Origin of the sequence: Bacillus sp. V2I10 (assembly GCF_030817055.1) — a bacterium.
In the GTDB taxonomy this organism is placed as follows: Bacteria; Bacillota; Bacilli; order Bacillales; family Bacillaceae; genus Bacillus_P.
The window spans coordinates 2644052-2701442 of the sequence record NZ_JAUSYV010000001.1 but is presented as its reverse complement, the minus strand read 5'-3'; the positions used below and the strand labels follow the sequence as shown (position 1 = coordinate 2701442).

The 57391-nt window shown below is 40.0% G+C and carries 58 protein-coding genes, 4 pseudogenes and 1 other annotated feature (2 of these 63 cut by a window edge); of the genes and pseudogenes, 17 read left to right on the top strand and 45 right to left on the bottom strand.

From position 1 onward, the window contains the following. A protein-coding gene (locus tag QFZ72_RS13535) for a terpene cyclase/mutase family protein (protein WP_307439758.1) crosses the window boundary here: on the top strand, positions 1-1232 show its 3' portion. The gene continues 634 nt to the left of window position 1, outside the view; only the last 1232 of its 1866 coding nucleotides appear in the window; its start codon lies beyond the left edge, outside the window; its stop codon occupies positions 1230-1232. Positions 1233-1275: 43 nt separating this feature from the next. On the opposite strand, the gene QFZ72_RS13530 is transcribed toward QFZ72_RS13535, so the two are convergent. The 6 genes from QFZ72_RS13530 to QFZ72_RS13505 form a co-directional block, all read right to left on the bottom strand. Then, positions 1276-2433, bottom strand: coding sequence for a GNAT family N-acetyltransferase (locus tag QFZ72_RS13530; protein WP_307434056.1), 1158 nt, complete (start codon positions 2431-2433; stop codon positions 1276-1278). Positions 2434-2502: 69 nt separating this feature from the next. Beyond that, positions 2503-3273: an SDR family oxidoreductase gene (locus QFZ72_RS13525; RefSeq protein ID WP_307434054.1), complete on the bottom strand. Its 771-nt coding sequence runs from the start codon at positions 3271-3273 to the stop codon at positions 2503-2505. Between the two features lie 4 nt (positions 3274-3277). Continuing rightward, positions 3278-3574 (bottom strand): hypothetical protein, encoded by a 297-nt coding sequence (locus QFZ72_RS13520; protein WP_307434053.1) that lies wholly within the window; start codon positions 3572-3574, stop codon positions 3278-3280. A 165-nt stretch (positions 3575-3739) separates the two neighbouring features. Continuing rightward, positions 3740-4006, bottom strand: coding sequence for a TolB-like translocation protein (locus tag QFZ72_RS13515; protein WP_307434051.1), 267 nt, complete (start codon positions 4004-4006; stop codon positions 3740-3742). Positions 4007-4223: 217 nt separating this feature from the next. Beyond that, positions 4224-4553 carry an STAS domain-containing protein gene (locus QFZ72_RS13510; RefSeq protein WP_373464525.1) on the bottom strand — a complete coding sequence of 110 codons (330 nt, stop codon included), beginning with the start codon at positions 4551-4553 and terminating at the stop codon, positions 4224-4226. A gap of 61 nt (positions 4554-4614) precedes the next feature. After that, positions 4615-5658, bottom strand: a complete 1044-nt coding sequence (locus QFZ72_RS13505) for a C45 family autoproteolytic acyltransferase/hydrolase (protein ID WP_307434049.1) — start codon at positions 5656-5658, stop codon at positions 4615-4617. Positions 5659-5793: 135 nt separating this feature from the next. Between QFZ72_RS13505 and QFZ72_RS13500 the strand changes: the two genes are divergently transcribed. The 3 genes from QFZ72_RS13500 to QFZ72_RS13495 all read left to right on the top strand — a co-directional run bounded on the left by QFZ72_RS13500 (position 5794) and on the right by QFZ72_RS13495 (position 7959). Further along, positions 5794-6930, top strand: coding sequence for an NADH-dependent flavin oxidoreductase (locus QFZ72_RS13500; RefSeq protein WP_307434047.1), 1137 nt, complete (start codon positions 5794-5796; stop codon positions 6928-6930). A gap of 186 nt (positions 6931-7116) precedes the next feature. Continuing rightward, positions 7117-7311: a hypothetical protein gene (locus QFZ72_RS29780; RefSeq protein WP_483862266.1), complete on the top strand. Its 195-nt coding sequence runs from the start codon at positions 7117-7119 to the stop codon at positions 7309-7311. A gap of 234 nt (positions 7312-7545) precedes the next feature. Next, positions 7546-7959 carry an Lrp/AsnC family transcriptional regulator gene (locus tag QFZ72_RS13495; RefSeq protein WP_307434045.1) on the top strand — a complete coding sequence of 138 codons (414 nt, stop codon included), beginning with the start codon at positions 7546-7548 and terminating at the stop codon, positions 7957-7959. 203 nt (positions 7960-8162) lie between these two features. On the opposite strand, the gene QFZ72_RS13490 is transcribed toward QFZ72_RS13495, so the two are convergent. Together QFZ72_RS13490 and QFZ72_RS13485 are read right to left on the bottom strand one after the other, a co-directional pair. Then, positions 8163-9476, bottom strand: a complete 1314-nt coding sequence (locus tag QFZ72_RS13490) for an MFS transporter (RefSeq protein WP_307434042.1) — start codon at positions 9474-9476, stop codon at positions 8163-8165. 303 nt (positions 9477-9779) lie between these two features. Next, complete coding sequence (locus QFZ72_RS13485; RefSeq protein ID WP_307434040.1) at positions 9780-10544, bottom strand: MBL fold metallo-hydrolase; 765 nt, start codon at positions 10542-10544, stop codon at positions 9780-9782. A gap of 117 nt (positions 10545-10661) precedes the next feature. Here QFZ72_RS13485 and QFZ72_RS13480 point away from each other — a divergent pair, with 117 nt between their 5' ends. Then, positions 10662-11075 (top strand): Lrp/AsnC family transcriptional regulator, encoded by a 414-nt coding sequence (locus QFZ72_RS13480; RefSeq protein WP_307434039.1) that lies wholly within the window; start codon positions 10662-10664, stop codon positions 11073-11075. Between the two features lie 751 nt (positions 11076-11826). On the opposite strand, the gene QFZ72_RS13475 is transcribed toward QFZ72_RS13480, so the two are convergent. The 7 genes from QFZ72_RS13475 to QFZ72_RS13445 form a co-directional block, all read right to left on the bottom strand. Beyond that, entirely contained in the window at positions 11827-12036 is a 210-nt protein-coding gene (locus tag QFZ72_RS13475; RefSeq protein WP_307434037.1) for a cysteine-rich CWC family protein, read from the bottom strand. A gap of 866 nt (positions 12037-12902) precedes the next feature. Beyond that, the gene (odhB, locus tag QFZ72_RS13470; RefSeq protein ID WP_307434035.1) at positions 12903-14159 is read right to left on the bottom strand and encodes a 2-oxoglutarate dehydrogenase complex dihydrolipoyllysine-residue succinyltransferase; all 1257 of its coding nucleotides are present in this window, start codon (positions 14157-14159) and stop codon (positions 12903-12905) included. Positions 14160-14161: 2 nt separating this feature from the next. Continuing rightward, positions 14162-17020, bottom strand: a complete 2859-nt coding sequence (gene sucA, locus QFZ72_RS13465; RefSeq protein ID WP_307434034.1) for a 2-oxoglutarate dehydrogenase E1 component — start codon at positions 17018-17020, stop codon at positions 14162-14164. Between the two features lie 314 nt (positions 17021-17334). After that, positions 17335-17691, bottom strand: coding sequence for a glyoxalase superfamily protein (locus QFZ72_RS13460; RefSeq protein ID WP_307434032.1), 357 nt, complete (start codon positions 17689-17691; stop codon positions 17335-17337). Between the two features lie 71 nt (positions 17692-17762). Continuing rightward, complete coding sequence (locus QFZ72_RS13455; protein WP_307434030.1) at positions 17763-19685, bottom strand: vWA domain-containing protein; 1923 nt, start codon at positions 19683-19685, stop codon at positions 17763-17765. A 10-nt stretch (positions 19686-19695) separates the two neighbouring features. Further along, positions 19696-20586, bottom strand: a complete 891-nt coding sequence (locus QFZ72_RS13450) for an ATP-binding protein (RefSeq protein ID WP_307434028.1) — start codon at positions 20584-20586, stop codon at positions 19696-19698. Positions 20587-21255: 669 nt separating this feature from the next. Further along, positions 21256-21876, bottom strand: a complete 621-nt coding sequence (locus QFZ72_RS13445; protein WP_307434026.1) for a spore coat protein — start codon at positions 21874-21876, stop codon at positions 21256-21258. A gap of 215 nt (positions 21877-22091) precedes the next feature. On the opposite strand from QFZ72_RS13445, the gene QFZ72_RS13440 reads away from it, so the two are divergent. Then, positions 22092-22289, top strand: a complete 198-nt coding sequence (locus QFZ72_RS13440; protein ID WP_307434024.1) for a DUF3231 family protein — start codon at positions 22092-22094, stop codon at positions 22287-22289. Continuing rightward, positions 22246-22416, top strand: a complete 171-nt coding sequence (locus QFZ72_RS13435; protein WP_307439756.1) for a DUF3231 family protein — start codon at positions 22246-22248, stop codon at positions 22414-22416. Before QFZ72_RS13440 ends, QFZ72_RS13435 begins: the two co-directional genes overlap by 44 nt. Positions 22417-22823: 407 nt before the next feature. Here the strand turns inward: QFZ72_RS13435 and QFZ72_RS13430 are convergent, their stop codons facing one another. The 7 genes and pseudogenes from QFZ72_RS13430 to QFZ72_RS13400 form a co-directional block, all read right to left on the bottom strand. After that, entirely contained in the window at positions 22824-23123 is a 300-nt protein-coding gene (locus QFZ72_RS13430; RefSeq protein ID WP_307434022.1) for an iron-sulfur cluster assembly accessory protein, read from the bottom strand. A gap of 20 nt (positions 23124-23143) precedes the next feature. After that, positions 23144-24145, bottom strand: a complete 1002-nt coding sequence (locus QFZ72_RS13425) for an LLM class flavin-dependent oxidoreductase (protein ID WP_307434020.1) — start codon at positions 24143-24145, stop codon at positions 23144-23146. A gap of 116 nt (positions 24146-24261) precedes the next feature. After that, positions 24262-25257, bottom strand: coding sequence for an LLM class flavin-dependent oxidoreductase (locus QFZ72_RS13420; RefSeq protein WP_307434018.1), 996 nt, complete (start codon positions 25255-25257; stop codon positions 24262-24264). Positions 25258-25284: 27 nt separating this feature from the next. Then, the gene (pdxR, locus tag QFZ72_RS13415; RefSeq protein WP_307439754.1) at positions 25285-26715 is read right to left on the bottom strand and encodes a MocR-like pyridoxine biosynthesis transcription factor PdxR; all 1431 of its coding nucleotides are present in this window, start codon (positions 26713-26715) and stop codon (positions 25285-25287) included. A 549-nt stretch (positions 26716-27264) separates the two neighbouring features. Continuing rightward, a pseudogene (locus tag QFZ72_RS13410) lies at positions 27265-27581 on the bottom strand (winged helix-turn-helix transcriptional regulator). Then, positions 27578-28157: pseudogene (locus QFZ72_RS13405) on the bottom strand (YitT family protein). The pseudogenes QFZ72_RS13410 and QFZ72_RS13405 overlap by 4 nt, the downstream one beginning before the upstream one ends. A 143-nt stretch (positions 28158-28300) precedes the next feature. After that, the gene (locus tag QFZ72_RS13400) at positions 28301-29176 is read right to left on the bottom strand and encodes a VanW family protein (RefSeq protein WP_307434016.1); all 876 of its coding nucleotides are present in this window, start codon (positions 29174-29176) and stop codon (positions 28301-28303) included. A gap of 271 nt (positions 29177-29447) precedes the next feature. Here QFZ72_RS13400 and ltaS point away from each other — a divergent pair, with 271 nt between their 5' ends. After that, positions 29448-31382, top strand: a complete 1935-nt coding sequence (gene ltaS, locus QFZ72_RS13395) for a lipoteichoic acid synthase (RefSeq protein ID WP_307434014.1) — start codon at positions 29448-29450, stop codon at positions 31380-31382. Between the two features lie 80 nt (positions 31383-31462). Here ltaS and QFZ72_RS13390 read toward each other — a convergent pair whose 3' ends face one another. The 4 genes from QFZ72_RS13390 to QFZ72_RS13375 all read right to left on the bottom strand — a co-directional run bounded on the left by QFZ72_RS13390 (position 31463) and on the right by QFZ72_RS13375 (position 35821). Then, on the bottom strand, positions 31463-32029 hold the full coding sequence (locus tag QFZ72_RS13390) for a superoxide dismutase family protein (RefSeq protein ID WP_307434013.1): 567 nt from the start codon (positions 32027-32029) through the stop codon (positions 31463-31465). Between the two features lie 76 nt (positions 32030-32105). After that, on the bottom strand, positions 32106-33770 hold the full coding sequence (gene argS / locus QFZ72_RS13385; protein WP_307434012.1) for an arginine--tRNA ligase: 1665 nt from the start codon (positions 33768-33770) through the stop codon (positions 32106-32108). A gap of 47 nt (positions 33771-33817) precedes the next feature. Then, positions 33818-34035: a binding site (T-box leader), on the bottom strand. 54 nt (positions 34036-34089) lie between these two features. Then, positions 34090-34692 carry a DUF3298 and DUF4163 domain-containing protein gene (locus tag QFZ72_RS13380; RefSeq protein ID WP_307434010.1) on the bottom strand — a complete coding sequence of 201 codons (603 nt, stop codon included), beginning with the start codon at positions 34690-34692 and terminating at the stop codon, positions 34090-34092. 109 nt (positions 34693-34801) lie between these two features. Then, the gene (locus tag QFZ72_RS13375; RefSeq protein WP_307434009.1) at positions 34802-35821 is read right to left on the bottom strand and encodes a C40 family peptidase; all 1020 of its coding nucleotides are present in this window, start codon (positions 35819-35821) and stop codon (positions 34802-34804) included. Positions 35822-36055: 234 nt separating this feature from the next. On the opposite strand from QFZ72_RS13375, the gene QFZ72_RS13370 reads away from it, so the two are divergent. Next, positions 36056-36211: a hypothetical protein gene (locus QFZ72_RS13370; RefSeq protein ID WP_307434007.1), complete on the top strand. Its 156-nt coding sequence runs from the start codon at positions 36056-36058 to the stop codon at positions 36209-36211. 390 nt (positions 36212-36601) lie between these two features. Here the strand turns inward: QFZ72_RS13370 and QFZ72_RS13365 are convergent, their stop codons facing one another. From QFZ72_RS13365 to cdaS, 3 genes are all read right to left on the bottom strand, one after another. After that, complete coding sequence (locus QFZ72_RS13365; protein ID WP_307434005.1) at positions 36602-37798, bottom strand: MFS transporter; 1197 nt, start codon at positions 37796-37798, stop codon at positions 36602-36604. Between the two features lie 108 nt (positions 37799-37906). After that, positions 37907-39241: an NCS2 family permease gene (locus QFZ72_RS13360; protein WP_307434003.1), complete on the bottom strand. Its 1335-nt coding sequence runs from the start codon at positions 39239-39241 to the stop codon at positions 37907-37909. Between the two features lie 126 nt (positions 39242-39367). Next, on the bottom strand, positions 39368-40036 hold the full coding sequence (cdaS, locus tag QFZ72_RS13355) for a sporulation-specific diadenylate cyclase CdaS (protein ID WP_307434001.1): 669 nt from the start codon (positions 40034-40036) through the stop codon (positions 39368-39370). A gap of 402 nt (positions 40037-40438) precedes the next feature. Between cdaS and QFZ72_RS13350 the strand changes: the two genes are divergently transcribed. Next, positions 40439-41806: an MATE family efflux transporter gene (locus QFZ72_RS13350; RefSeq protein ID WP_307434000.1), complete on the top strand. Its 1368-nt coding sequence runs from the start codon at positions 40439-40441 to the stop codon at positions 41804-41806. Between the two features lie 122 nt (positions 41807-41928). Here the strand turns inward: QFZ72_RS13350 and bshB2 are convergent, their stop codons facing one another. From bshB2 to rarD, 4 genes are all read right to left on the bottom strand, one after another. Beyond that, the gene (gene bshB2 / locus QFZ72_RS13345) at positions 41929-42594 is read right to left on the bottom strand and encodes a bacillithiol biosynthesis deacetylase BshB2 (protein WP_307433998.1); all 666 of its coding nucleotides are present in this window, start codon (positions 42592-42594) and stop codon (positions 41929-41931) included. Positions 42595-42609: 15 nt separating this feature from the next. Continuing rightward, entirely contained in the window at positions 42610-42960 is a 351-nt protein-coding gene (locus QFZ72_RS13340) for a YojF family protein (protein WP_307433997.1), read from the bottom strand. 14 nt (positions 42961-42974) lie between these two features. Further along, a complete protein-coding gene (locus QFZ72_RS13335; protein ID WP_307433996.1) occupies positions 42975-43247 on the bottom strand; it encodes a hypothetical protein in 273 nt (90 codons plus the stop codon). Between the two features lie 90 nt (positions 43248-43337). Continuing rightward, positions 43338-44279: an EamA family transporter RarD gene (rarD, locus tag QFZ72_RS13330; protein ID WP_307433995.1), complete on the bottom strand. Its 942-nt coding sequence runs from the start codon at positions 44277-44279 to the stop codon at positions 43338-43340. A gap of 136 nt (positions 44280-44415) precedes the next feature. Here rarD and QFZ72_RS13325 point away from each other — a divergent pair, with 136 nt between their 5' ends. After that, positions 44416-44892 carry an Hsp20/alpha crystallin family protein gene (locus tag QFZ72_RS13325; protein WP_307433993.1) on the top strand — a complete coding sequence of 159 codons (477 nt, stop codon included), beginning with the start codon at positions 44416-44418 and terminating at the stop codon, positions 44890-44892. Between the two features lie 193 nt (positions 44893-45085). Here the strand turns inward: QFZ72_RS13325 and QFZ72_RS13320 are convergent, their stop codons facing one another. From QFZ72_RS13320 to QFZ72_RS13305, 4 genes are all read right to left on the bottom strand, one after another. Beyond that, positions 45086-45379 (bottom strand): hypothetical protein, encoded by a 294-nt coding sequence (locus tag QFZ72_RS13320; RefSeq protein ID WP_307433991.1) that lies wholly within the window; start codon positions 45377-45379, stop codon positions 45086-45088. A gap of 107 nt (positions 45380-45486) precedes the next feature. Next, positions 45487-45849: a DUF2188 domain-containing protein gene (locus tag QFZ72_RS13315; protein ID WP_307433988.1), complete on the bottom strand. Its 363-nt coding sequence runs from the start codon at positions 45847-45849 to the stop codon at positions 45487-45489. Positions 45850-46103: 254 nt separating this feature from the next. After that, positions 46104-46832, bottom strand: coding sequence for an SDR family NAD(P)-dependent oxidoreductase (locus QFZ72_RS13310; protein ID WP_307433986.1), 729 nt, complete (start codon positions 46830-46832; stop codon positions 46104-46106). Further along, entirely contained in the window at positions 46829-47155 is a 327-nt protein-coding gene (locus QFZ72_RS13305; protein WP_252200698.1) for a winged helix-turn-helix transcriptional regulator, read from the bottom strand. The genes QFZ72_RS13310 and QFZ72_RS13305 overlap by 4 nt, the downstream gene beginning before the upstream one ends. Positions 47156-47309: 154 nt before the next feature. Here QFZ72_RS13305 and QFZ72_RS13300 point away from each other — a divergent pair, with 154 nt between their 5' ends. The 3 genes and pseudogenes from QFZ72_RS13300 (at position 47310) to QFZ72_RS13290 (ending at position 49778) form a co-directional block, all read left to right on the top strand. Next, complete coding sequence (locus QFZ72_RS13300; RefSeq protein WP_307433984.1) at positions 47310-47933, top strand: nitroreductase family protein; 624 nt, start codon at positions 47310-47312, stop codon at positions 47931-47933. A gap of 101 nt (positions 47934-48034) precedes the next feature. Beyond that, a pseudogene (locus QFZ72_RS13295) lies at positions 48035-48221 on the top strand (SDR family oxidoreductase); the annotation flags it as partial. Between the two features lie 196 nt (positions 48222-48417). After that, positions 48418-49778, top strand: a protein-coding gene (locus QFZ72_RS13290; protein ID WP_307433983.1) for an IS3 family transposase whose coding sequence is annotated in 2 segments (ribosomal slippage) — positions 48418-48874 and positions 48874-49778 — 1362 coding nt in all. Because the reading frame shifts where the segments join, the coding sequence is not laid out codon by codon here. Positions 49779-49840: 62 nt separating this feature from the next. Here QFZ72_RS13290 and QFZ72_RS13285 read toward each other — a convergent pair. From QFZ72_RS13285 to QFZ72_RS13275, 3 genes are all read right to left on the bottom strand, one after another. Further along, positions 49841-50446: an alpha/beta hydrolase gene (locus tag QFZ72_RS13285; protein ID WP_307433981.1), complete on the bottom strand. Its 606-nt coding sequence runs from the start codon at positions 50444-50446 to the stop codon at positions 49841-49843. Between the two features lie 74 nt (positions 50447-50520). Further along, the gene (wrbA, locus tag QFZ72_RS13280) at positions 50521-51132 is read right to left on the bottom strand and encodes an NAD(P)H:quinone oxidoreductase (protein WP_307433978.1); all 612 of its coding nucleotides are present in this window, start codon (positions 51130-51132) and stop codon (positions 50521-50523) included. 219 nt (positions 51133-51351) lie between these two features. Continuing rightward, positions 51352-52755: a S41 family peptidase gene (locus tag QFZ72_RS13275; RefSeq protein ID WP_307433976.1), complete on the bottom strand. Its 1404-nt coding sequence runs from the start codon at positions 52753-52755 to the stop codon at positions 51352-51354. 226 nt (positions 52756-52981) lie between these two features. Here QFZ72_RS13275 and QFZ72_RS13270 point away from each other — a divergent pair, with 226 nt between their 5' ends. Beyond that, positions 52982-53677 carry a class I SAM-dependent methyltransferase gene (locus tag QFZ72_RS13270; RefSeq protein WP_307433974.1) on the top strand — a complete coding sequence of 232 codons (696 nt, stop codon included), beginning with the start codon at positions 52982-52984 and terminating at the stop codon, positions 53675-53677. A gap of 83 nt (positions 53678-53760) precedes the next feature. After that, positions 53761-54024: a hypothetical protein gene (locus tag QFZ72_RS13265; RefSeq protein WP_307433972.1), complete on the top strand. Its 264-nt coding sequence runs from the start codon at positions 53761-53763 to the stop codon at positions 54022-54024. Between the two features lie 36 nt (positions 54025-54060). Here the strand turns inward: QFZ72_RS13265 and QFZ72_RS13260 are convergent. From QFZ72_RS13260 to deoD, 3 genes and pseudogenes are all read right to left on the bottom strand, one after another. Continuing rightward, a pseudogene (locus QFZ72_RS13260) lies at positions 54061-54586 on the bottom strand (mismatch-specific DNA-glycosylase). Then, complete coding sequence (locus QFZ72_RS13255) at positions 54586-55398, bottom strand: M15 family metallopeptidase (RefSeq protein WP_307439752.1); 813 nt, start codon at positions 55396-55398, stop codon at positions 54586-54588. The pseudogene QFZ72_RS13260 and the gene QFZ72_RS13255 overlap by 1 nt, the downstream one beginning before the upstream one ends. Before the next feature lie 154 nt (positions 55399-55552). Further along, positions 55553-56254, bottom strand: coding sequence for a purine-nucleoside phosphorylase (deoD, locus tag QFZ72_RS13250; RefSeq protein WP_307433970.1), 702 nt, complete (start codon positions 56252-56254; stop codon positions 55553-55555). A gap of 180 nt (positions 56255-56434) precedes the next feature. Here deoD and QFZ72_RS13245 point away from each other — a divergent pair, with 180 nt between their 5' ends. Further along, positions 56435-56578, top strand: a complete 144-nt coding sequence (locus QFZ72_RS13245; protein WP_165970898.1) for a hypothetical protein — start codon at positions 56435-56437, stop codon at positions 56576-56578. A 37-nt stretch (positions 56579-56615) separates the two neighbouring features. On the opposite strand, the gene QFZ72_RS13240 is transcribed toward QFZ72_RS13245, so the two are convergent. Continuing rightward, positions 56616-56930 (bottom strand): YodL domain-containing protein, encoded by a 315-nt coding sequence (locus QFZ72_RS13240; protein WP_307433968.1) that lies wholly within the window; start codon positions 56928-56930, stop codon positions 56616-56618. 60 nt (positions 56931-56990) lie between these two features. Further along, on the bottom strand, positions 56991-57391 hold the 3' portion of the coding sequence (locus QFZ72_RS13235) for a phosphatase PAP2 family protein (RefSeq protein WP_307433967.1). The gene runs 220 nt beyond the window's last position; 401 of the gene's 621 nt are visible here — the last part of the coding sequence; the start codon falls outside the window, past its right edge; the stop codon is at positions 56991-56993.

Here is a 57391-nt window from a genome sequence, read left to right as displayed (position 1 = left end):
CAAAGCACAGTTTTTTCATTGAAACTCTTCGGTCATTTTTTTCTTTTCCATCTTATGTTCAAAGAACCGGTGAGAACGCTGCTGAAAAATATATGCTCCAGAGGATCGAATCAGATGGAACGCTTTTCAGCTATGCCAGCGCCACATTTTTTATGATTTACGCCCTCCTCGCGCTCGGGTATAAAGAAAACTCAGCTCAAATCATGCAGGCAGTTTCAGGATTGAAATCGATCATCTATCAAGATGACAAGATAATCACACTGGAAAATTCCACTTCAACTGTTTGGGATACTGCCCTTCTAAGCTATAGCCTGCAAAAAGCTGGTGTACCTTATAAAGATTCACTAATTATGAATGCTACTTCCTATTTGCTATTACGGCAGCATACAAAAATGGCGGACTGGAGCATTCATAATTCAGCTTCATCTCCCGGTGGCTGGGGTTTTTCAAACATCAATACCAATCATCCTGACAACGATGACACAGCTGCTGTTCTGCGTGCTATAACTCAGCCATCCGCTAGAGATTCCTTATATTTTGAAGCGTGGAATAAAGGGTCATCTTGGCTTTTGACTATGCAAAATCGTGACGGGGGTTTTGGTGCATTCGAGAAAAATGTCAATAATCCTATATTTGCTTCCATCCCTCTTGAAAATGCCAAAGATGCAGCGACAGATCCATCTACTGCTGATCTGACAGGACGTGTCCTTGAATTCTTCGGGAATTTTGCAGGGTTAACGAAAAACCATCCTTCTATTCATGCAGCAGTTTCCTGGCTTGGTCATCATCAAGAACTAAACGGTTCCTGGTATGGAAGATGGGGAGTTTGTTATATATACGGAACTTGGGCTGCGATTACCGGTCTTAAAGCAGCTGGTCTATCAAACTCTCACCCTGCTATTGTAAAAGCGGTTAAATGGCTAGTGAGCATCCAAAATAAAGATGGCGGATTTGGAGAATCGTGCAGAAGCTCTGAAGTGAAAACCTACATTCCGCTCGGTTTCAGTACTCCCTCCCAAACAGCCTGGGCTCTTGATGCCCTATTATGTGTGCTGGATAAGAAGGACGCAGTGATACAAAAAGGCATAAAGCGCCTAATGCAGCCTTTCGATGAAAAAAGCTCTGTATATCCTACAGGAATCGGGCTTCCGAAGCAATTTTATATTCATTATCACAGCTACAATAGGATTTTTCCGCTCCTAGCTTTGAGTCATTATAGGAATCTGCGATAACAATTTCATGCAAAAAAGAGCTGCAAACGCAGCTCTTTCCTTATTAAAAGAAGTCATAAAAGAAAGCTTTTCTTGAGGGAATAAGCGTTTCCATTCCTTTTATTGCTTCTTCACCGCCTTCAATATGACCGATTTCATATAAATCAGCAGGCCGTTTGTAACCAAACAGCATCGCAGACAGAGTATTAATATCGAGCGACAGTCCCTCAGATTCTGATCCGTTCAATTTAGTGACTTCTTTGTTCTTAATCTTATACGTACCAGTATTCCAAGGAGCATGCTGATCTTTTAAATGAATGACAAGTTCAGAAACCTCTTCTGACCACTTGAAATCATAATTCTTTAATAAGCTTTCGGCATCAACGATCCGCACCATAAAATAAGGTGTCACTTCCGCTTTAATTCTCGGTTCATTGAGCGAAAAAAATAACGGGTCGCTATCGTATGTAGCGATCTCAAGTTCTTTAATCATTGAGTCATGCTGGCAGATGAAATTCCATAGCCCGTTTCTTGAGTCAGTTGTTAGCGGAACAAACTCCTCAACTGTCATTTTAGCTTTTTTCACTTCATAGAGCATATAACCCTTAGCTTCTCCAGCTTCATTATAATAGACAGCTGCAGTAAGATCATCATAAATGGACGCCTGCCACCAAGATGTTTCACGGACGAGCATGCCTGAGAATTGCTTGGCAAATTGATTATATATTTCTTCGATTTGAGAAGAATGCTCCTCCTTTTGAAAGCGTCTGATTTTCCCTTGCACTTGCTTTTTCATGACAAGGTCTTCTGATTTTAATGAAGCTTTTAATTGGCTGCAAAACAGCTCCCAGCCGTATTTTCTGTAAAATGGCACGGAAAATGGGTGCAGCATGGAAACACTGAAGCCCTCTTTTCTCATGTATTCTAGAAGAAATGTAATCATTTCTTTCACATACCCGCTTCGGCGGTACTCCGGATAAGTGGCAACACCGGCAATGCCGCCCATTTTCCATTTCGTTTCACCAAGGTATACCTCAAGAGGCAGCAAGTGAAGCTTAGCAGCAAGCTCTTCCCCTTCCAGAATACCGAATAATTCGTGATGCTTCTCCATTGTCTTCAATCTTTTTTCAATGCTTTCCTCAGGAACTTTATATTGAAACGCATATTCGGATAATTTCAATGCTTCGAGGTATCGGTCTTTCGTTAGTTTGATTACGGTCATATGTATCCCTTCCTTTTTAACATTTACGCTTTATATGAATTTTTTTTCATTTCGGTAATTATTTTACATTCAGGTCCTTAAAAATCCGCCCTCAGAGTGAATCGTCTGCCCTGTAATCCATTCACCGGCATCACTTGCAAGAAACGCAACAAGACGGGCTGCATCTTCAGGCTGCCCAATTCGATTCATTGGAAATTTCTCAATAAGCACGGTTTTTAAATCAGCTGTCATCCACCCTGTATCTGTAGGACCGGGATTCACTGCATTCACGGTAATGCCCTTGTTGCCAACTTCAGATGCAAGTGTTTTGGTCATATCCGGAATACATGCTTTTGTCGCCGCATATGAAAGCTCCCCAGGCATGGGTCCTTGCGATTGTCCGGAAGTCATGTAAATGATTCTTCCACCTTTTCCATGTTGAAATCTTTTTGCAAATTCGGCACTTAACATAAGCGGCGCCCGCACATTTACAAAATAGTGAAGATCGAGGTTTTCAGCTGTTATCGTCTCAAAATCATTTTCAGTAGAGTATGCTGCATTATTAATAAGGATGGATGGTTCTCCAAGCGTTTTCTCTACTTGGTCAAATAAGACGGGGATCGATTCTGTTTTTGATAAATCCAATTCTATATTTGCAGAACGCACTCCAGTTTCTCTAATGAGTGACTCAAGAATTTCAGTCTCTTGATTTTCAGATTCATAAGGCTGCTCAGCATCATACGGCCGGTAGTAAGTAAAGAAGATATCCGTTCCCGCTTTAGCAAGCTCAAGGCAGATTGCTGCCCCAATTCCTTTAAGCCTGCTCGCTCCTGTCACAATGGCAATTTTCCTGTTTTTCATCTGTTCACCTTCTCTTATAAATACTGATTGAAAAAATCAGCGATCCTTTCAGTTCAAGTACTTTTGAAAACTCCCGCTTTTGCAAATCAAATTTCGCTAAATAGGAAAAATCAGATTCATAGTTTGTAATAAAATAGATTTCCTGCTCAGAAATATAAACAGGATCGCTTTGAGTAAATTGCTGATCACTTTCAGGGGTAGCCAAGACATCTTCGCCGTCTATTTTCACTAGCAGCAAGGAGGAAGTATTTCCATAATTTTTTGAATAGACAAAGCTTTTTTCTTCAGGGGAAACAGCCATTAAATAGACAGCCGTATCCGTCCCCTCAATAAGCTTTTCTTCTGTTTCAGCTGAAAGGTCATACCGATATGCTGCAAGATAGGTATCGTGGCCATTTTTAGTAGATGTATAATACAGGCCTCTCCATTTTTCGAAAAAAACGGGAACATGTGACGCTCTCCTTTTTCATACCGCACCGGAAACTGAGAACCGCCTTTTGGAGAAAGCGCAAAGCTGAGATTTTTCATCTCCGTCCTGATCAAAGCCTGCCAGAATAAACTTCGATTTCTTGTTATAGAGAAGACTGTCGCATGCTTGATTAATATTTGTTAACTGGTAAGGATACTGGTTTGGCAAATCCATTGCCCATAAGTTATAATGTCCGCCGATGTTTGTGCTGAACACCAATTGTTTTTTATCTGGAGAAACCGTAAAATCCTGAATCGTAAGCACCTTTAAAACTGCTCGACATCCGGCTTTTGAAACGTAATCATGTATAACACCCCTTTTTTACTGATTCTATTACCCTATTCTACAGAAATAGGAAATTCCCTGTTCTTGCAGTTAAAAAAGATAAGTATCCCCCAATGATACAGTTAGTGTCTAAGAGTTTTTACCTGAATATAAGACATAATAATATTATGTTAACTTACTTCACAAAAAAACAGCGTCATGAACGCTGTTCTTTCTGATCCTTCATCGTTACAAACTGAATACCTGTATGAAGGTTAGAGAAGGTTTGAATATTATCTATCGATATGCCGAGATTTATCAGGGTTTGGGCAATTTCCGGGCGAATGCCGACTATGATGCAGCTGGCGCCCGGCAATTGGACGGCTTCCGCTGCCTGTATCAGATGGTTTGCATCGAATGTATCGACAACCGGGACGCCGGTAATATCTATAAATGTATGATTGCATTTGTAGGGTTCGACGCTGTTCTCCCATTTCTCATAAAGCAGGCGTTCATTCTGGTTCATCATGTCTATTACTTGCTGCATATACACTACCCCAACTTTCTTTCCTCTCTACCCTATGGAAACCCGGAGTCAACCGTTTTCTTCAAAAAGGAAGTTCAATATTTGTTTCAAGAGTTCCTCGAATTTTTTTCAAATAGCTGTCTTTTCCTTTTAGCCATTCTTTAAATGAGAAGACAAGCGGCTGACTGTCTCCCCCAACTCCGATCAGAACCTGAAGGGATTTTGGAATATAGACAGCAGTATGAAGGGTTCCGGCCCAATTATGATATTCTTTTTTGAAAATCGCACTGCTTCTGCTGTTAAAAAAAGTAAAAGCTTCCGATGCTGTAAAATCTTTTCGGAAGGCTTCTGAAAGCTGTTCCTTCCTGGTATGTGTTTCCACTAAATGATGACGGTTTTCCACCAGTTTAGAAGGACTCTCAAAATGATTTGTGCAAGCCAATTGATGACTCGACGTGATAGATACTCCCTTGCTGGATGCTTCTGCTATGGCTGCATTTCCAGCTGCATCATAAATAGAATAATTAAATGCATGGCGATGTGGAATCTCTCTTAATTTCGCTACGGCTTCTTCTGTCGTTTTGCAAGTATCAAGGATAAATCTTGCAATGCTGCAGCAAATAAACCCGTCTCCGGCTTTTAGCCTATTAACGAAATGATAGCCTATGACAAGGCCTTTTTCATTCATGCCGTCAATCCGACCAATCATCCTTGCTGCAAACCCAATGCTCGCGTACCCATTTTCAGGCTGCCAAATCAAAAATCGTCCTTCGTATGTTTTAGGATGGTAGTCGTAGTTTCTTGCATAATAGCCGTTTTGCATAAGGGCACTGCACCCTGATTTTTTCCAATCTGCCTGATACCCGCTATATTCATGAACAACATCCTCAAGCGGCCAGTTAAGTCCTGCAGACAAGCCCTCCAGCTCCTGCCATAGTCCTGGAGCGAATCGTTCATAAAGTCTATGAGCCGTTTTCAGTACTGATTGATAAGATTTGTTGGATTTTATTCTTCTTTTTCGGTGATTTTGAAAGAGTTTAGTATCTTTATGTATTTTTCCCTGTTTTACACCAAGGTCATAGTAGCTGCCTCGTCCCTGTATGACTTCTGCTTCAATTTTCATCATCTTTTTTCACGCTCCATACCTTCAATGATGAATGATTTGCAGTGATTAAACAAATTCTAATGAGCATATTTAATGCAACTTTGAAATCAAGAAAGTATTATGTAGATGAATACATGAATACGGAGGTCGAGAATTATGAATTCAAAGTATCAGCCGTTATTACAGCCATTTGATTTTAAAAACGGTATTCAATTAAAAAACCGGATTGTAATGGCTCCAATGACGAACTTTTCATCAAATGAAGACGGAACAGTAACAGAAGCAGAAACTGCTTATTATAGCCGCCGTTCAGGCGGAGTTGGAATGGTGATTACAGCATGTGCTTATGTGACGCCAAGCGGTAAAGGATTCCCTGGCGAATTTGGAAGTGATTCTGATGATATGATTCCATCATTGAGAAAGCTTGCTTCATCTATAAAGGATAAAGGGGCAAAAGCGATTCTTCAGATTTTTCACGGAGGAAGAATGGTTCCTGCAGAACTCGTGCCGGATGGAGATGTAGTCAGTGCAAGTGCAGTGGCAGCGGAGCAGGGTCATCCTTCAGGAGAAGCACCTGTTCCGCGTGCGCTTACACATGAAGAGATAATCAGCATTATCAAAGACTTTGGAGAATCCGCCCGCCGTGCCATTGAAGCAGGCTTTGATGGTGTTGAAATACATGGTGCTAATGGGTATTTAATTCAGCAATTCGTCTCTCCTCATTCAAATCGCCGCGAAGACGAGTTTGGAGGAAGCATTGAAAACAGGCTTGCTTTCCCTCTTGCAATCGTTGACGAAGTGAAAAAAGCAGCAGCTCAGTATGGTTCAGAAGAATTTCTTGTGGGTTACCGTTTCTCTCCTGAGGAGCCGGAAACACCAGGAATTACGATGGAAGATACGTTAGCCCTGGTTGATGCGCTTACTGAAAAAGACTTGAATTATCTGCATATCTCACTGATGGAATATTGGTCAGCTCCAAGACGGGGTATTGATGACACCCGCTCTCGCCTCGAAATTATTCAAGAACGTGTTGCCGGCAAGGTACCGCTGATTGGCGTTGGATCTATTTATACACCAGATGATGCCATGAAAGCAATGAGTACCGGAGTGCCGCTGATTGCCCTCGGACGGGAATTAATCATCGATCCTGATTGGGTGCAGAAAATTTCCGAAGGCCGGGAAGATAAAATTGAGACTGAACTTGATAAAAATGCCCAGTCCCGACTGGTCGTTCCTGATCCTTTATGGCAGGCAATTATTCATACACCTGGCTGGTTCCCTGTTAAAGTCTGAAGATAAAAAGAGCCTCGCTTATTAACGGGTTTCTGTTGAAAAATAACACACCATATAAGATATTAATTAGCATAGGTGAATAGCAGGATAAAAAAGATTGGCGTTACGGCAGGTATTAGGCAGCAATATTGAAGTGGAGCTTAAAAAATTTAGGATCACGGTTCATCACATAAGAACAAATTAAATATTCATTTAACTAATTATAATGTTTCTGTTGGAGAACAAAAACGAATTTGGATTACTTTAGACAGACATGAGGTTTTTAATACGACCTCGGCACATTATCCGATGGAAAATGATAAGCTTTGGTTAGAGATAAAGAAAAGTACTGATAAACTTTTTCCTGATTGCTTATATGATGGTTGTTTGTTGGTAAAGTAGATGCTTTGGACTATTCTACTGCAATTCTGGAACGTACAGGTATTTTAAATGCTGATCTTGTTTACGATGCTTTCATTGTGTATCCTCAACTGTCAATTGATGAAGCATTGATTCATGATTGACAACTCCTTTTCTTTGATCTGCATATAATTTATACTATAACCAATTACAATCTACATAGATAGAATCAGGTCTTTTAGCCGTTTAACTTGATTTTTGAAAGGATATGAATACATGTTAGATCATACAGATATGCAGATTCTAGATGAACTATCCAAGAACAGTCGGATTACAATGAAAAAATTAGGTGAGAAAGTCCATTTGACGGGACAATCTACCGCTGCTAGAGTGGCTAAATTAGAAGAAAAGGGAGTGATTGAGGGATACACCATTAAAGAGAATCAAGTGAAATTAGGGTGTTTGATACATGCTTGGATTACTATCCATACCAAAAGTACGCATCATCAGCCGTATCTCTCCTACACCAAAACACAAGAGAAGTATGTAATAAACAACTTTAAAATTAGTGGAGCCGGTTGTTATCTTCTTGAATGTAAATTTCCATCTAATGAAGTATTAGAACAATTTCTTACAGACTTAAACAAGCATGTCACCTATGAATTATCGACTGTTATTAATAAGCTGTAATGAAATAGTATCTTTAATATAAGGCTTTTTTAATACCGAGAATATGCTTTATGTGAACTAGCTTTGTACATGAATAAAGGCAGGTTTCAATTTCTTGCTGAAAGCTGCCTTATTCATTAGAATCTAATCGTAACTCGCTAGATAAGGATAAACATTGACACTAGCGTAACTAATCAAAAGATTATGCATGACAAAAACCTTCTCTATATTAGCTCTTTGCTTTGAGTCTTACGAGACCAAACTACTACAGGAATAAGCAATAGTGACAGAATAGCTCCAGAAAGTGATAATACTGCATAACTAGAATGAGCGACTACCATTCCTGATAACGCACCGCCAGAGGCTCCTGACAATGCAACCAAGACATCAGCTGATCCCTGTGTTTTTGCACGAATAGATGGATGTGTTGAGTCTACAATAAGAGCAGTTCCGCTTATTAAACCAAAGTTCCAGCCGACACCTAATAGTACTAGAGCCAAGATAAGCAATACCATTGAGCCTCCCGGTGCAAAAGCTGCCACCAAACCAGAGGCTAAAAGCGTGGCACCAGAAGCAACAGCCATTGCAATACGACCAACTTTATCTACCAATAGGCCTGTCAAAGGTGAAGGAAAGTACATGGCGCCTATATGAAAACCTATGACTAACCCCACTTCTCTTAAACTATGGCCATGGTGTCCCATATGAACAGGTGTCATTGTCATTATGGCTACCATGACAAATTGAGTTAAAACCATAATTGTAGCGCCTACTACAACCCCTCTTTTGTTTATTGTAGAACTTTCCAAATTTGTCTCTGTCTGTACTGTATCGCCTTTCTCCCGGGCATTCGCAATGGCTGTAGATACCATCAAAGGGTCTGGACGAAGAAAAATTAAAAGAACAAGTCCGGCAAGGATAAAAGCAGCTGCTGCTAAGATAAAGGGGCCAGCCAAAGCTGGAATACCGATAGAATGTGCAAATTCTCCCATCACATCGACCAAGTTAGGACCTGCTACAGCTCCAAAGGTAGTAAAAACCATGGCCATGCTAACAGCAGTTGCTCGCTGTTTAGCTGTTGCTAAATCTGTACCGGCGTATCGTGCCTGCAGATTTGAGGCGGTACCAGCTCCATAAATAAGCAGGGAAACAAATAAAAGTGCGACACTGTTAATTAAGGCAGCAATTATAACGCCAATCGCACCCAATCCACCAGCAAGAAAGCCGGTCGCAAGTCCTGCTCCACGGCCAAAACGTTGTGAAAGCCGTCCTACAAGCAGTGCTGCTCCTGCAGATCCTAAAGTGAATAAGGCAGTTGGAATCCCTGCTGCATTTTCCGTCCCTAGCATATCTTGTGCGAGCAGTGCACCTACTGTTATACCAGCTGCAAGTCCTGCTCCTCCAAAGATTTGTGAAAGGATAACAATGCTTAAGGTTTTTTTATAAAGTTGTTTTTGTTTTTCTGGTGAATCAATATAATCTTGCAACCAAATAGGCTGCTGTTTTGACCTGCTTATATCTTCTTTTTCAACCATCATAAACTTCACTTCCTAACAATATAATTTTCAGCTTTTATTCATAGTGAATCAGGGCAAGAATGCTTTCTGTTAGCTTTCCATTCCATTTCGCACATGGATGTCATTCGGCATATTCGGAATTTCCGATATATCTTCCTGAAAGTTATACAATTCATTTAAAGAACAGTTCCTGTACCTATTTATCAACTAATTAAACAAGAAAGAAGAAGCCCATGATTATCAATGACTTAATCATGAGCCTCCTTGTATTTCTGCAGCGCAAATTTCATACTTAAAAATTACGAAATCTATCCGTTTTTTATCTTAAAATGTGTAAGATTCGCCATCTTCTGGCACTAGAACGTGAGAAGAGATTCCTTTTTCCTCAGTAAAGCTTTTTAATTCTTCTCTTGATAATGTCCAATGGTTAACAGCTTCCATATGGACAGAAATGATTTTGGCGTTAGGAGCCGCCTTATGCACTTCATAAATGTCCTCTTTCCCCATGATGAGAGAACCGAAATCTAGGAATTGATTGTCTCCACCATTCACCACAATAATGTCGGGTTTATGTGTATCAATTTCTTCTTGGACCTCATCATACCATACTGTATCTCCAGCTACATATAACGTTTTTTCACTTGGGTGTTTGAAGACAACTCCACACACTAAACCAGCAATTTTTAAGAGTTCTTCTCCTCTACCGTGTTCACCTTTGGTTTTCATTAATTGGATGCCTTCAAATACTGTATCTTCTTGTAACACTTCTGCATTTTGAAAACCAGCGTTTCTTACTTCTTTTGCATCTTCTTCATTTTGTACAAACATTTTGATGTCCTTTGGCAATACATTTTTCGCCACATCATCAAAGTGGTCTAAATGCAGATGAGTGACAATAACTGCATCTACTTCCTTAATGATCTCGTCAAGAGACATTGGTAAGCTCACTAAAGGATTAGTTTGATCTTGTCTTACCGAATTTGGGAAAGGTGCGTACGTACCTTTCTCTGCTAAAAATGGGTCAATTAAAAACTTTTTACCTGTATATTCAACAACGATTGTTGCATTTCGAATTTGAGTAATCTTCATGTTTACAGCTCCTTTTCTTTGATCTACGTATAGTTTATACTATGACCAATGAACGTTTACATAGAAACAATCAAGTCTTTTGGCCATTTGACCTGATTTTTGAAAGGATTTGAATATATGTTAGATCATACGGATATGCGTATATTAGAGGAACTGTCTAAAGATAGTCGAATGAAGATGAAAGAATTAGGTGCGAAAGTCCATTTGACGGGACAAGCAGCCGCGGCTAGATTGGCTAAATTAGAAGATAACGGAGTGATTGAGGGATATACCATTAAAGTTAACCAAATTAAATTAGGGTGCTTTATACATGCTTTCATTAATATTTATACAAAAAATACCTATCATCAGCCTTATCTTTCTTTTATAGAAACGCAAGAGGATTACATACGAAATAATTATAAAATTAGTGGCGATGGTTGTTACCTTCTTGAATGTAGATTTCCATCTAATGAAGTATTAGATCAATTTTTGGTAGACTTAAACGAGTATGTAAATTATAAATTATCGATTGTGATTAATAAGCTTTAATGAACAATACTATATTTATGGTTCTGGTGTAAAAAATTTAAAACACTTGCAAGTAATCTCTTAATGCGTTAGGTTGCCAGGTTTTGCCTAGCCCCACACCTATGGTAGGGGCAAAAGTAGAAACTATATGGCTAAGCTTAAGTAGTTTAATTGCTTATGGTATTTTTTATATTTATAAATGGATATTCCTAAACTATTATGGCAAAGATAAACAGTTTATAGATTTTAGAAAGAAGGTATAGCTAGTATTATTTTCCTTGTTGTATTAGTAACAACTTTACTTTCTCTTTTAATTAGTTTATCAGTTTAGCCTATGTTCCTTAAATACAAAGAATGCCCTAAAACAATTATTAAAATCATCTATATACCACTACTGGATAGTAATGGTGTTCACCTTATATAGATATGGATGGGAAGTTTTTAGCGAAAGATAAATATATTAGGTTTTTTTGTAATACCTTTTGCAGTCTGGATAGCGCTTGATAACATTTAAAAAAATGAAACCTTTGCTTTAATATTCCTAATTGCAGGCTTTACAATAGAGGCATCTTCTACATTTGGAGAGTACCGTGCTAGTACTAAAACAAACTATTAACGCTCCCTCAGTTGAAGAACCTTCCTAATCTCTTTTACTGTTAGTTCATTTATTTTCTTATTCTCTTACCATTCAACTAACAGGAAACTTAAGGTCTAGATGAACAATCACTATGTCCTGCACTCTTCACCTATTATGGAATTTGAACAAGTACTACTAATTTTCTATTATTTTCTGTTCTTCCTTAAATTTACTTAGACATTTTTTACATATACAATGTCTTCTTTTACTTTCGGCAGGGACTAATTCAAAGATTTCATTAGGAAACTTTTCCGTGCCGCACCAGCAGTTATCGTTTTCTCCAGAACCTGTCATACACTCGTTCTCTTCGCCACATATTGGACAAAATTTATTAATTAATGACAACCCTTCCTCAGTCCTTCAAATTATTTTTTTTATATCAACCTACATTGTAGTAGATCATACAGCTGCAATTGAGCAGGAATGCAGAAATGCCCTCTTTCATCCAAAATGCTAACCAAGTTTCGGGTTTAGGTACTCATACAGCGCGTATGACACCCTGAAATAGACATACTCCCCGGGTTTGGGTACTTATACAGCGCGTATGATACCCTGAATCAAGCATACTCCGACTTTTGGGTACTCATACAAGGCGTATGATACCCTGAATCAAGCATACTACGGCTTTTGGGTACTCATACAGCGCGTATGATACCCTAAAATAGACATACTCCCCAGGTTTGGGTACTCATACAGCGCGTATGATACCCTGAATCAGGCAAACTACGGCTTTTGGGTACTTATACAGCGCGTATGATACCCTAAAATAGACATACTCCCCGGGTTTAGGTACTCATACAGCGCGTATGATACCCTGAATCAGGCATACTCCGGCTTTTGGGTACTCATACAGCGCGTATGATCACCTGAATCAAGCATACTCCGACTTTTGGGTACTCATTCAGCGCGGATGTTACCCTGAAAAGAAATACTCCCCGGGTTTAGGCTCTCATACAGCGCGTATGACCCCCTGAATCAGGCATACTTCACTCAAAGCGTGCCTTTGTTACCCCAAAACAGGCATACTCCACAGGTTTGGCTACTTTAAAGCGAGCTTTTAACACCCACAAAACAGTCTTACTCCAACATAATAAAACGAAAAAAACGGATACAAATTGTTGTGCAATTTAGTACCCGTTTTCTTCAGTATTTTTGTTTTTCTCCCTCAATACATAACAGTTAGATTAATGTCATGAGGTTTTCAAGTTCTATTATCCTTCAATCAGCAATGATTCTGGATCTTCAAGCAAATCTTTGATAGTTGCAAGGAAGCTTACTGCTTCTTTGCCATCTACGATGCGATGATCGTATGAAAGCGCGATGTACATCATTGGACGGTTTTCCATTGTATCTTTGTCAATCGCAATTGGACGAAGCTGAATTTTATGCATGCCCAGAATTCCCACTTGCGGTCCGTTTAAGATTGGCGTTGACATAAGAGAACCGAACACACCGCCATTTGTAATCGTAAATGTACCGCCAGATAGATCACCAATCGTTAATTTGTTGTTTTTCGCTTTTCCGGCAAGCTCGCCAATTGCTCCTTCGATTTGGGCAAATGATTTGCGGTCTGCATCACGTACAACTGGTACAACTAATCCTTCTGGAGCTGAAACGGCAATGCCGATATCATAGAACTTTTTAATAACAAGCTCATCACCCTGAATTTCAGCATTCAATAATGGGTATTTCTTAAGTGCAGCAATAACTGCTTTTGTAAAGAATGACATAAAGCCTAGGCGCACATCATGCTGCTCAAAGAATTTATCTTTTCTGCGTTTACGGACATCCATAACCGCGGTCATGTCAACTTCATTAAATGTCGTAAGCATCGCAGCTGTTTGCTGTACCTCGACAAGGCGTTTAGCAATCGTTTGTCTGCGGCGTGACATGCGCTCGCGCTCAACTGGTTTGTCGAAAGAGTCAGAAGCTGGTTTTGCAGGCTTAGCTTCAGGCGCTTTTTGAGGCGCAGCTGGCTTTGAAGCCGACGCGTTTGGAGAATAAGCTTCAACGTCATGCTTGCGCAATCTTCCAAGCGGATCTCCTGAAGGAACTTGAGTCAAATCAATTCCTTTTTCTCTTGCAAGCTTTCGTGCTGCCGGAGAAGCAATTGGACGCTGTGATTTGCTCTCAGTTTTTTCATGCTTTTCCTCTTTAGGAGCAGAAGCTTTTGGCTGTTCTTCTTTAACCGGTTCTTCTTTAACTTCCTCTGCTGGAGTGGCTGCAGTCTCGCCGTTTTCATCAATCACAGCAATCACTTCGCCAACTTGAACAGTGTCACCTGAATCTTTGACAACATCCTTCAGCACACCAGAATAATCAGCTGTCAGTTCAACATTTACTTTATCTGTTTCGAGCTCAACCAGATATTCCCCTTTTTCAACGTAGTCCCCTGGTTGTTTCAGCCATTGTGCGATAGTTCCTTCTGAGATGGATTCAGCTAATTCTGGTACGATTACTTGTGCCATGATCAAATTCTCCCTTCGTTTTTCCACGTCAATGCTTCTGTTACGATACGCTCTTGATCTTTTTTATGAACGTTTGGATCTCCCTCTGCTGTTGAAGATCTTCTTTTTCTTCCAATGTAATTCACTTTCACATGAGCCGGTGCTACTTCTCGGAGTTCTGGATCCATGAATGTCCATGCTCCCATATTCATTGGCTCTTCTTGTACCCAGACGATTTCTTCCAGCGCCTTGTAGCGTCCAAGAATTGCATTAATTTCCTTTTTAGGGAACGGATATAATTCTTCCACTCTTACAACGTGGATTTGATTTACATCTTCTTCTATTGATTTTAATTTATCTGTTAAATCAGTGGCGATTTTGCCGCTGCATAAGACAATGCGCTTTACATCTCCATGGTTCATGCCAAGTCCAGGCTGTTCCACAACCGGGCGGAATTCCCCTTCACTCAGTTCTTCTATCGAAGAAATGGTTTGTGCGTTTCGAAGCAGACTCTTAGGTGTCATAATAACAAGCGGACGTACTTCTTCACGTTTCAAAAGCGCAGCCTGTCTTCTTAAAATATGGAAATACTGTGCAGCACTTGTTAAGTTTGCGACTGTCCAGTTGTTTTCTGCTGCAAGCTGCAGATATCTCTCAAGTCTTGCACTTGAATGCTCAGGTCCTTGTCCTTCATAACCGTGAGGAAGAAGCATCACAAGCCCTGATTTTTGACCCCATTTCGCGCGTCCTGCTGCGATGAATTGATCAAAGAATACTTGTGCAGCGTTAGCAAAGTCACCGTATTGAGCTTCCCACAGCACGAGTGTTTCAGGAGCAAATACGTTGTAGCCATATTCAAAGCCAAGTACTGATCCTTCTGATAATGGACTGTTATGAACGGCAAACGATACATTTGATTTAGATAGTGTATGCAGCGGTGAGTAAACATTGCCTGTTTCACTATCGTGAAGCATTAAGTGTCTTTGAGAGAATGTGCCGCGTTCAGAATCCTGCCCCGACAGGCGAATTGGCGTGCCGTCTTCAAGGATAGTTGCGAATGCAAGGGTTTCTGCTAATGCCCAGTCAGCTTTTTCTTCCCCGACAAAGATATTTGCGCGTCTTTCTAGAATTCTCTTCAATTTATCAAAAACATTGAAGCCTTCAGGCCATTTCACAAGCTCATCATTAATTCTTAAGAGAGATTCTTTATCAATGGACGTTTTGATTTTCGGCAGTCCGTTGATAACGATTTCAGGAAGCTCTATGTCATGAACATGCGTTACTTTTTTCGATGGCACTTTTTGATAAGCTGCATCAAATTTGTCCAATGTCTGCTGATCAATTTCAGCAATCTTTTCTTTGCTTAAATATCCTGCTTCTTCAAGCTGTGCAGCATAGAGTGCACGGACTGTCGGATGCTTGCGGATTTTTTCATATAGTTTCGGCTGTGTTGTTGATGGCTCATCCATTTCATTGTGGCCAAAGCGGCGGTAGCCGATTAAATCAATCAAGAAGTCACGGTTAAAGAGCTTGCGGTACTCAATCGCAATCATGACTGCTGCAAGACACGCCTCTGGGTCGTCTGCATTTACATGAACGATCGGGATTTCGTATCCTTTAGCAAGGTCACTTGCATATTTTGTTGAACGTGAGTCTCTGCTTTCAGTTGTAAAACCTATCATATTGTTGGCGATAATATGAATGGAACCGCCGGTCTGATAGCCTGTAAGAGAATTTAAGTTCAGTGTTTCTGCAACGATCCCCTCACCCGGAAATGCAGCGTCACCATGAATAATAATTGCCATTGATTCTTTTTCGTCTTGTTTCGGATAGCCGGTTGTTTGGCGATTATCCTGTGCTGCACGTGTGTAGCCCATGACAATAGGGTCCACATATTCAAGGTGACTTGGGTTGTTTGCAAGTGTCAGCCTTGCACGTTTTGTGCTTTCGTCTGTAATTTGACGATCTGCCCCGAGATGATATTTTACGTCTCCGCTCCAGCCATAGTTAATGCCGACAGACCCTTCAGAAGGAACAAGCTCCTTGTTTGGCGAATGCTGGAATTCGGAGAAAATAATTTCATAAGGCTTGCCGAGAACATGTGCCAGCACGTTTAGGCGTCCTCTGTGAGCCATACCAATGTTTACATTATTTGTTCCTGCGTGAACAGCGTTAGAAATCAGTTCATCAAGCATTGGAACAAGCATGTCCAGTCCTTCAATTGAGAAACGTTTTTGCCCAACAAACGTGCGGTGCAAAAATTTCTCAAAGCCTTCAACTTCTGAGAGGCGGCGCAGAATAGCCGTGCGTTTTTCATTTGAATGACTTTTGAAGATTTCTCCGGATTCAACCATTTTCTTAAGCCAGTACTTTTCTTCAAAACGGTGTACGTGGGAGAATTCAAAAGCAATCGTTTTCGTATAAGCTTCTTTTAAATATTGAATGGCCTGTAATCCATTCGTTACTTCCTGAGGTGCATCCGCACATAAAATGGATGCCGGAATTTCTTCTAGGTCAGATTCTGTCAGCCCGTAATCCTTAAGCTGAAGAAACTCTTTTTGTTTGACACTTTCAAATGAATAAATTGAAGCGTTTAAATGACCATAAGTGCGGATATCATCTGCAAGCTTGACTGCATAAGCAATCTTCTTCATTTTGTCCGCGCTTGTTACGTTTTGAACAGACGTTGCTGTGCCCGCTGATGTTTCATTGCTAACTTGTTCCTGCGGTACTGTGTCCCATCCATCAAACATTTCTCTTAATTCTTCATCAACCGATTCTGGATCCTGCTGATATTGATCAAACAGCTCCAGTACATAGCCAAGGTTCGGTCCATGAAAATCCTCAAGTCGAATCTTGCGCTTTGTTGTAGTTCCTGACATCTTACATAACCCCCAGCAATGGTAGTGAATCTGATTGAATTTTTTAAAAAACAGATTCAAATGGATATTATTGTAATATACTATCCTACCTTTCTTAGAAAGATAGGTTTGGATTAAAACGCTTCCATTTCCATTTTAACATTCCTTGCCCGTTTAATCAAAGGCGTATCACAAGAAAATTTAAAATAATACTGAAAAACAAAAATTAAAAGTGAATCTAAAGAACAAAAGATGCATTATATTCATTTTTCAAGAGAAAAATCAGCCTCTTCATCTACTGAGTTCGACATATTTTCTTCTTTTTCTTCTAAATTCTATGTATTTTGATAAAAAATGATCCGGTTAGCAAAGGGATCTTGAACTGTTAATTCAAATGTGTTCCATGGAGTCTTTTCAATTCCTGGATTTGAGAAAGGGAATACTTTAGATTTGAGTATACTATGATAATTTTGGAGATCTTCGCACTGAATTCTGACGGCTGCCCCCGGCGAGCAATCTCCGTGATGCTCGGAAAGATGAATCTGAACGGCTTCGTTTGAGATTTGAAAATAAAGTGGATATTCCGGCTCAAACCGGTGCTCCCAGTCAAGCTTAAAGCCTAAGTAGTCCAGGTAAAACTCCTTTGCTTTCCGTTCATCAAACATACGCAGAATTGGAATAACGGATATCATTTTTATCTCCCCCTATTTGTATAGTAGCAAATGGAAGAAAGCGTTACAAAAAGAGTGCCTCTAAGGCACTCTTATGCATGGATGCTTTTCTGCAGCAGTTTTTTCAGGATTGGAAACAGCACTTCAGGCAGCTTCTCAATGTCAGGAACAACGATGCTGAATTTGCCGTAAATGTTTTGTATCGTTTTTTGCTGTCCTTCGTCAATTTCTCCATTTGCGAGAAAAATATTGATCACTTCAATTCCCCGTTTTCTTGCTTCAAGCACGGCTTCGTGTGTGTCGATTATCCCATTTTGCTCGTAGCCTGTTGCCGCAGGCTCCCCATCTGAGAAGACCAGCATAAACTTCTGATTTTCACTGCGGTTTAAAAGCTGCTTTGTCATATGACGAATAGCATAGCCGTCGCGATTATCTTCTTCCGGTTCAAGCTGCAGAATTTCAGGTCCTCGTTTTTTTTGCAGAGAGGACCCAAAATCAATGACCGTTTTAAAATGGTTTGGCTGTTTCGTTTCAGTGGCTTCATTCGTGTCTTCCCAAAAACCGACAACCTGGTGGACAACGGAAACAGATTTCAGCGCCTCGTGAAACAAGGTGATGCCAAGCTTCGTCTGCTCCATCTTATCGAACATTGATGCTGAGCAATCGACAAGCAGGCAAAAAGCGGCATCAATTTTAGCAGACGGCTGATTTTTCTTATAAAATAAACGCGGATTCTCATCAGTAAGGAGCTTCAGCAGTTTTTTGCTTAAGCGTCCGGTATGAAGATCGCTTCTTGGTGAAATTTTTTTATGCTCAAGCGTTTTTTCAATCATTTGCTTCAGCTTTTTTTGAAACGGAACGATGATTTCTTTTTTTTCTACGTAAGCAACTTGTTCAGCTGCATTTGGCTTTTCGGGGGACATAAATACAGGATATGCATATTTGTTTTCTTTTCCGAAAGCCTCACTTTCCCCGCGTTCTTGTTTGTTTTCAGCGTTTTCCATAGCTTCAAGCTTAGAATAATCATTCCTTGCTGTTTTTTTGGAAGATCCCTGTACCATTCCTAGCGCCTGATCTCCATCATCGCCTTCTCTGACACCTTCGCCAAGCAGGTCTGTTTTGCTTCCCTGCTCAAGATCAAATTGCAGAAAACTCTTTGTCGCTTCACTGGTTTCCCTGTGCCAGGTCGGAAGTTTATCCTCATGAATGTCCTCATCCTCTTCCTTTTCCTGCTCAAGAATATCGTCATTTTTAAGCTTTGATTTTCGTTTAAGATCATCAAACGTTAAGCCTGATTCTGCTTCTGAGTAGTTTAATAAAGGAAGATGAAAATACATATTCAGCATGTCTTTTTCAAGAATGTCGTCAAGTACATCGGCTATGTTTAGAACAATCTTACCTATGCCAGCAGTGTTACGGGCTTCATAGAGCTTCAGCAGTTCGCCCTGCATAAAGGGCATGGCCAGATCAATCGAATTTGTCAGCGACGGAAACTCCTCAAGCGGAGATTCTGATGTAGCTTTTAAATAGAAGGCATTAAAGAGCGCATCTGTATAAATGCTTCTCTCTTGGTTTATCGTTAATTGACTTTTAAAAAAACGTCTGTACATAGATCTTCTTGCAGCAAACACGTTTGTTGTGCCTGGACGTTCATGCTTGCAGTGTTCCTCGAGCCGCAAGTCCTCAAGCATCACAAACAGCTGTTTGGCAAAGCTTGAAACAGCAAGTTTCTGAACTTGTGATAAAAAGAAATTAACTGCATGAAAATCTGTGTATTTATAGCTGCCGATGCTTCTTAAAAATACATCGCTTTTCAAACCGTTTACCATATCAAGGCGCGGCCGGTTATCCCAGAAGTGGCTGATGTACACTTTCTGTATGAACGGATCGTAGTAAGACTGAACAGCAAATTCAACTTCTGTCTCATCTTTTTTTGTAAGAGTTTTTGCCAAGTCGGAGAGCTCCATAAATAAAAAGGAGTCGACACGCTTGTCATTAAATTTAATATATTTCATGACGGCCCCTTTACACAAAAAGAGTTTCTGCAATATTTTGAATCGCTGCCTTTTCTCTGTCGTCTTCAAGTTTTTCAGTAATGCCGCGTGAAATAGCACGAAGCGGCGGCATATAAACGGCTAGATCACAGGTGTCAATAAGCGCTCTTACAGATGCTGCCTCTTCTGAAATTTGTCCATTTTGCACCTGAGTGATCAGATCAGAAGAAAGAGTGACAAACTGACTGATCAGCTTTTCATTTTTCAGCATAGATTGAGAGCGCAGTACGGCTTTTAGCTGTTCACCTTGAATATATGGCACTTCAATTACAACGAAACGATTTTTTAAGGCTTCGTTCAAAGGAACGGTACCAACATAACCTTCGTTAATAGCTGCAATCACGCCAAAGTCCTTGCTCGCTTTGATCACTTCTCCTGTAAATGGGTTCGTAATCATTTTACGGTAATCAAGGACTCCATTTAGGATTGGAAGCGTCTCAGGCTTTGCCATATTAATTTCATCAATATATAAGATATGGCCTTTTTTCATCGCATGAATAACAGGCCCTTCAATAAACTCAATGCTCGTTTTTGAACCATTCTGCGAAATGGTTTTATAGCCAAGCAGTGCTTCAGCATCAAGATCCACGCTGCAGTTGATACTGTGCATTGGCTGGCCGAAAAGATTTGAAAGCGTTTCGGCAAGCTTAGTTTTACCAGAGCCTGTAGGTCCTTTTAAAAGAACATTTTTACCTAATGATAAAGCAATCATGGCATCATATAAAATTGCATCCTCTGATGGCATATATCCGCCTTTGCCGATGAGCATCGCATCAACGCTGTTTTTGAATATTTCCGATCTATTTTTTATATCAGACAGTATATGACCCGGGAGGTTTAAAGCTTCTAATTGTGTTGTCATAGTTTGATTTTTCCCTTTCCTAGTACAATTTCTCTGACCAAGTATACTAGAAATCCTCTGCTTACTCAAAGGGATTGATTGCTGAAAACGCCTTCAATATGTTAAAGCATATTGGAAGCATTATATCCTCTGAAGCCAGTGCTGCATTTCCGATACGAATATGCTTCCTGACTGGCCATTCCTTAGTGGATCATTTGTGCTTCCGAGTTTTGCCCTTCTGCTTTATTTTTTTAAAAAGATCATAGGAATTGCAATGAACAATCTATTCTCTAAAAGCTCTAACAGGCCAAAAGAGTAGATTATTTTTCAAATTACTTAGCAAATTAAGGTAAACTATCTTTTTTTCAAAAAATTCATTCGTTTAGATTGGACAGCAGTATAATTGGGGGCTAAGCTATTCTCTTATTTTATTAGTATGTATTATGTAAAAAATTTGAAGGTTCACAAAACTGAGCTATTTACCTGCTAAGTAAATTCCAAGATTAAAGAAAGAGCACAATTTTGGTTCAAAATTGTGCTCTTTCTTTAATCCAATAGTTACTATTATTTATAGCACTTACGATATATCCTTGTTTGGAATCACTTAAAAGCTAGGCCTATAGTTATCGTGTTAAGAAAGAAGAATAGTTAAAAGAAGCAGCAATGTAGTCTGCTGCTCCTTATCAATGGTTATTGGAATGTCTGTGGATTAATGGCAGCATATCCATTAATAACTTGATTCATATCATCTGCTACTAGTTGAGGGACTTGATAGTAATGATGCTTGTTCTGGTAGTGAGACAGCTCATAAGCCATTTCAATGCAGTTAGGCACACTATCGGATAATACCCGACGTACCACTGGGTTGGTCACTTCCAATGCTGCCGTAGCCTTTGTAGTAGCACAGGCTTTCATATTTCCCAGCAGCATCCTTGAAATAGCTTCATCATCTAACTGCCCCCCTCCTTGTAGAGGCATCTTTGGTGCCGAAGGGGTCAAACCGTATACAAAATCATTTCCTTGATTCATTGAATAGCTTTGTGTGGGTACCTTGGGATCTGCACCTGATTGAAAGCAATCCAATGTTGTATTGTACTCCTGGATGATAAACTGCTCCTGACGATTTACGATTTCCATTAATTCTGGATCTTTAACCTGGTTCTTACAAATTGCATACGTATTTAATGTGTTGAGAGTCCCAGCAAGTATTTCTGTCACATCAAAAACTTCATGTCCTCCATGATTCTGAGTCTGCGGAACATTGCCTGTATGCATATTCAGATGCATGTTGTTGTTTTCATTTAAGTTCAATTTTTTTATTCTCCTTTTCACTTTAGTACATGAGTAGTATAAAGAGAAAGTTAAAAATTATTCACTCGTACAAAAGATTATAATATATACAATAAAGACACTATCCAACCCTTGTTACTTTGTAGAAGTAAACTCGGGACCAAAAGGGCACCATAAAAACATCAATTTACTGAATAATAATCTTAAATTAAAGCTTGAAAGAGAGGGGAACATAGATGGATACAAAACACAATATTCGACTTTCATCATCTGAGATTGCCCCCATTTGGGGAGTGGCAGACAGGATGGCAAATTGTGTACTGCGATACTTTCTTAATAAGGTCGAGGATACTGAAATTAGTCCTATAATTGAATATACATTTGGTTTAACTGAAGAAAATATTCAATTCAAAAAACAAACTGTTTCAAAATGAAAAATTCCCTATCCCTCATGGTTTTACAGATGAAGATGTAGATATTAATGCACCAAGGCTATTTTCAGATGTCTTCATGTTACTATACTTGAGACAAATGGGTATTTCAGGAGTAGGATCTTATTGATTGATGATTGCGCTGAAATAATGATTAAAAAACAATGGCTAGAAAAGATGATGGGTGCATTAGAAAGAGATGCTCTAACTAAAGGAGAGTAATGAATTTAAACATTAGGAGAATGGGAAAAAAGGAATAAGGAATAGTAAACGCCAAACGTTAACCCTTGGCGTTTCAATCTTAACTTACCAATTCAGAAAAATAATTATAGAAATTCTTCAACTATCCACTTTTTAAACTCAATAAGAAAAGCTACTCCAAAACGCCATTTAATAAACCGCCTAGTGAGAAAGAATGGCTGCGGGAATGGGAAAATATAAAAGTCAAAGTAAGCTTTCAACTTGAAACTAAACCTTTAACGAACACGAAATAATAAAAAAGAGTGAAACCATTTAAGTTTCACTCTTTTTTATTATTTAATGCCTATGGCTGCCTTTACTTGAATTTGTAATGACAAACCCTGCCTGCGGCACATAAAAATACTGAATCCAGACGCCGTCTAAAAAGTCTTCGCGCTGATCCAGCAGCACGTCAATTTCTTTGTCTGTTTTCACAATTTCATCATGCTCATTCGGTGTATCAAGCGTGATATCATAATGTGCGTGATCGCCGTGCATTTCTGTCACAACAACACGTATCATTTTGCCTTCAGCTTCTTCTGCGGCAAGGAGCTCTTTTAATTCTTTAGCTGCATTGCGGTTGATTTTGCATTTCATGATCTTGCCTCCGTTATCTTTTACTTAAAAAGCTGTGAAACAATTTCAAAGGAACGCAATCGTTCTTGATGATCAAAGATTGAGGCGTTGACCATAATTTCGTTTGCACCTGTCTCTTCTATGAATTTTTCAAGTTTCTCATTAACAGTACTTTTACTTCCGACAATTGATGATCCAAGCTGCTGATGAATGGCTGATTTTTCATACGGTGTCCATAGTTCTTCCATATTTTCTACCGGCGGCTGCATTTTCCCTGGGCGATTGCGGACAAGATTCAAAAATTGCTGCTGCATGGTAGTAGCCAAATATGCTGCTTTTTCATCGCTGTCTGCGGCTATTACGTTTGCGCCTACCATGGCATAAGGTTCTTGAAGCACATTAGACGCTTTGAAGCTGCTTCTGTACAGGCGCATGGCAGGAATAGTGTGCTCTGGGGAAAAATGACTTGCAAATGCAAATGGCAATCCTAATCTTCCCGCAAGCTGAGCACTGAATCCGCTTGAGCCGAGCAGCCAGATTGGCACGTTCAGGCCTTTTCCTGGAACAGCTCTGACATGTGCTGCTTCAGCAGGCTGAAAATACTCCATAAGTTCATTAAGCTGTTCTGGGAAATCCTCTCCATTGCTCATGTTTTCCCTGCGGAGCGCACGGGCTGTGAGCTGATCGGTTCCCGGAGCGCGTCCAAGCCCAAGATCAATTCTGCCTGGATAAAGGGATTCAAGTGTTCCAAACTGTTCTGCAATAACTAAAGGAGCATGATTAGGCAGCATGATACCGCCTGATCCTACGCGGATATTAGTCGTACCCCCTGCTACATGTCCAATCAAAACAGCTGTGGCTGAACTCGCAATTCCCTCCATATTATGATGCTCTGCAAGCCAAAAACGGTTATAGCCCCATTTATCAGCATGCTGAGCTAGATCAAGAGTGTTTTTAAAAGCTTCGCTCGGTGTGCTCCCTTCAACTACAGGCGCAAGATCCAATACGGACAGCTTTACATCTTTTATAGTTTCACTGGACATTTTTTGTCCTCCTTCATCTAAACCTTGCTTATTAAAAATAAACAACGTCATTGTATCAAGTTTTATTGATGAATGAAAACAAAACGACTTGTATTTGCTGATGATTTTACCTTGCCTTAAAGATCAAACACTTCTGCAAGAAGCTTATAAGACTCCAGTTTTGCTTTAAAATCAAAGATATTTGTAATGACCATAATCTCATCAGTCTGATAATCTGAAGCGATACTTAGCAATTCTTCTTTTACCTTATAAGGAGTGCCAACTACCATGCGTTTTCGATTTCTTTTTATTTTCTCTAATTCCGCCTCAGAAAAACCCAGCTTATTCACTTCTTCAGAAGAGGGAATCGTTGTATTTTCTCCTTTTTCTACATTTAACAGCCATGCATCCTGACTTAGTGCAAGGAATTCAGCCTCTTCCTCGGATCTGGCACACACGACAAAAATACAGAAATTGGTTTTCGGCTCAGGCTGATGACTTGAAGGCTTAAATTGCTCCATGTAATCCTTCATTGCCTTTTTTCCGCTTGATGGATTAATAAAATGACCATAAGTAAATGCCATCCCATGCTCAGCAGCTGTCCTGGCACCGCGATGTGAAACCCCGAGCAGCCACATTTCCGGAAATGCAGCTGAATCAGGCATGGCTTGTACATTTGAATAAACATGCTTCTCAGGCAAAGCTTTTCTCAAGAATCCCTGTAAATCCTTCAGCTGTCTTGGGAATTCGTTTAAACTTTTTCGCAGCCCATCTGTTAGAGCCAGACGTGTTTCAGCAGATCCTCCAGGTGAACGGCCAATACCCAAGTCAATTCGATTTGGAAAGAGTGTTTCAAGAGTGTTGAATGTTTCAGCCACTTTTAATGGACTGTATTGCGGCAGCAGGACCCCTCCAGAACCGACTTTAATTCTGCTTGTAAGCGATGCAATATGTGATATTAATATTTCAGGAGCTGTGCTTGCGAGTCCGTTTGTATTATGATGCTCTGCAAGCCAAAAGCGAGTATAGCCAAGTTCTTCAGCTGCTTTTGCTAACTGAAGTGTGTGCTTCAGGGCATCACTTGCTTTGGTACCTTCAGAAATCGGTGACTGATCTAGAATACTTAGCTTCATTGCTTCATCTCCTCATATGCGTAATTCTTATTTTTGCTCAAACAGCGCATCTGAAAATGCAGCAATGGCTATGTCGATTGATTGCTTAGCAGCTCGTCCAAATGTAAACCTGACACATCCTTTTTTCGAACCAAGAGCAATTCCAGGCGTATAGATTACCCCTTTATCCACTGCACGATTAAATAGTTTTTCATCATGATGTTTTTGTCTAATCCGGCACCATAAGTGAATACCGCCTTTTGGCACTGTATATTCCACTTGACCAGGAAGATGCTTTTCAATAGCTAAAACCAGCAAATCTCTTCTATTTTTCAATTCAATTTTCAACTGCCTGAGATGGGGTTCAAAAAAGTCTGAATTCAAAAACTCTCTTGCCAGCCAATCCGAAAAAATGCTAGATCCAAAATCGATTTGCTGTCTGGCATCTGACAATCGTTCAATAATTTGCTTAGGAGCCAATATCCAGCCGATTCTTATGCCTGAGGATACCATTTTTGAAAGTGAGCTGATGTAGATAACAACGCCATGTGAATCTTCTGATTTTAAGGTTGCTGCACTTTTCTCAAAAGACAGTAAAGAGTAAGGATCATCTTCAACGATTGGAATTCCAAACTCATAAGCAGTTTTAAGGATTTTTTTTCTCCGCTCAGGATGTAAAACGGCACCAGTTGGATTTTGATAAGCTGGACTAAGAAAAATCATCCGAATCCGGTGGTTTATATATGCATTATGAATATCATTTGGATTGACTCCATTATCATCCACTTCGAGTAAAATTGTCTTAATGCCAAGCGATCTGAAAATAGGCAAGGAATATGTATATGAAGGATCTTCTATTGCAACAGCATCGCCTGGTTTCAATAAACACTGAATGATAAGGTGAAGAGCCTGCTGAGCTCCTGATGTAATTAGAATGGATGATGGTGTGCATTCTATTTTTTTATCTATTTTCAGATGTCTGGCAATGGTTTCCCTTAACTTCAAATTGCCGTGCGGATGATCATAGCTTAATGGATGATCGAAGGTCTGATTCTTTAATATGTGCTGAAATTGCTCATTTGGGAACAATTCAGGTGATAACTGCCCTGTAGCTATATCAATCAGATGTTTATGATTGGTTTCTTCCGCAATCCGCTGAATGATCGGTACATTTGGCAGCAGTGTTCCAGCTATCAGCATGCGGTTCCAGTTCGGCATCCGTCCGCCTGGATAGGCACGATTTGACCCGCGGACAACTGTACCGCTTCCTTTTTTGCTGATAATTAAATCTGACGCATTAAGTTCAGCATATGCTGTTGCTACCGTGCTTCTGTTTACCCCTAAGTCCTTTGACAGCTTTCGTTCAGAAGGCAATTTGCTTGATGGAGGCAGTTCCCCGTTTCGAATCTGCTTTTCAAAATAATGTACGATTTGTTTATAAATCGGCTGCTCACTTGACCGGTCGGGCTTCCATTCAATTACCATAATCCATTCAACTCCTGACTATTTATAAATTATGTAAAAGTAGGTGGCCCCATCTCTTAAATCACATGTAAAATGATTCATACGTGCTGGGATTTTATTTTAAAGGAGTCAATTAAGTGTCAATTTGGATCAGCGTCATTATTATTAGTATCATTAGTCTAGTCGGATTAATAGTAACCATATTAATTGGGCAGAATCAAGCACTTGAGACTTACCGCGGCTAAAGCGAAGGTAAGAATGAAGAATATATCCTCCATATATATCGTCAGTCTTGCTCTCGCTTTGATTTTACTTTTTGTATTTATTGTGAATGTATAGAAATGAATACTGAGCTTACGTCAAAATGGCTTTAAACGGAATTATAGAGAGACGTTCGACCATTCATTCAGGTTTGCTTCTCTTATAGGGCAAAAGCAAAAGAAATGGGATTTTGTCTTAAAGTACAGCATCTATTCTTAAAGGGAGCACTTCAACAGGATATTGAAAAATTGTTGTAGTTGATGTCGAAGAATTTACTGAATAATCAGACCTGATAATAATGTTTCAGTACCAGCACCTTTTTGAATCAAAAAAAGACCAAGATCCATCATATACGATCCTGGACTTTCTTATTAAGGGGAAATCACTTATTTCCGGTTTTTCTTCAGCGACATTTTCCATATAGTTCTTGCCCCATTCATACATGGTGTCAAGAATCGGCATTAACGTTCTGCCTTGGTAAGTCAGCGAATATTCCAGGAGAAACAACAGGATAATCTTGCGTTCAACGATTAAGTCTTCTTCAAGCTCCTCAGCAGATTGACTAGCATTCGCTGGGTAATCCCCGGCATAAGTGACTTTCGTTCCTGGTGCTTTTTCAGTGTTCAGAAGGTTTCATTATAATGTGCGTTATTAAACCAATTATTCCAATAGTGACACATGAAAAGAAAAAGCTTCTCAATCCCAATGTTTTATACCCTGCCGCTGCTACAAGCCCGTCTATAATTAAAATCGAAATGCCAATATTTAATTTTGTGCTGTCTGAAATAAGCCGTGCCAATAAATCCGTTCCCCCTGTGCTTGTATCATTTCGGAGCATGACTCCGATGCCAATTCCTATTAAGCACCCTCCTATCAGGGAACTTAAAAAAATCGGCAAAGAAAATTGTGTTCTCAATGGATCCAGCAAATCAATAAAAAATGCAGATATCAATAAACCGTGGATACTGCTGAAGAAATAGACCGGTTTGAAAAACCAAGAAAAAAAAACAAAGAGGCAAGCTTAATAATAGAATGCATAAACCCGTTTTATATTCAAAATAGTAATGTAATATCAAGGCTATTCCGTCAACCCCGCCATCAATCAAATGATGCGGAACTAAAAAGCCATTGATGCCAATACTGATCAATAAGCTTCCTATTAAAATCGCTGCTAATTTTTGAGTGATAATGATCACCTTGCCTAAGTAAAGATTCTTCTAAATATATGTCCAAGCATTAAGATTCAGAAGTATCTTTTTTTCCTCAGGCGATTCAGCCAAAACGCGATTTTTATGTATCCAGAGAATCAAAACAAAGCTCTTTCATAATATCCAAAGGCTTATTTTCGAAGCTCTATCCGCTTTTCATAAGCAACTTCATTCGTTGAATAAATGGTGACCATTACACTTGCCCCATAAACAGCCGCCCTGATCAATACAGGCTCGCTGTATTTGTTCGAGAACCGAAAATCAGGTCCATACCAGCTGACGGTAGCATCTCTTCCGGCGGGAACATAAGGGACTCGCCTGCTGTGGGAATACCTCTCGATCACTTTTAATCCGGCATTATCGATGGCATTAAACAATGTCGAGGATACTTGACAAATGCCCCCTCCAATTCCTTCAGACAGTTCTCCTCTAATAATGATCGGAGCCCGCAAATAGCCCTTCGCTGCTGTCCTGTTGCCGACCACCCCGTTGAAAGAAAACGTCTCGCCAGGAAAAACGACTGTGTTATTGATCGCTTCTGCAGCAAGATATATGTTCTTTGTACGCTGTTTATTATTCTTGTTAAAAAAAGTTACATAGGTCCCAATCCTTGCAGAGCGAATACTGGCAAGCAGTTCTTTATCTACTCTGGGATACAATTTTATTCTTGGTGCTTCCACACTTGCTGCACCGCTCCCAAAAAAGTAAGCGTGGAATTTTCCGCTGAAGATCTCACGATTCAATCTGTAGCCGGTTTTTTCGGGCATTATTTTTCCGCTCTTGTCGATTTCAGCATTCACTGGAGCTTTATACATTTGATGATCCAAATGATTCATGAGATTATCTAATTTTATTTGGTCAATTAGTAATGTCTCTGGCATCAGCAATGCCGCATCATTCCGGTCCAATTTTTCTATAACATGATTATTATGGGTAATCTTCAAACTGTCATCTGTTTGTATTTGCTGGGCAAGCAGGAGAATAGCTCCAATTAAAAAGAATTTCATTCATAATCACCCCCAATTTTACTATGTATAAGGAAGAGACTTTTTATGTAACCCGTCTGATGAATTGTTATGGAAAATAAGTCTAATCTCTTAATGATAATTTAATAGATGCAAGATTAATTGAATAGTTAAAAAGTTGACTTTTAGTCTCTCTTTGCGTTATGATTTTTCTTATCTTTTGCTGAACAAATTCTTGCTTATAATCTTTGAACAGGGTACTGAACATGATCGCTAAAATACGAATTTAATTGATTACTAGAGGTGTTAAAAAATGAAAAATGTATTTGCTAAGAGTTTTTTGAATAAGCACCTTGGCTTTTTTCTGTTAGCAGTTGTTATGCTATGGATAAAAACCTATACTGCTTATCGCGTAGAACTTAATTTAGGAATTGATAATTCCATTCAGCAGTTCCTGCTGTTCATTAACCCGATCAGCTCTGCTGTGCTGTTTTTAGGTTTAGCCTTATTCGCTAAAGGAAGAAAGGCATTTATTTGGATGATCGTCATCGATTTCCTGCTTTCTTTCCTATTATATGCCAACCTTGTGTATTACCGATTCTTCAACGATTTTATTACAGTGCCAACATTGACACAGACTAAGAATGCCGGTGACCTGGGACAAAGTCTCGGTGCTTTGGTTAAACCATACGATGTCCTTTACTTCCTGGATGTCATCATTTTAATGGTTCTTGTTTTTGGCAAGTTCGTTAAGCCTGAAAATGTAAAAATGAAAGGCAAAAGAGTTTCTGCAGTCCTGATTTCAGCTGTGATTCTGTTCGGAACAAACCTTGCTTTAGCTGAAATGGACCGTCCGCAATTATTAACGCGCACGTTTGACCGCAATTACCTTGTTAAATATTTAGGCATGTATAATTACACGATTTATGACGCTATTCAAAGCTCTAAATCATCAGCCCAGCGTGCACTTGCTGACGGCAATGATGTAACAGAAGTAGTAAACTACACAAAAGCAACACATGCTGAACCTAATCCGGAATACTTTGGAAAAGCAAAAGGCATGAACGTTATTTATATTTCACTTGAATCATTGCAGACATTCGCAATTGATTACAAAATAAACGGTGAAGAAGTAACACCGTTCTTAAATTCTTTAACAAAAAACAAAAATACCCTGTATTTTGATAATCTCTTCCATCAGACAGGCCAGGGTAAAACGTCTGATGCTGAGTTCATGGTTGAAAATTCACTATTCCCTCTTCCGCAGGGAGCCGTTTTTACAACAAAAGCAGAGAACACATATCAGGCAGCACCAGCTATCCTTGATCAAAAAGGGTACTCAACAGCGGTTTTCCACGGCAACTATAAATCTTTCTGGAACCGTGATGTGATGTACAAATCACTTGGCTATGAGCAATTCTTTGATGCAGCATATTATTCAATGAAAGATGAAGATGTCGTGAATTATGGACTAAAGGATAAACCGTTCTTTACCGAATCCATTCCGCTGCTTGAATCAATGGAGCAGCCATTTTATTCAAAATTCATCTCATTAACAAATCATTTCCCTTACCCAATTGATGAGGACGAAGCTACTATCGATCCTCATACAACAGGTGATGGTTCTGTAGACCGTTATTTCCAGACAGCACGTTACATGGATGAATCCTTAAAACAGTTTTTTGAAGACCTGAAAAAGTCAGGTTTATATGACAACACAATGGTCGTGATGTATGGTGATCACTACGGAATCTCTGAAAACCACAACAAAGCGATGTCTCAGGTAATGGGCAAAGAGATTAATGGGTTTGAACATGCTCAGCTGCAGCGGGTTCCTCTTTTCATTCACGCTCCAGGCCTTGAAGGCGGAAAACAGCACCAGTTCGGCGGACAAGTTGATATTCGCCCTACTCTCCTTCATCTGCTTGGAATAGATACAAAAGATTACGTTCAAATGGGTACAGATTTATTATCGAAAGACCATCAGCAAGTGGTTCCTTTCAGAAACGGCGACTTTGTAACGCCTAAGTTTACTTCAGTTGACGGAAAGTTCTATGATACTGCTACTGGAGAAACAGTGGAGGAAAACGAAGAAATTAGTCAAACAGAAGAAATGGTCGATAAAAAATTGACCCTTTCAGACCAGATTGTATACGGAGATCTATTGCGATTCTATACGCCTAAGGGATTTGAACCTGTAGATCCAACTAAATACCGTTATATGGGTCCTGAAGAAACAGAAGAATAAAAATGCAAAAAGCTGATGAGACAACAAGTCTCATCAGCTTTTTTATTTCCGATCCAATTTGTCAAAGCGGCTTTGTTTTTCTAGTTCACGAGGGCCCCGCAAGTAATCCGGTTCCCTGAGTTTCCTGCAGGATCAGTCATGTAGTCATCCACTCTTTCATGGATAATGATCGCACTGCCGTCCTCATCTAGCAGCGAATTTTTCTTAGCCTGCTTCAATGTCACGTCAGCTGCATGCAGCTCGACATCCAAAGTTCCATTCTCGTTAATTTCGATATTAGGCAGGTCTCCGGCATGAAAGCCTTTAGGATTTTCAAACCCATGCTGCTTTCTGGCAGGATTAAAATGCGCTCCGGCAGATGTGAAATCAGGCTTTTCGCATTTCCCAGTCTCATGAAGATGAATGGCTTTCTTTCCAGGCTCTAAACCCTCCGCTTTTAATCGGATTGTTACTCCTTTAAGCGCTTGAGTCAGAGTTGCTGTTCCAATTTCAACTCCCTCGCTGTTGATTATATCAACGTTTACCGGTGCAACTGCTTTTTCACTGACCGGCAGTGATTCTTCTTTCGGCTCAAATTCTGTTGAAGCCTGACAGGCGCTCAAGCCTAAAGAAGCTGCGATTGCTGTGAAAATTATTTTTCTGTTCATGAGCAATCCCTCCATCTTAAAATTCTTTAGCATAATAGCCATAAAAACAGAATTTTAAAACGGAGGAAATAAACAACTACATTTTTTCAGGAGCCTTGATTCCAAGGATACTCAGTCCATCCTTAAGAACATCTCTTGCGGATTGAACAAGCAGAAGTCTGGACGTGAGGGTTTGATTTCCTTCCAGAATCTTCACTTTAGCATAATAAGAATTAAACGCTCTGCATACCTGCAGTAAATATTTAGCAAGTATAGATGGGTCATACTTCTCAAATGAAGATTGAATGACTTGCCCGTACTGAACAAGCAATTTTTGCACTTCCCAGCTGTGTTCATCTGTTAATGCTCTTATTTTCTCTGGCTTGATCCCGCTGCCTTTTCTTAATAAAGAGCAGGCTCTTGCATGTGTATACTGCACATATGGACCTGTCTCCCCTTCAAATTTAAGCATTTCATCCAATGAAAATTCAATATTGTTCTTTCGGTTATTTTTGAGATCATGAAAAATAATTGCTCCAACTCCAACTGCACTGGCTACTTCTTCTTTGTTTTCAAGCTGAGGATTTTTCATTTCAATATTTGCTTTTGCAGCAGATATAGTTTCTTTTATAACTTCATCTAGAAGAACGATTTTGCCTTTCCTTGTAGACATTTTCTTTCCATCCTTCAAAATGAATCCAAATGGAATATGATGAATATCTTTATGCCAGCTGAAGCCCATTTTCTCTACAACAGCAAAAACCTGTTTAAAATGAATCGATTGTTCCATCCCCACTACATATAGAGATTGATCAAACTTGTATGTTTCCTTCCTGTAGAGGGCGCAAGCCAAATCTCTTGTTGCATAAAGGGTCGCTCCATCACTTTTTCGAATCAGGCATGGCGGCAGATTCACGTTAACCAAAGGAACTACCCTTGCACCATCAGAATATTTAAGCAGCCCTCTTTTCTCAAGCAAATCAGAGATATGCGATAACTGATCATTGTAGAATGCTTCTCCATTATACGTATCAAATTGAACGCCCAATAGCTTATAAATCCTCTGAAAGTCCTCCAGTGATTCTTCTCTGAACCATTTCCACAGTTTTAATGCTTCTGTGTCTCCATCCTCCAGACGTTTAAACCAGCTTCTTCCCTCTTCAAGTAAGTCAGAGTGAACGGCAGCTTCTTCATGAAACTTTACATAAAGCCTAAATAGCTCCTGTATCGGATGCTCCTTGACAGATTCTTCATTCCCCCATCTTTTATAAGCTGCGATCAGCTTGCCGAATTGTGTGCCCCAGTCTCCAATATGATTGATTCTGATTACGTTATAGCCGCATTTCTCTCCAAGATTTGCAATTGCCTGACCGATGACCGTTGAGCGAAGGTGTCCCATCGAGAATGGCTTCGCAATATTTGGAGATGAAAAGTCAATGGTCATTACTTTTGTTTTTTCTGGGCACTGATATGGTCCATTTGTCTGCAGCCATTCCCTGCTTACAATCTCCCGGTTAAGGTGGAAGTTAATGTAGGGTCCAGCAGCTGCTGCTTGTGTAATAAATTCATCATTAAACTTCCCAACAAGCTCCAAAGCAATTTGATGAGGATTCTTATTATAGACAGAAGCAAGAACGAAACAAGGAAAGCTGTAATCCCCTAATTGTTTTGCTTTAGGAATCTCAATGACCTCCACTATCTCATCAAGGGTAAGATCGTTTTTTAATGTCCCATAAATAATCGCCCCAAGTCTCTTTTTCATAAGTCGTCCTCCTCTAAATAAAATAAAAACGCCCGTCTCTTTTCAATAAAAGAGACGGGCGTTTTCCCGCGGTACCACTCTGATTGTTCATTTCTGAACCACTCGAAGCGTTTTAACGGCCAGCCGACCGGCATGCCCTACTATCCAAGTTCAGGCATGCTCCTAGAAAGTGCGTTTCATCATTCCGTTCATTTTAGGCTTTCACCTTCCCTAAATCGCTGATTCAAGAACTGGATATGATTACTCTCTTCCTCATGGGATTTTTTTCTATTAAGAGTTATTATATGCGAATCTTTGAGTAATGCAAGGTTTTTTTTATCTATCCATATAATCTGGGAAGAGGACCATCTGGATTGATGATATCCTGCAGATCATAAATGGAGAGGGGGAAGTACAGAAACCCATAAGCATAAGCTGCGATTTCATAGAGCTGAAAATAGATTACAAGCGATTTATCAGCTAAATAAAAATCCTGATCAGGGCGAATCGATTTAAAGGGAGGATCGAGTAAGGTAATCCCTCTTTCTTTAAGCTGCTCACCAATAATGGAAGATAATCGTTCTGTATAGTTGCTGTCTTTTTTAAAAAGGTTCTGAAGCTTATACTTCCTGCCTGTCTGGGTATTGTATGTCAGCCCTTTTAAAAAAGACATGCCATGAGCGCCTCCGCTATATACATAATTCAGCAGTGTTAAGCTTAACAAGTTTCGCTCATTCGTCTTGAGTTCATAGGTACCCTGCATCTCCGTTTGCACTCCCCCGTCATACTCTCCAAAACGAATCTGATTCTGAACGTTTTTAAGGATGTCCGCATTGATTTTCTGCTGACTGAATGCCTGTGGACCAGTTATTGATGGATAAAATATTGTAAGCTTTTTCCCCGCTATCTTATGAGTTATGACACTGACCGGCAATGCCGTCATCCAACCCGCCTCCTGAATGCTTTTATTTCAATCATATGAATGGATTTGTTCATTCATCCTTTTGGAAGGCAGATTGTTTTTCGCCAAAAAAAGAAGCCCTTATGGCTTCTTACTTTAAATATCGTTTTGCTCCAAGGTATCTTGCTTTCCAGTAGGAATTATCCAATTTAGAGATCGTAACACCTGATGAACTTGCATGAATAAATTCTCCATTGCCAAGATAAATTCCCATATGAGACGGGCCTGCCTTGTATGTAGTGAAATAAACGAAGTCACCTTTTTGCGGAGAGCTGACCGGCGTCATGATGTCCCAATATCCAGCAGTGCTGAGACGGGAAACAGACGTCACTTTGTTCAGTACATAATACATGAATCCGCTGCAGTCAAATCCAGAAGGAGTATTTCCAGCCCATCTGTAAGACACTCCAACATGTTTCTTGGCTTCAGCAATCATCGTATCAATTTTACTGTTTGCAGATGGCTTTGTTTCTTCCACCTTACTAGGCGGTACTGTGCTTGAACCTTTCACTTTAAGTGCCTGGCCAGCGTAAATCACATCGGATTTGAGATTGTTCACCGCTTTTAACTCTGCGACGGTAAGATCGAATTGATTAGCAATCTTTCCAAGGTAATCACCAAGCTTTACTTTATAGGTTGTTGCCGCGTGCTGATTAGCAGCTGGTTTAGGAGCTGCAGCAGCCGGAGCTTTTCCAGTCGTCTTGCTTACTTTTAAGGTTTGTCCGGGACGAATTAAATCGGACTTCAGCCCGTTTAAACTTTTCAGCTCAATCACAGATACATTATGTTTTCGTGCAATGACCCAGAGGGAATCGCCTGATTTCACTTTGTATGTAGAGACAGAGGTTTTAGCGGGTGCAGGAGGTTTTTGAACACTAGATGCAGGTTTTTCAGCAGTTCCTGATATCTGCAGAACTTGTCCTGGAAAAATCATATCTTTAGAAAGCTTGTTTCTCAGTTTAATCGTTTCAACTGTTGTTTTATACTCGCGGGACAACTTCCATAACGAATCGCCTTTTTTAACGGTTATGCTGTCTGCAGAAGCTGCGGAGCCAATTAAAGTGGATCCGATGACTGCTGAAGCAGCTAACCCAATAACTTTCTGTTTCATTGTTCGCTAAGTACCTCCTTTTTTCTTACATGATTATTTTAATAGATTAGGGCATTAATTACTACAAATTTCTAAAAATAGCACTATATTCTTACTAAAATAGCTAAAATTCTCTATTTTCTTCCCGTTTTTCTTGCAAATTATGACATTATTAGTCTTTTTTGGCCGACTTGTGAGATAGCATATCCAACTTGAAATTCATATAGTATTAAAAAAGAAACAGGGTGTTTAAAGATGGCGAAAAGATATCGGGGTAAGACATTATTAAAAATGGCCTCAAGAGGCCGCGGAACTTGTCCAATATGCGGGACAAAACGAATTAAACTGCTCTACCCAAATCTTCAGGCAGATGGACAAAAGCTTACAGTATGCAAGAAATGCAGAGAATAAGAAAAGCGGAACCGACTGTTCTGCTCGAGGGCCTAGGAGGTGGCCAATAAGAAAAGCAGAAACACCCGTTAGCTCCAATTCATAGTGCCATTCAGGATCGAATCCCATTAAAGACTCAAGTACGGTGGATCTTAGAATATTCATTTAGCCGAAATCGTGAATTTATTTGCCGAAATTCGATTTTTTCTAGCCAAATTCCCGTTTTTAATAGCGGTTTTTAGATTTATTCTAGCCTTTCAATTTTTTCGATCCAGCCGTTTTCTCGTTATATTGGTCATAATCATTTGAATTAAGCGGAAAGGATAATAGTTTAGCTGAACCCAGGCTATTGTTAGATATTAAAGAACAGCGAAATGCCGCACAAAAAAAGAGAGGGCTCTCCCCTCTCTTTTACTTGCTTTCACTTAAACTGCTTACTTCTGTTTTCTGAAAATACTTCATTCCATATAATACGACCATTATGAGTGATAATGTTCCAAAGATAAGCACCATGAACTGCAGGCCGATTGTATCAAGGAAAAGGCCCGTACCGAGGAGAACAACCTGGAACATAACACGATCAAGCATATTTCTAAACGAAAAGAAACGGCCGTGATATTCTTTTGGAATCTTCGTTTGAAAGATGGTCGAGACAATCGGAAAGAAGCAGCCAACCCCAAGACCGAATACGCCAAATGAGATTAGCGACATCCACATGATATCACTAAAGAATAAGCTTAAATGTGCAATTGAAATTAATAGAGCAAAAGCAAAGAGCATATGAACGGATGAAAATCGATGAGTAATTTTTTTTACAAAAAATGCGCCGATCATAAATGCAATTCCTTCTACTGTGTAAAGGAGCCCTTTAATGGACGTGCTGTCCTGAAGCTCGCTTATGTTGATCACCATCAGATTAAATCCGCCGATAAACAAAACAGGAATGATTGTCAGGACTAGAGCTGTAATGGCAATGGGAGTCGCTTTTAATACAGGAAGTACTTCTTTAAAGCTGCCGGACTTCCCTGATTTTGACTGCTCCCTCTTCTCTTCTTTAAAATCAAGCAGAAATGTTGCTCCAAAAAGTACGGCATATGCAGCCATGGACAATGCATAAATCGATGTCAGACTCATAAAGACAAGCAGCGCACCTGCAAGTGCTGTGCCAATCACCCTCGCCATGGTCGCAACATTCATATGGACCCCATTCATTTGTATCAAATCATTGTCCTTTACAATAATAGGTATTACAGCCTGAAGTGCAGGAAAATAAAAGGCTGCAGATAATTGAATACTGATCATAAACAGAATCATAAAGAAGAGAGAATCAAATTGTATCGCCATAAACATAAAGACAACGCTGAGCATTCTTCCAAGGCCCGAATAAATAAGCACGGTCTTTTTGGAGCAGCTGTCAATCATTCTGCCGGCAAGAGGACCGACAAGCACCCCTGCAAGCAGTCCAATAAATAGAATAAGAGATTTCATGAAATCAGATGGTACATTTTTTTGCATAAATTCCAGGTTTCCGATAATGCCAAACCATAAACCAAGCCCTGCAATAAACTCACCGCTGAGCACAATCCAGACATTTTTATTTTTCCACATGGCGATGTCCCCATTTTCTATTTTTTCACTATTTCTACTATAGCACCGCTGCTATTATTTCGCCTAGCGAAATTTTTTCATTCAAAAAAAGCCCCCTTAAGGGAGCCGCTAAATCATTGTATAGAAATTTATTAAAAAGGCTGCAGTAATGATATACATCATCCAGTGAAGTTCTTTTGTTCTGCCGGTAAAAACCTTTAATAATGTGTATGAAATAAAACCGAATGCTACACCTTCTGCAATACTGAACGTTAATGGCATCATAATGAGGGTTAAAAATGCCGGGATCAATTCGGTCAAATCATCAAAAAGAATTTCCTTCAGTTCTGTCATCATAAATGCTCCAATAATAATTAAAACTGGAGCTGTCGCAGCGTTTGGGATGAATTGAATCAGAGGTGTAAATAAAAGAGTCAGCAAAAACAGCAGGGCAGCAAATACTGCTTTTAAACCAGTTCTTCCTCCTTCTGCAATTCCGGTTGCATTTTCAATATAGGTATTTATAGCTGTGCTTCCAAACACCGCACTGATCATTGTGCCGAGCGCACCGGTCGTCAATGCGCGTTTCATATTAGGTGTTTCGCCATTTTCATCATTCAGATTCGCTTTTTTTGTTAATCCGATCAAGGTAGCCAATGTATCGAATAATTCTACGATCGTAAATGAAAAGATGACTGAGAAAATACCATATCCGATCGCAGCCATAATATCAAGCTTCATAAACGTTAATTCAACCGATGGCCAGCCAAAGGAAAGGATATCCCCTGCAGATTTTGGTACAGGCGAGTGACCGATCAGCATGGACAATGCCGTAATGACAAAGATGCTTAAAATTAATCCGCCTCTAATATTTCTGGATACAAGCACCGCTGCAAGGATCAATCCTGAAAGCGCAAGCCATGTTCCCTGATCTGCAATGTTTCCGAGTGCAACATAGGTTGCTTCATCGGGAACAATAATGCCTCCGTTTTTAAGGCCGATAAATGCTACAAATAATCCGATTCCTGCAGTAATGGAGGCTTTCAATGTTTTAGGAATTGCAGAGACAACTTTTGAACTGACTCCTGAAACAGATAATAGAAAGAAAACAAAACCTGAGATAAATACAGCCCCAAGAGCCGTTTCCCAAGATAATCCCTGGCCAAGGACGACGGTATATGTAAAAAAGGCATTTAACCCCATTCCGGGTCCGATGACAATCGGCAGGTTTGCCCATAACCCCATTAATAGAGTCGTAATGACAATAGCTAAGATTGTACCGGCGAGTGCTGCTTCCTTTGGCATACCGGCTTCAGATAAGATAATCGGGTTAACAAGAATGATGTAGCTGACCGTCATAAATGTTGTCAGGGCCGCAATAAATTCCGTTTTCACTGTTGTCTGTCGTTCATCTAAACGGAAAAACGAGTTTAAAAACGAAAGCAGGTTTTTCTTGTCTTGCATTTGTTCTTCCTCCTCATAAATAGAAGAGCGCTGTCTTATCATGCTGATGGCTGAAGCAAATAATGAAGGCATAGCTCATAAAGTAAAAATTACATTATAAATGATTATTTTTAATATGAAAAGCATTTATTCAGAGCTGAACGGGTACAGCCCGCCATTTATGGCAAATGACATCTTCCCCGTTTCTTCTGATACGACAAGCGCTATGGCATCTGTTGATTCTGTTATGCCAAGGGCAGCCCGGTGCCTCGTACCAATCTTGGCATCTGCGGTTTTAGTAGAAAGCGGAAGTACGTTTGCTGCAGAAATGATTTTTGTACCAGAAACAAGCACTGCTCCATCATGGAGAGGATTCCCCGGATAAAAAATACTTTCAAGCAACGACGCAGATAAATAAGCATCAATCGGCACACCGTTTTGAAGAAAAGAGGCAACTCGGTCTTTTCTCTCTATCACAATCAAACCTCCATGTTTATGAGCAGAAAGATGCTGAATGACTTTTGAGAGTAATGCATAATGCGGAGTGTACTCTGATAAATAAGACTCCAAGTAAAAGGACGATGCCTGCGACTGCAGCTGCTGAAAAATCGTATGCAAATCTTCAAGCTCACAAAGCAGACAATGGTCTTTCTCATAAAGAGTATTCATAAGCTGCTGAGATTCATTAATGATGTTTCCCAGCTGGTCATAAATGTGTTTTTTAATGGGATCAATTATTTCTTTTTTCACAACGTTCAGCTCCTCTCCCCGTTTAACATCGCTTTTCTTATTGTTTGAAAAATCTCCGCATTCCATGCAATAATTTTCCATTTGAGGTTCATACTACTAGAAAAGCGGAAGCTCCTTGGTCAGCACGAAAAGGTAAATAAGGTTCTGATGGAAAACTTTTTTGTCGGAGCCGTTCTGACTGAGGTGTTATGCGCTGGAGCTGAACATCAAAGCGCAGCATTTTCATTCTTTCGCTAAGTCTTAAAATAGCAGCTTAAATCCAGCTGCGTTACGGAGGTTTGATTTATGACGGCAGTTAAAATTTTTCAATACCTTTTTTCTGGATTAGGTGTGATGATTTTAAGTTATTTTTATTATCAAATGTTTAAGCCCGAGAAAAAAGAGCTTGAGGAGAAGTCGAAATAGTCACGAGATCCATTTTTCATGTTATAATTCTTTCGTTACTCTACGAAAACGAGGATATTTAACATGAAACAAACCTTTACTCTTTGGGAGAAAGGCAAGCAATTTTCTCTCATCCTTTTGCCGATTTTGATTACGCAGCTCTCTCTTTATTCAATGAATTTCTTTGATACGACCATGTCAGGGAAAGTAAGCCCCGGAGATCTTGCAGGTGTTGCAATTGGATCAAGCATCTGGGTGCCTGTCTATACCGGACTAAGCGGTATCCTGCTCGCAGTAACTCCGATTGTTTCACAGTATGTTGGTGCAAAGCAGAAGGAGAAAATCCCTTTTACAGTTATTCAAGGCTTGTACCTGTCTGTATTGCTGTCTATTATAGTGGGAGTTATCGGTATTTTTGTCATTGATCCAATATTAAATTCAATGACACTGGAGGATCATGTCAGAGAGACGGCTAAATATTATCTGGCTGCTTTGGCTTTTGGAATTTTGCCTCTCTTTGCATATAATGTTTTGCGCTGCTTTATTGATGCTCTTGGGTTTACGAGAATAACAATGTTCATCACATTATTATCTCTGCCCATCAATGTTGTATTTAATTATTTTTTTATTTTTGGGAAGTTCGGTTTTCCTGCTCTCGGCGGAGTGGGATCAGGTGTTGCTTCAACCATTACATACTGGTGTATTTTTCTGATTTCCGTTTTTGTCATTGTGAAAAAGCAGCCTTTTGTGGACTACGGTATTTTCAAGAAACTGTACAGCGCTTCTGCAAAAGCCTGGCTAAGTCTATTAAAAATCGGAATCCCTATAGGAATCGCAATATTCTTTGAAACTAGTATTTTTGCAGCCGTTACCTTATTAATGAGCAATTACGACACGGTCACGATTGCCTCCCATCAAATCGCCATCAACTTTGCCTCCCTTCTGTATATGCTTCCACTAAGCATTTCAATGGCGCTTACAATTGTCGTCGGATTTGAAGTTGGCGCGAAACGATACAGGGATGCAAAGCAGTACAGTTATTTAGGAATTGTCATGGCTATTATCCTGTCGCTTATTACCGCAGCGGTCATCTATTTCTTAAGAAGTGAAATTTCAGCGATCTATACAAATGAAGGCATTGTCATAAAGCTCTCAGCTCAGTTTTTGATCTATGCGATTTTCTTTCAGCTCTCAGATGCCATTGCCGCCCCTATTCAGGGAGCGCTGCGCGGCTATAAAGATGTTAATGTCACCTTGGTGATGGCGCTTGTTTCTTACTGGATCATAGGACTTCCAACGGGATATTTGCTCGCAAACAATACATCTTTCATGGCTTTCGGGTACTGGATTGGCTTGATAGCAGGCCTTGCCGCTGCCGCACTGGCTTTGTCTACAAGGCTGTGGTTTATTCAAAATAAGGTATATACGCTTAGTGAAAAACAAAAAGGATAAACCTATAAAATTAAGAAAGATGATCTCTAATATATAGAGATCATCTTTTTTATAGCGTATTTCCGGCACAAAAAAACGAGTGATTTCCCACTCGTTTATTATGATCGAACGACTTCTCTTTATCAGTCATCCCATTTATAAGTCCAGAAAATCTCCTGCTCCACCCAATGCATGACTTCTGGCTCTTTGTTTTTGAACTTTTCTTCCATTTGCTTAAGCATACCTTCTGTCTGGCTGCGATGAGCGCGCAATGCATTTAATTTCATTTCGGCTACGCTTGAGATATCAATTGTGACATCATGCTCACCAAGCACCTCTGCCCGGTTTTTTGTGATGGCAACACAGTATGTCTCAGGGCGGTCTTCAGATGGCATTCTGCTTATTGCGCGAATGGTTGCAGCACCTGTAGCGTCATGATCAGGATGTACGCCATGTCCAGGGTAAAACGTGACAACAAGGGTTGGCTTCACTTCTTGAATGATTTCTTCAATAATATCTGCAAAACGGTCGATGTCTTCAAATTCAAGTGTTTTGTCACGCAGACCAAGCATTCTTAAATCCTGAACATCAAGTGCATCACATGCATCTCTTAGTTCTTTTTTACGGATTTCAGGCAGGATCTCCCGGTTTGCAAACAAAGGATTTCCCATGTTTCTTCCCATCTGGCCAAGTGTTGCGCAGGCGTAAGTAACAGGAATTCCTTCTTTACGTTTTAATGACATTAAACCCCCAACTCCAAATGATTCGTCATCCGGGTGAGGCAGAACAACTAATACATGCTCTCTCATTTTCATTCTCCCTTTCTACTCTGCAAACGGGGTCTCGCTGATTTGAAGCGCAATGGCAAGCTTTCCTTCGCGGTCATGCCCTGCCATCAGCAGCTGATTCTTTTCATTGTACACCCAGTCTGTAAGGCCTTCTGCATAAATCCACCCGTGATCAATTTTGAGTCCGACACGGAATGGACCCTGTCCGGTAATCTTTGCCTGGTCAAAGGAAACTTTTGCATTTCTGATAAAAGCCACAACTGTCATATTATTTTCATTCATGTGGGCAGAATAAGCGCCTGTCGTCGTTTCCAGGTGAACATAAACTTCCTTATTCACGAGAACGTCTAAATGTTTCTGAATTTCATCTTTCGTAATGGGGACCATCTTTCTGCTCCTTTTTATGTAGATTGTTTGATTTCTTCATACACTTTTATATGCAGGTCAATCAAGGTCATCTTTTCCTGATTGCCGAGCCTTGCCATTGAAATCCGTTTGACTGCTGAAAAAAACTTCTGCTCTGTATTTTTCCGCAGGCGCGGATGCGTCATTTCATCCTGCAGTTCAATTTTAATGGCGCCGAGAAGTGTCTGCATGTCATCACCACTGACCTCAAGCTGCCGATTTGACCAAAGCTTCCGGTATACCTCTAAAAGCTTGCGGTTCTCCGTCATCTTCTGTCATCATCCCTTTCCTGACTCTCTTATTGTATACTGAAAAATCATTTCAATGAAAGAAAAAAGCCTTGCACAAGGCAGGCTGTTTTACATTTCCATCGTTTTCTTTTTTTTCAGCTTCCATGCATTTTCCTTCATTCCTCTTACGTGTGAAAAGGAAAAGAGCACAAGTGCACACCAAATTAAGGAAAATGTAATGATTTCTGTACTCGTAAACGATTCTTTATAAATTAAAACACCAAGTAAGAGGGTGATGGTTGGTGCGATATATTGCAGAATTCCAACCATAAATAAAGGAATATGCTGTGCTCCTTTTGCAAACAGCAGCAATGGAACCGCCGTTACAATTCCCGCTCCGATTAAGAATGCATTCGTTCCTAAACTCCATTCATAAAAAGCGGACTCTCCTTTATTTGCAATCGTTGCTAAATAAATCAGGGCAACAGGCATGACCATCATTGTCTCAAGTGTAAGTCCAATTGAAGCATTTAATTTGGTCACTTTTTTGGTTAAACCGTAAAAACCAAAGCTCAATGCAAGAATGATCGCTACAAATGGAAACTTGCCATATTGCATCGTCATGAAAAGAACACCCGCCGCAGCAAGGATGAATGAAGCATATTGCCATCTATTGAGCCGTTCTTTTAAAAACATCATACCAAGGAGAACGCTGATTAAAGGATTAATATAATACCCTAAGCTCGTTTCCAGGATATGATCATTATTAACGGCCCATATGTAGAGGAACCAGTTAATGCTGATCAGAAACGATGACAGGATGAGTGAAACCAGGAGCAGAGGTTTTTTCAGCATTCTTTTGCAAACTTCCAGCAGCTGAGCCCACTGTTTATTAATCTGTATCAGGCTCATCATAAAAAGAAATGACCAAAACACTCGGTGTGCCAGGATTTCTTCAGCCCCGACATGATCGATCAGCTTCCAATAAACCGGAAGGATACCCCATAAAAAATAGGCTAATGCTGTGTGCATCAGGCCTGTGCGATATGTATCTGAATTTCTTTGCTCCATTTTACAGCACCTTCCTTTTCAAAACTCCATGCTCATTATAATCCCGATACAAGGTCTTCTACAAGAAAAAAAACTTAACCAAGACCCATCCTTATACATATAGTGAATTATAACTGCAAAAGAGGGCGTGAACATCATGTTTCCCTGGAAAAAAAACTTTCCATTTAATCAATCCGGGCAAATGCCTGATACTTTTAAAAATATGAACCCTAAAAATGTTGAAGACTATATTCAAAATGTCATGGGAAATGTTTTCGGCGAGGGCTTTCCCCAGCAGTTCCCTTTTCAGGGCAATATGGCAGGAAATATGGCGGATAACAACAAACATACTCCTGCAAATCAGGGCAGTACAGAGCTATTTGAAACGAACGACCACATCTTCGTCAAAGTGCAGGCTTCAGAAGAACAGCTTGAAAATCTTCGAATACAGCACAGCAGCAATCAGCTTTTCATTTTGAACTTCCCTTCAATGGGTGAACAGAAAAAACTCGTCCTTCCTTCCCTAGTTAAGCGTAAAGGTACAAAAGCATCTTACCGGAATGGAATTCTTGAAATAAAGCTTCATAAGAATGAGGACCTGCAAATATCCGAGATTGAAATAACTCAAAATTAACAGACTGTGTGGAATTTTGGCTGCGTATGTGCTGAATTCTGTAATTTATAAACCGATTTTGGGATTTTATCTACCTGTTTCCATCATTCATCTATTTTTAAATTTATCTATCCAAATAAAAGATTTATTAAAAAACAATGGACCAGAGAGCCTGCTCTGGTCCATTTCTATTATGCTTTTTATATTGTTCTTTTTAATACGGACCACTTTGATATGGTCCTCCTTGATATGGTCCTCCTTGATATGTTCCTCCTTGATATGGTCCTCCCGGATAACCAGGATATCCGCCTGCTCCATGTCCTGAATAGCCTCCATAAAATGGAGCCGGCGGTGGCGGCGGATAATAATAAGGTCTTGGATAGTTAAAAAGGGCACTTCCAAGAAATCCTCCCAATAAGCCTCCTACAAACGGAGCTCCAAATCCGAAAAAGAAAGGTCCTCTATTTCCTGCGCTGCGGTAGCCTCGTGCTGCATAGTACGGGTACATGCATTCCCCTCCTCCATAAATCACTTACCTTATAAGGGTATTCACCTAAAAGGTTTTGGAGTGGGCGAATATCTTGAGGAAAATGGATTTAGTGAAAAAGCATTCCTCTATTCATTTATTTTGCTTTCAACTGAGCCGTCTTTCAGATGGACAACCAGCGTGCAATTATTTTTCTTCACAAGCTCTCTTCCCTTTGCAAGAGCCTCCTGTTTTGTCTCAAATCGATAACTTGCACGTTTATTTCCCTCTTTTCTTAGCATCCATCCATCTTCATCTGACAACAAGAGATATTCATCTTTATACGTGTCATTGTCTGCCCATTTTTCTGCCTGTGAAACGGCAATCGGAATGGCCCGCCCCTCTTCATATCCATCATCAAGCAAGGCATTTCCGATCTCAATTGCTTTTTCACGGGTTTCATCAGGAAGGTTTTTCATTGAATTTGGGTAATCTTGTTTTGTCCAAGGCATTTCAACTCATTCCTTTCAAGCTTATTTATTCGTTCTTTACCCCGGTTATATGAATTCAAACGAAATTATGAAGATTTCAGATACAGAAGATACCAAATATTCATAAACAAAATCGGTTAGAGATTTTCCTTCACCATCGAAAATATTCTTTTTCCAATCATTTTCTCCTGATTAACAAAGTCCGGCAAACTGTTTGACATACCCGAGTATAATGGTAAAGTTACAAAAAAAGACTGCCTATGGCCAGGCAGTCTTTAATGTTCATATATCATTTTTCTTGTCATCCCGCCATCTACGACAATATTAGAGCCTGTTACAAAGTCGTTTTCAGGATCTGTTAAATAAAAACAGGCTTTGGCAATATCAGCAGGCGTGCCTACCCGTTTTGAAAGATGCTGATCATGATCGATCTGTCTCAGGTTCTCGTAATCCTTTGTTTCAATCCAACCAGGTGAAATGCTGTTCACTTTGATCCGCTCTTCACTAAAGGAAGCGGCAAGCGCATGGGTCAGCGCAACAATTCCGCCTTTTGTAGCAGCATAAGCTTCTGATCCCGGTTCTGACATCGATGCCCGTGTAGAAGCGATATTTACAATAAAACCGCCGGCAGAATTCTTTCTCATCACCTTCGCTGCCTCTTTTGAACAGAAGAACGTGCTTCTTAAATTCGTGTTAATAACATCGTCCCAATCCTCCAAAGTCAGCTCAAAGGGGGATTTAAATCTGGAGACTCCCGCGTTATTAATTAAGATATCAATTCTGCCGGCTGTACGTTCTGCTTCTTGAATTAACTGTTTAATGTCCTGAACATTTCTTACATCCGTTTGAACGAAATAAGTGTTTTCATAATTACTTTCAATGCTTTTACCCTTTCTTGCATCAATATCAGCAAAAATAACCTTGTCCCCTTTAGCAGCATACTGTTTAACTAGTTCTTCCCCTATCCCGTTGGAACCGCCTGTAATGATGACTGTTCGGTTCATTCCTTTTTCCCCTCCTCAAAGCAATAGCGATCAGCCCATTCTTTCACTTCTTTCATTACTTTTTCTAGAGAGTGCCCCATTTCTGTGAGCTGATATGTGACCTTTACTGGTGTATCAGGAATGACAACCCGCTGTACAATGCCCGCCGATTCCAATTCTTTCAATCGTTCCACAAGCATTTTTTGGCTAATACTAGGAATGGTATCTGTTAAATCCTTAAATCGTTTAGGTCCGTCTAACAAGACATGGATGATTAAACCTGTCCATCTTTTCCCTAAAAATCCGAATGCTTTTTCCATTTTGGGACATAAATTAGATTCCATCCTGAATCTCCTTTACCGTCTTTTTTCTTGACATATATTCTTAATCATTTTATGATAACAAAAGTCAAACACTTAACTTACGAAAAGTTAGCCTGTAACTTTTTGTATATTATAACGTATTTATAAACGATATTCAACAATGGAGGTTTTTCACATGTCAACATCTACAACAGAAAGTATCTTGTCTATTATGTCTGAACGCAGCTCTGTGCGCAAATATGATCCATCTGCAAAAATCAGCAAAGATCAACTCAGAGAAATTCTTGAGATTACTGGAAAGGCTCCATCTGCATGGAATCTTCAGCACTGGAACTTCATGGTTTTCCATAGTAATGAGTCTAAAGAAAGACTTCTTCCTATTGCTTATAACCAAAGCCAAATTACTGAAGCCTCTGCAGTAGTTGCCATTTTGGGCGATCTTGAAGCAAATAAGAACACAAATCAAGTTTATAATCCGCTTGTAGAAGCAGGTTTTATGAAAGAAGAAATTAAAGAAACACTTGCAGGCCAAATCAATGGCGCTTATCAAAATCCGATTTACGCACGTGATGCTGCTTTCAGCAATGCCTCACTTGCAGCTATGCAGCTTATGCTTGCTGCAAAAGCTAAAGGTTTTGATACATGTGCAATCGGCGGCTTTAATGCTCAGCAGCTGTCTGAAACATTTAAAATTGAAGACCGCTATGCACCAGTTATGCTCATCTCTATCGGTAAAGCAGCTAAACCTGCACACCAAAGCTCACGCATCAGCATCGATGAATTGAGCACATTTTTATAATTAGCAGACCGGCAAAGGAAAATCTTTGCCGGTTTTTGTTTTATTTATATCCTTTGGAGGGAATTTAATGTTAGGTAAATCTGCCAAAGGAGCTTAAGCAGCATGCTAAAACAAGAAATGTAGAGCTTGAAATTGTGCTGGGGAGAGGTCATCTATCCTCTTGTACCGCAAAAACGGCTGTTATCAGTTGATGAAATCGCTGCCTTTGATGTTTTCTTAGTAAGTGACAAAGCAAAAGGCGTGACTGGCCAAGCTGTATTGCTTGATGGCGCGTATAAAGCTCAATAACTAGAATAGCGGAACCCACCGTTTAGCCCCGAAAGACTTAGATGTCCGGGTTTGAATCTTATGGCGGATCTGTTCTGGCGGTGAGCCAGAAACCACGAAACGGAACTGCATAATTAAGTACATCAAAAAGGAGTGCCAAGCTGAACTGCACCCCAAATGTTAGACACGACCTAACATTTGGAGGTGCAGTTTTTTTATGGCTAAATTTACAGAACAGGAAAAGGTAAATGCCGTTAAGCGATATCTTAATGGCATTGAAGGACACAAAGCGATCGCAAAATCCATAGGAGTAGCTCATGGGGTTTTTCACAGGTGGATCCAGCAGTATCAATATAACGGAGAAAATGCGTTTAAAAAACGATATACAACCTATTCTTTGGACGATAAACTAAAGGTACTTACCTATATGAACGAACACGGGACGTCCCTCAGTGAGACAGCTGCGATCTTTAAAATTCAATCTCCCTCTACGATTAATCGATGGAAGAGGTTATTCGACACACAAGGAGTGGACGGCCTTATTCCAAGGGAAAAGGGGCGGTCATCGATGAAAAAAGAAAACCCTAAAGTAAGCGAGATAAAAGAACCAGTGACAGGTTCTATTGAAGCTCTTCAGGCTGAAAATGAACGTTTACGTATGGAGCTTGCTTATGTAAAAAAGTTGAATGCCTTAGTTCAGAACAAAGAAAAATCACCAAACAAGACAAAGCGAAAGTAGTCTATGAATTGAGGCAGGAATTCCCGGTGAAATCACTCTTAAAGCTTGCGGGTATTCCTCGCAGTACCTATTACCATTTGACGAAGCAGCTTGAACGCCCAGATAAAGATGCTGAATTAAAAACGGCGATTAAAGACATTTTTCATGAACATAAAGGCCGATACGGGTACCGGCGTATTCGTGCTGAGCTAGCCAACCGAGGACTGCATGTTAATCATAAGAAAGTTTATCGACTTATGAGAGAACTAGGATTGAAGTGCCTAGTCCGCATAAAGAAATATCGGTCGTACAAAGGTGAAGCAGGCAAGGTTGCCGAAAATGTGCTAAATCGGAACTTCAAGGCGTCCAAGCCGAATGAGAAATGGGTAACCGATATTACCGAGTTCAAATTATTTGGAGAAAAACTGTATCTTTCACCTATGCTAGATTTATACAATGGCGAAATTCTCACCTATACGATTGGCTCTAGACCGACCTATTCCCTTGTATCGAGTATGTTAAATAAAGCCCTAAGAAAAATGCGCAAAGAAGATACGTTACTCATTCACTCGGATCAAGGATGGCACTATCAAATGAAGAAATACCGTCTGGCTTTGAAGAAAAAGGACATCACTCAAAGCATGTCTCGTAAAGGGAACTGTTACGACAATGCGGTCATTGAAAATTTCTTTGGCATTCTAAAATCAGAATTCCTTTTTTACCAAGACTTTAAAAATGTGGAACATTTTAAAGAAGAACTAAGGAAGTACATCCATTACTATAACCACAAACGAATTAAGACAAAATTAAAAGGCAAGAGCCCGGTACAATACCGGACTCTTGCCCAACAAGTAGCTTAACGAAATTATGTGTCTAACTTTTAGGGGTCACTTCAAGCCGGCACTCCTTTTTGATGCATAACTTATCTTAAATTTAAATCATACCAAGCAGCTGCAGCCTCTACCTCAGATGACGTCAGCTGATGACCATGGTTTTCCCAATGTATAACTACTTCCCCATTGGCTGCTTTCAGGATGTCTGCGAGATCACGTGTTTCCTGAGGCAGGCAGATCGGATCATTCATGCCTGCACCAATGAAAATCGGTGTTCCGCTTAATGATGGGATTTCAATATTTCTCCTTGGTACCATTGGATGATGAAGAATAGCCGCCTTCAAAGAGTTTTCATAATGGAATAGCAAGCTTCCTGCAATATTGGCGCCATTCGAATAGCCGACTGCAACAAGTTCTGAACGGTCAAATGAATACTTTTCAGCTGCTTCTTTTAAAAAGTCATGTAATTCACCTGTTCGGAAAATCAGGTCCTCTTCATCAAATACGCCCTCTGCCAATCTTCTGAAGAAGCGGGGCATTCCATGTTCGAGAACGTTTCCTCTTACACTTAAAATATTAGCATCTGCATCGATATGTTTAGCGAGCGGAATAAGATCATTTTCATCCCCTCCTGTTCCATGCAGCAGCAGTAATGTTCGATTGCGGTTTTTGCCTTTTTCAAAAATGTGTTTCATGGTTAATCGCTCCTGCAAAAGGTTTGGCATGTAAGCCAAACCCTTTTTTTATTTTCATTAACGTTTTTTTCGTGTTATTGCATGCCTTTTTTAATGGATTCTGCAACTGTAACAGTTCGTTTAGCCTGATGCTTCACGGCTGCTTCAACATTTTCTTTTAAATTTCCGTCCTGATCGGCTGTTACAGAGGTACCGTACGGATTCCCGCCTGCTTCAAATAGAGACTGATCCGTATAGCCCGGTGCGGCTACAATAGCTCCCCAGTGATACATCGTTGTGTATAAGCTTAAGATTGTTGCTTCCTGACCGCCGTGGGGATTGCTTGCAGAAGCCATGGCACTGACTACTTTATTGGCAAGCTTTCCTTGAAACCAGAGTCCGCCGGTTGTATCAAAAAATTGCTTCATTTGAGCAGGAACATTACCAAATCGAGTCGGGACACTGAAAATGATGGCATCTGCCCATTCCAGGTCATTTAATGTAACTTCAGGAACATCTTTTGTCGCTTCAAGGTGCGCTTTCCATGCAGGATTAGAATCAATCGCTGATTGCGGTGCAAGCTCAGGAACTTTAAGCACTTTTACCTCGGCGCCAGCTTCTTTTGCTCCAGCTTCAGCCCAAGCAGCAAGCTTGTGGTTCGTACCTGTAGAACTGTAGTAAATGACAGCTAATTTCACATTTGACATTCCGATCTCTCCTCGTGTAATGTTCGTTATTTTCGAGAACAACTATCTTCAATCCATATATCTCGAATTCAAAATTAATTATAGGTTGTTTCAATTTGAAAGTCAACTCATATCCGGTTGTTTTTCCATTATTCCTATACCCTTCCTATTAAAGAAAAAACTCCTTATTATGGAAAAAAGCGCAGACAATGAAGTCTGCGCTTTTAAGTCCTTTTTTCTCTACATTTGTTCCTTTAATACCTTGATAGCTTCTTCCATCTGAGTATCATTTTCTTTCAGCTGTGCCTGCAGCGTTTCAAGCATTTTAATCGTTGTTTCTCCACTAATAGTTCCAGTAGATTTCAGGCTGTTCTTTGCTTGAAATTCTGTGACAGCATTTTTTGTTGTTTCTTCATAAAATCCGTCTGTTTTTACATTTTTGTAGCCTAATGCCTCAAGCATTTGCTGAGCTACTTTCACTTCAGCAGATGAATCTCCCTGCTTTAATTCTTTATCTGGATTTAAATATGGAAGATTTGCATATGCCGGAAGAGTTGCTTTATGCTGCGGTTCGATTCCTTTTTTATGAATCCATGATCCGTCAGGCGTCAGCCATTTCGCGATCGTGTATTTAATCGAGGATCCGTCTTCAAAGCTTTTGGCTGTTTGGATCGTCCCTTTCCCAAACGTTTTTTCTCCGACAATTGGAATACCGGCAGATTGATTCAAAGCACCGGCCATAATTTCTGCAGCACTTGCGGTTCCATTATCTACAACAACGACAACTGGAACATTCACGGCAGAATCATTTTGGGATTTTTGAACTTCTTTTGAACCATCTTTGTTTTCGATTTGCATGATGGTTTTTCCTTTAGGGACGAAAATATCACTCATTGCAATCGCCTGATCAAGCAGACCGCCTGGATTTTGTCTTAAATCAAGCACAAGTCCCTTCACTTCCTGATCATTCAGCTCGTTTAAAGCATCAGCCAGTTCTTTTCCGGTCGTTTCTGAAAACTTTGTAATCTGAACCTTGCCAATTCCGCTTTCAACCTCTGTATAAACTGTTTCTAAAGGGATAGTATCTCTTGTCAGATTAAAATCGAGCTCTCCGACACCGTCACGTTCTATAACGAGCTGAACCTTTGAGCCTTTTTCCCCGCGGATCAGCATAACAGCTTCGTTGACTGTCATTCCTTCAACGCTTTTGTCATCGACTTTCAGAATTTTGTCTTTTGGCTTAAGGCCGGCTTTATCAGCGGGTGAACCTTTAATAGGAGAAACAATCATAATTTTCCCGTCAGATTCTTGAACCTCGGCACCAATTCCTTCAAAAGATGATGAAATATTCTCATTGAAGCCCTTTGCTTCCTCCTGATCCATATAAGTTGAATACGGATCATCCAAAGATTGAAGCATTCCTTTAATTGCACCGTCTACAAGTTTTTCCTGATTTGTATCCTGATAAAATTCGCCTTTAAGCGTGTCGTATGTAGAATAAAGCTTTTCAAAGGGGTCATCGCTTTTCCCCTGCGCCTGACTCAGGCCGCTGTCTTTCTGAACGACCGCAAACGTAATACCTGCGCTAATGATGGCAGTTAAAAGGATTGCAAACAGAAATTTCACATTGTTATTTTTAAACAAATTAACACCACCCTCATTATGTAATCATTATGAGTAACGAAAACAAAAACGTCAACTAAAAACACAGCGAATCCTAGGTCCTTCAAACAGTATTTACTATAAAGCTGAAACCATTCTCAGTGTTTTAAAATTCAATTTTATTTAATGATTTTCGGACAAATTTGGAGAATCAACTTCATAGGAAGATGGAAAACCGCATAATTTAGTTTGAAAGGAGTTCATGCAAATGCCTGGCTATCTTGATTTACTTGCACAACTTGGAGTTGGGGGTGCCCATCCAGGCGGTTTCATGCTGACAAAGGAGATCATCGAACTTGAAATGATTCCTGTATCAGCATCCATTCTTGACGCTGGCTGCGGAACCGGCCAAACCTTGCAGTTTCTAAAATCGCTTAATTATAATGTGACCGGTTTAGATATTGACCCCATTATGCTTTTAAAAGCAAAAAACAGATTAAAAGAAGATAAATGCCTTGTACAAGGATCAGTCGAGAACCTTCCATTCAAAGAAAAACAATTTGACTTCATTTTTTGCGAGTCTGTTTTGAGCTTCACAGATTCTGTTCAGTCATTGAGAGAACTGAACCGGGTAATGAAAGATAACGGTGTTCTTCTCGCGATTGAAGTGACAGCTGCAGATCAGACTGACCGCAAACTAAAGGAAAAAATTCAGTCATTTTACGAGTTTCACCATCTATTTAATGAAGAGGAGTGGAAGTCCGCAATAAAATCAGCAGGCTTTCAAAAAATTGAAGTCCGCACAAAAGATGACTTTATAATAGAAGAAGATGAACCGACAACAGAGTTTGATATGTCAGAAAATCTTGATCCCGTTTATTTTGACATGCTTGCTGAGCACGAAAAACTCCGTGAAGCCTATTATCTCGCCGTTCAATTTCGCATTTTCAGATGTATGAAATAAAGCATATCGGGGGTATACGTACAAACCCTTCTCCCTTATTTTTCATAGATTATGAGGAAGCAGGTTGAAGGGAGGAAAAAAATTTGTCTCAAAATTATTATAACCTTTGCTGTCAGTACCATGGTAAAGTTGTCCGCATCAGTGATCGATTTGGAAATCAGCATGTTGGCAGAATTACAAATGTTACTCGGCAAAAGGTTTATATTCAGCCCTTTGGAGGACGCGGGCGCGGCGGTTTCGGCATGGGATTTTACGGCGGCTACGGCGGCTATGGCTATGGTTATCCTTATGGAATCGGCTTAGCGTTTGTAACAGGCGTGGTTTTAGGCGGTTTGCTGTTCTGGTAAGTAAATGAATGAACAAAAAAAGCAGTCTTTTCACTATTAAATGAATGACTGCTTTTCTTTGATCAAATTAGCTAAACCTTTATAGATATCAACAATCTCATCCTGCTTCATTCTCACCAGTCCGCTTGAAGAAGGGGCAGTGAATTCCATAACGCCTTTAGCTGCTGAATCGGGCTGCAGACCCCAATCTGCTTTCTGTTTTCCGCTATAGGATAAATAAACACCTTTACCGACGAAGCAGGCTATTTTCGGCTGATAGAACATCAGCTTATTCAATAGCACTTTTTTGCCTTCACGATACTCTTCGGCTGTTATTTCCGCAGCAGACTTCGTTGGTCTGTGGACGATATTAGTAAAACCAAATCCTTTTTCAAGAAGCTTGAAATCTTCACTAGGCGAATAAAGCCTGTCCGTTATTCCTGCATGAGAAAGAATTCTCCAAAAAACGATTGCTTTTACTTGCATAATGATGCATGACTTCAGCTGAATACAAACTCGGGTTAAACCCAATGAAGATGACATCCAGGTCATAATTCAACAGATCAAGATCAGGATGACTCATTACATTTTCTTCACTTCAGCAAAAAATTCTTCAAGCGTCAGATCGTTTTTATAGATTTCCGCTGCTTCATTTACTCCTACATAGCGCAAATGCCATGGCTCATATGCAAACTGTGTAATATCTTCTTTTCCTTTTTGATAGCGGATAATAAAGCCGAATTTATGGGCATTCTCCTTAACCCATTTTCCTTCTGGCGTATCTCCGAATTTCTCGGTTATATCCATACCGGCGCTTCTGCTTGTAATATCCATTGCAAGGCCGGTCTGATGCTCGCTTTGACCTGGAAGAGCAACTGTTTCAAGTGCCACTTCATCGCCTTTAAGTGCTTTCTCAACATTTAAAATGCCGGTTTGACGTTCATACGACCTGTATCCGGATACTGCAAATAGCTCAATACCTTCTTTTGTTGCCTGTGCAAACATTTTTTCAAGGGCAATGGCTGCTTCTTTACGAATGTAACGCTGCGGTACATCTGTATCTCCAAATGAGAACGCCACCTTAGGAGCAACAAGGTCAGCGGGCTCATATGCAGAAGGAAGAGAATATTCCTTATTCACGAGCACCATTCGATTCTCGGGATTTGTAATCGTCGGCTTTCCATTGACTTCTTGAATCTTGTTGAAAAATTGCTCTTCTAATTGGAACTGAGCGGTTTCTTCTTTTGGCTTTTCTTCCGCAGAACTCTGCTTTTCCTGCTGGGTTTCAGATTGGCCTTCTTTAAATGGATTAAGATCCTTTGACAGTTGAATTCCAGTGCATGCCGAAAGTAAAAGCGTCATGGGAATAATAGTCATTACTGTAGCTTTTTTTATGTTCAAAATTTGTTCACCCTACCTGCCTGTATGTCTTTCATGCTTTCATTTTATCACTATTGCCTAAAATGAGAAAAACTATATCTGTCAATTGTGGCAGATCTTGTCGAAAAAAAGAGGAAACACACGAAAAAATTTTCGTGCGTTTCCTTTTTTATTTAATTGCTGCCTCTAATGCAATTTCCATCATTTCATTAAACGTCGTTTGACGCTCTTCAGATGTTGTTTCTTCGCCTGTTAAGATGTGGTCGCTTACTGTCAGCACGGATAATGCCTTACGGCCGAATTTAGCTGCAAGCGTATAGAGTGCTGCTGATTCCATTTCAATTGCCAGAACACCGTATTTCGCCCATTTCTCAAGCTCGGAGTTGTCATTGTAGAACATATCTGCAGTAAAGACGTTTCCGACTTTCAGTTTTAATCCTTTTTCAGTTCCAGCATCATATGCGTACTTCAGTAATTCAAAATCAGCAGTTGGCGCGTAATCGACACCGCCGAAAGTCATTCTGTTCATTTGTGAATCGGTTGACGCACTCATCGCCAGAATTACGTCTCTTACTTTAACGTCCTGCTGAATGGCACCGCACGTTCCAACACGGATTAATTTTTGAACATTATAGCTTTGCATAAGCTCATTTACATAAATCGCAATTGATGGAACACCCATGCCTGTACCCTGTACAGAGATGCGATGGCCTTTATACGTTCCAGTAAATCCAAGCATCCCGCGTACTTCGTTATAGCATACTGCATCTTCTAAAAACGTTTCTGCTATATATTTAGCTCTAAGCGGATCTCCAGGCAAAAGAATAGATTCTGCAATTTCGTTTTGTTTTGCTCCAATGTGAACACTCATCGTTCATACCTCCAGTTATATGTATAAAAAGGTGCTTTTTCAATATACCATAATCAGCACTCAAAATCTTTTCTCCTTCTACATTTTCCGATTTAACCAGCATCTTATACATGAAAATTATTTACTGTAGTGAAAACCGATTAGTTTGTAAAAAATATAGAGGACAAGGAGGGGTTACTTTTGGGCAAAAAACACCGTAATCGCATCAATGGGCAAAAAAAGAATAACCATATACCGCCTGAAGCAATTGAAGCAGAAGAAAATGCTCACGGCAAAGAAGAAACTTCAGCCAAACGAAAAAATGGGCCTGGTCATAACTTATAAAATTAGTAAGGCAGCGATGTCAGATCGCTGCCTTTCTTTATCTTACATGAACCCTGTTAATCTTTGTCCAGCCGCCGGATAACAGCTTGTAGTATGTTTGTCCGCGTTTTACTTCGTCAATTAAAAGAATATCTCCAGTTGATATAAACCTTGCCTCATAATCATTCGGCACTCGGTCAGAAACGTTAAACATACAAAAAACATGTTGAAGAGCTTCACTATGTCCTGAAGCCTTTATATTCAGACGGTATACTTGTTCATAGCCTTTTTCTTCACCAAATTTAGGTGTTTGGAAGATGGTGATGTCGTAATTCTGGCACCTCTTTTTTACCGTAAAAAGACTTAACCCCATTTTACGATTCCCCCTTCAAGTCGATACATTATGTATTAGAGGGCAAAAGGCAAATTTCCTTCATTTAAGATAGTCTAGTTTTGTCGATTTTATCATTTCGTATACTTTTATAATGACGAGCAGCCAGACCATACCAGCTGAAAATCCGGCCAGAACATCTACTAAGTAATGCACGCCCAGATAGATTCTGCTCATGCCGATTAAGCCTATCAAAATAACCGTGATTCCGATCCACCATTTTCTGCTTCTTTGCTTTGATGATGTGAACGAAAGCACCAAATAACAAAGAAATCCATAAAAAGCAGTTGAATTCATTGCATGTCCGCTTGGAAAACTGTAATGCGCTGCATGGATAACTGCATCAAAGGACGGTCTTTCCCTATGAAATAAATCCTTTAGCTCATCATTGATAAAGCGAATGGAATAGAAAGTTCCCCACAAAAATATGACAGGCAAAAACT

Coding starts and splice junctions, on each gene's coding strand:
- QFZ72_RS13325 (WP_307433993.1), top strand. CDS start 44,416: ATGTTTCCCTGGAAAAAAAACTTTCCATTTAATCAATCCGGGCAAATG.
- QFZ72_RS13425 (WP_307434020.1), bottom strand. CDS start 24,145: ATGTCCAGTGAAACTATAAAAGATGTAAAGCTGTCCGTATTGGATCTT.
- QFZ72_RS13525 (WP_307434054.1), bottom strand. CDS start 3,273: ATGAAAAACAGGAAAATTGCCATTGTGACAGGAGCGAGCAGGCTTAAA.
- QFZ72_RS13520 (WP_307434053.1), bottom strand. CDS start 3,574: ATGGCTGTTTCCCCTGAAGAAAAAAGCTTTGTCTATTCAAAAAATTAT.
- QFZ72_RS13495 (WP_307434045.1), top strand. CDS start 7,546: ATGTTAGATCATACAGATATGCAGATTCTAGATGAACTATCCAAGAAC.
- QFZ72_RS13530 (WP_307434056.1), bottom strand. CDS start 2,433: ATGACCGTAATCAAACTAACGAAAGACCGATACCTCGAAGCATTGAAA.
- QFZ72_RS13440 (WP_307434024.1), top strand. CDS start 22,092: ATGGATACAAAACACAATATTCGACTTTCATCATCTGAGATTGCCCCC.
- QFZ72_RS13430 (WP_307434022.1), bottom strand. CDS start 23,123: ATGAAATGCAAAATCAACCGCAATGCAGCTAAAGAATTAAAAGAGCTC.
- QFZ72_RS13455 (WP_307434030.1), bottom strand. CDS start 19,685: ATGAAATATATTAAATTTAATGACAAGCGTGTCGACTCCTTTTTATTT.
- QFZ72_RS13485 (WP_307434040.1), bottom strand. CDS start 10,544: ATGAAGATTACTCAAATTCGAAATGCAACAATCGTTGTTGAATATACA.
- QFZ72_RS13480 (WP_307434039.1), top strand. CDS start 10,662: ATGTTAGATCATACGGATATGCGTATATTAGAGGAACTGTCTAAAGAT.
- QFZ72_RS13420 (WP_307434018.1), bottom strand. CDS start 25,257: ATGAAGCTAAGTATTCTAGATCAGTCACCGATTTCTGAAGGTACCAAA.
- QFZ72_RS13240 (WP_307433968.1), bottom strand. CDS start 56,930: ATGGGGTTAAGTCTTTTTACGGTAAAAAAGAGGTGCCAGAATTACGAC.
- odhB (WP_307434035.1), bottom strand. CDS start 14,159: ATGGCACAAGTAATCGTACCAGAATTAGCTGAATCCATCTCAGAAGGA.
- QFZ72_RS13350 (WP_307434000.1), top strand. CDS start 40,439: ATGAAACAAACCTTTACTCTTTGGGAGAAAGGCAAGCAATTTTCTCTC.
- QFZ72_RS13490 (WP_307434042.1), bottom strand. CDS start 9,476: ATGATGGTTGAAAAAGAAGATATAAGCAGGTCAAAACAGCAGCCTATT.
- wrbA (WP_307433978.1), bottom strand. CDS start 51,132: ATGTCAAATGTGAAATTAGCTGTCATTTACTACAGTTCTACAGGTACG.
- QFZ72_RS13285 (WP_307433981.1), bottom strand. CDS start 50,446: ATGAAACACATTTTTGAAAAAGGCAAAAACCGCAATCGAACATTACTG.
- QFZ72_RS13365 (WP_307434005.1), bottom strand. CDS start 37,798: ATGTGGAAAAATAAAAATGTCTGGATTGTGCTCAGCGGTGAGTTTATT.
- QFZ72_RS13505 (WP_307434049.1), bottom strand. CDS start 5,658: ATGATGAAAATTGAAGCAGAAGTCATACAGGGACGAGGCAGCTACTAT.
- QFZ72_RS13270 (WP_307433974.1), top strand. CDS start 52,982: ATGCCTGGCTATCTTGATTTACTTGCACAACTTGGAGTTGGGGGTGCC.
- QFZ72_RS13460 (WP_307434032.1), bottom strand. CDS start 17,691: ATGATATCCGTTATTCCAATTCTGCGTATGTTTGATGAACGGAAAGCA.
- QFZ72_RS13500 (WP_307434047.1), top strand. CDS start 5,794: ATGAATTCAAAGTATCAGCCGTTATTACAGCCATTTGATTTTAAAAAC.
- cdaS (WP_307434001.1), bottom strand. CDS start 40,036: ATGGAATGCGGAGATTTTTCAAACAATAAGAAAAGCGATGTTAAACGG.
- QFZ72_RS13370 (WP_307434007.1), top strand. CDS start 36,056: ATGGCGAAAAGATATCGGGGTAAGACATTATTAAAAATGGCCTCAAGA.
- bshB2 (WP_307433998.1), bottom strand. CDS start 42,594: ATGAGAGAGCATGTATTAGTTGTTCTGCCTCACCCGGATGACGAATCA.
- QFZ72_RS13450 (WP_307434028.1), bottom strand. CDS start 20,586: ATGACAACACAATTAGAAGCTTTAAACCTCCCGGGTCATATACTGTCT.
- QFZ72_RS13300 (WP_307433984.1), top strand. CDS start 47,310: ATGTCAACATCTACAACAGAAAGTATCTTGTCTATTATGTCTGAACGC.
- QFZ72_RS13510 (WP_373464525.1), bottom strand. CDS start 4,553: ATGCAGCAAGTAATAGACATGATGAACCAGAATGAACGCCTGCTTTAT.
- QFZ72_RS13335 (WP_307433996.1), bottom strand. CDS start 43,247: ATGACGGAGAACCGCAAGCTTTTAGAGGTATACCGGAAGCTTTGGTCA.
- sucA (WP_307434034.1), bottom strand. CDS start 17,020: ATGTCAGGAACTACAACAAAGCGCAAGATTCGACTTGAGGATTTTCAT.
- argS (WP_307434012.1), bottom strand. CDS start 33,770: ATGAAAAAGAGACTTGGGGCGATTATTTATGGGACATTAAAAAACGAT.
- rarD (WP_307433995.1), bottom strand. CDS start 44,279: ATGGAGCAAAGAAATTCAGATACATATCGCACAGGCCTGATGCACACA.
- QFZ72_RS13320 (WP_307433991.1), bottom strand. CDS start 45,379: ATGTACCCGTACTATGCAGCACGAGGCTACCGCAGCGCAGGAAATAGA.
- ltaS (WP_307434014.1), top strand. CDS start 29,448: ATGAAAAATGTATTTGCTAAGAGTTTTTTGAATAAGCACCTTGGCTTT.
- QFZ72_RS13305 (WP_252200698.1), bottom strand. CDS start 47,155: ATGGAATCTAATTTATGTCCCAAAATGGAAAAAGCATTCGGATTTTTA.
- QFZ72_RS13315 (WP_307433988.1), bottom strand. CDS start 45,849: ATGCCTTGGACAAAACAAGATTACCCAAATTCAATGAAAAACCTTCCT.
- QFZ72_RS13380 (WP_307434010.1), bottom strand. CDS start 34,692: ATGACGGCATTGCCGGTCAGTGTCATAACTCATAAGATAGCGGGGAAA.
- QFZ72_RS13400 (WP_307434016.1), bottom strand. CDS start 29,176: ATGAAATTCTTTTTAATTGGAGCTATTCTCCTGCTTGCCCAGCAAATA.
- QFZ72_RS13310 (WP_307433986.1), bottom strand. CDS start 46,832: ATGAACCGAACAGTCATCATTACAGGCGGTTCCAACGGGATAGGGGAA.
- QFZ72_RS13340 (WP_307433997.1), bottom strand. CDS start 42,960: ATGGTCCCCATTACGAAAGATGAAATTCAGAAACATTTAGACGTTCTC.
- QFZ72_RS13375 (WP_307434009.1), bottom strand. CDS start 35,821: ATGAAACAGAAAGTTATTGGGTTAGCTGCTTCAGCAGTCATCGGATCC.
- QFZ72_RS13360 (WP_307434003.1), bottom strand. CDS start 39,241: ATGCAAGACAAGAAAAACCTGCTTTCGTTTTTAAACTCGTTTTTCCGT.
- QFZ72_RS13390 (WP_307434013.1), bottom strand. CDS start 32,029: ATGAACAGAAAAATAATTTTCACAGCAATCGCAGCTTCTTTAGGCTTG.
- deoD (WP_307433970.1), bottom strand. CDS start 56,254: ATGAGTGTTCACATTGGAGCAAAACAAAACGAAATTGCAGAATCTATT.